At 60.7% G+C, this 56,546-nt stretch carries 59 protein-coding genes (2 of these 59 running past the window's edge); 27 read left to right on the forward strand and 32 right to left on the reverse strand.

What is annotated here, in order from left to right:
• The 3 genes from thiE to UIA24_RS09835 all read left to right on the forward strand — a co-directional run.
• Window positions 1-294: the final stretch of a thiamine phosphate synthase gene (thiE, locus tag UIA24_RS09825; protein WP_099775897.1), read on the forward strand. Its footprint begins 333 nt before the window's first position; the window shows 294 of its 627 coding nt (coding positions 334-627); the start codon falls outside the window, past its left edge; it ends in the stop codon at window positions 292-294.
• Window positions 295-309: 15 nt separating this feature from the next.
• Complete coding sequence (hemL, locus tag UIA24_RS09830) at window positions 310-1,590, forward strand: glutamate-1-semialdehyde 2,1-aminomutase (protein ID WP_330522772.1); 1,281 nt, start codon at window positions 310-312, stop codon at window positions 1,588-1,590.
• Between the two features lie 225 nt (window positions 1,591-1,815).
• Window positions 1,816-2,364: a tetratricopeptide repeat protein gene (locus UIA24_RS09835; RefSeq protein WP_065760372.1), complete on the forward strand. Its 549-nt coding sequence runs from the start codon at window positions 1,816-1,818 to the stop codon at window positions 2,362-2,364.
• A 19-nt stretch (window positions 2,365-2,383) separates the two neighbouring features.
• Here the strand turns inward: UIA24_RS09835 and UIA24_RS09840 are convergent, their stop codons facing one another.
• On the reverse strand, window positions 2,384-2,710 hold the full coding sequence (locus UIA24_RS09840; RefSeq protein ID WP_065760371.1) for a DUF1820 family protein: 327 nt from the start codon (window positions 2,708-2,710) through the stop codon (window positions 2,384-2,386).
• A gap of 130 nt (window positions 2,711-2,840) precedes the next feature.
• Between UIA24_RS09840 and miaB the strand changes: the two genes are divergently transcribed.
• From miaB to lnt, 5 genes are all read left to right on the forward strand, one after another.
• Entirely contained in the window at window positions 2,841-4,169 is a 1,329-nt protein-coding gene (gene miaB / locus UIA24_RS09845) for a tRNA (N6-isopentenyl adenosine(37)-C2)-methylthiotransferase MiaB (protein WP_065760370.1), read from the forward strand.
• Between the two features lie 124 nt (window positions 4,170-4,293).
• Window positions 4,294-5,295, forward strand: coding sequence for a PhoH family protein (locus UIA24_RS09850; protein ID WP_065760369.1), 1,002 nt, complete (start codon window positions 4,294-4,296; stop codon window positions 5,293-5,295).
• Window positions 5,288-5,782, forward strand: coding sequence for an rRNA maturation RNase YbeY (gene ybeY, locus UIA24_RS09855; protein WP_065760368.1), 495 nt, complete (start codon window positions 5,288-5,290; stop codon window positions 5,780-5,782). The genes UIA24_RS09850 and ybeY overlap by 8 nt, the downstream gene beginning before the upstream one ends.
• A 5-nt stretch (window positions 5,783-5,787) precedes the next feature.
• Entirely contained in the window at window positions 5,788-6,627 is an 840-nt protein-coding gene (locus tag UIA24_RS09860; protein WP_065760367.1) for an HlyC/CorC family transporter, read from the forward strand.
• An 8-nt stretch (window positions 6,628-6,635) separates the two neighbouring features.
• Entirely contained in the window at window positions 6,636-8,153 is a 1,518-nt protein-coding gene (gene lnt / locus UIA24_RS09865) for an apolipoprotein N-acyltransferase (protein ID WP_330522773.1), read from the forward strand.
• Here lnt and UIA24_RS09870 read toward each other — a convergent pair.
• Window positions 8,150-8,911 (reverse strand): YdcF family protein, encoded by a 762-nt coding sequence (locus tag UIA24_RS09870; protein WP_114438331.1) that lies wholly within the window; start codon window positions 8,909-8,911, stop codon window positions 8,150-8,152. The genes lnt and UIA24_RS09870 overlap by 4 nt on opposite strands.
• 114 nt (window positions 8,912-9,025) lie before the next feature.
• A complete protein-coding gene (locus UIA24_RS09875; RefSeq protein WP_330522774.1) occupies window positions 9,026-9,340 on the reverse strand; it encodes a hypothetical protein in 315 nt (104 codons plus the stop codon).
• A gap of 233 nt (window positions 9,341-9,573) precedes the next feature.
• On the opposite strand from UIA24_RS09875, the gene leuS reads away from it, so the two are divergent.
• The 5 genes from leuS (at window position 9,574) to UIA24_RS09900 (ending at window position 15,645) form a co-directional block, all read left to right on the forward strand.
• Window positions 9,574-12,180, forward strand: a complete 2,607-nt coding sequence (gene leuS, locus UIA24_RS09880; protein ID WP_099775903.1) for a leucine--tRNA ligase — start codon at window positions 9,574-9,576, stop codon at window positions 12,178-12,180.
• A 73-nt stretch (window positions 12,181-12,253) separates the two neighbouring features.
• Window positions 12,254-12,859, forward strand: a complete 606-nt coding sequence (locus UIA24_RS09885) for an LPS-assembly lipoprotein LptE (protein WP_065760362.1) — start codon at window positions 12,254-12,256, stop codon at window positions 12,857-12,859.
• Between the two features lie 36 nt (window positions 12,860-12,895).
• Window positions 12,896-13,933, forward strand: a complete 1,038-nt coding sequence (gene holA / locus UIA24_RS09890) for a DNA polymerase III subunit delta (RefSeq protein WP_065760361.1) — start codon at window positions 12,896-12,898, stop codon at window positions 13,931-13,933.
• 161 nt (window positions 13,934-14,094) lie between these two features.
• Entirely contained in the window at window positions 14,095-14,259 is a 165-nt protein-coding gene (gene arfA, locus UIA24_RS09895) for an alternative ribosome rescue factor ArfA (protein ID WP_065760360.1), read from the forward strand.
• A gap of 60 nt (window positions 14,260-14,319) precedes the next feature.
• Window positions 14,320-15,645, forward strand: a complete 1,326-nt coding sequence (locus UIA24_RS09900) for a lytic murein transglycosylase (RefSeq protein WP_330522775.1) — start codon at window positions 14,320-14,322, stop codon at window positions 15,643-15,645.
• Window positions 15,646-15,755: 110 nt separating this feature from the next.
• Here UIA24_RS09900 and lipA read toward each other — a convergent pair whose 3' ends face one another.
• The 12 genes from lipA to UIA24_RS09960 all read right to left on the reverse strand — a co-directional run bounded on the left by lipA (window position 15,756) and on the right by UIA24_RS09960 (window position 27,092).
• Window positions 15,756-16,790, reverse strand: coding sequence for a lipoyl synthase (gene lipA / locus UIA24_RS09905; protein ID WP_099775904.1), 1,035 nt, complete (start codon window positions 16,788-16,790; stop codon window positions 15,756-15,758).
• 2 nt (window positions 16,791-16,792) lie between these two features.
• Window positions 16,793-17,440, reverse strand: a complete 648-nt coding sequence (lipB, locus tag UIA24_RS09910; RefSeq protein ID WP_099775905.1) for a lipoyl(octanoyl) transferase LipB — start codon at window positions 17,438-17,440, stop codon at window positions 16,793-16,795.
• On the reverse strand, window positions 17,440-17,715 hold the full coding sequence (locus tag UIA24_RS09915) for a DUF493 domain-containing protein (RefSeq protein WP_065760356.1): 276 nt from the start codon (window positions 17,713-17,715) through the stop codon (window positions 17,440-17,442). The genes lipB and UIA24_RS09915 overlap by 1 nt, the downstream gene beginning before the upstream one ends.
• A gap of 76 nt (window positions 17,716-17,791) precedes the next feature.
• Window positions 17,792-18,952: a D-alanyl-D-alanine carboxypeptidase family protein gene (locus UIA24_RS09920; protein WP_099775906.1), complete on the reverse strand. Its 1,161-nt coding sequence runs from the start codon at window positions 18,950-18,952 to the stop codon at window positions 17,792-17,794.
• A 169-nt stretch (window positions 18,953-19,121) separates the two neighbouring features.
• Window positions 19,122-20,111, reverse strand: a complete 990-nt coding sequence (locus UIA24_RS09925) for a septal ring lytic transglycosylase RlpA family protein (protein WP_102051694.1) — start codon at window positions 20,109-20,111, stop codon at window positions 19,122-19,124.
• Window positions 20,112-21,122 carry a lytic murein transglycosylase B gene (gene mltB / locus UIA24_RS09930; protein ID WP_330522776.1) on the reverse strand — a complete coding sequence of 337 codons (1,011 nt, stop codon included), beginning with the start codon at window positions 21,120-21,122 and terminating at the stop codon, window positions 20,112-20,114.
• 17 nt (window positions 21,123-21,139) lie between these two features.
• Window positions 21,140-22,243, reverse strand: coding sequence for a rod shape-determining protein RodA (gene rodA, locus UIA24_RS09935; protein ID WP_177442453.1), 1,104 nt, complete (start codon window positions 22,241-22,243; stop codon window positions 21,140-21,142).
• Between the two features lie 38 nt (window positions 22,244-22,281).
• Window positions 22,282-24,171 (reverse strand): penicillin-binding protein 2, encoded by a 1,890-nt coding sequence (mrdA, locus tag UIA24_RS09940; RefSeq protein WP_099775910.1) that lies wholly within the window; start codon window positions 24,169-24,171, stop codon window positions 22,282-22,284.
• 16 nt (window positions 24,172-24,187) lie between these two features.
• Window positions 24,188-24,655, reverse strand: a complete 468-nt coding sequence (gene rlmH, locus UIA24_RS09945) for a 23S rRNA (pseudouridine(1915)-N(3))-methyltransferase RlmH (RefSeq protein WP_065760351.1) — start codon at window positions 24,653-24,655, stop codon at window positions 24,188-24,190.
• A gap of 9 nt (window positions 24,656-24,664) precedes the next feature.
• On the reverse strand, window positions 24,665-25,084 hold the full coding sequence (rsfS, locus tag UIA24_RS09950; RefSeq protein ID WP_065760350.1) for a ribosome silencing factor: 420 nt from the start codon (window positions 25,082-25,084) through the stop codon (window positions 24,665-24,667).
• Window positions 25,085-25,132: 48 nt separating this feature from the next.
• Window positions 25,133-25,819: a nicotinate-nucleotide adenylyltransferase gene (gene nadD, locus UIA24_RS09955; protein ID WP_065760349.1), complete on the reverse strand. Its 687-nt coding sequence runs from the start codon at window positions 25,817-25,819 to the stop codon at window positions 25,133-25,135.
• A 1-nt stretch (window position 25,820) separates the two neighbouring features.
• Window positions 25,821-27,092, reverse strand: a complete 1,272-nt coding sequence (locus tag UIA24_RS09960; protein WP_065760348.1) for a glutamate-5-semialdehyde dehydrogenase — start codon at window positions 27,090-27,092, stop codon at window positions 25,821-25,823.
• A gap of 193 nt (window positions 27,093-27,285) precedes the next feature.
• On the opposite strand from UIA24_RS09960, the gene UIA24_RS09965 reads away from it, so the two are divergent.
• Entirely contained in the window at window positions 27,286-27,972 is a 687-nt protein-coding gene (locus UIA24_RS09965) for a DNA-3-methyladenine glycosylase (protein WP_330522778.1), read from the forward strand.
• Window positions 27,973-27,976: 4 nt separating this feature from the next.
• On the forward strand, window positions 27,977-29,293 hold the full coding sequence (locus UIA24_RS09970) for a bifunctional DedA family/phosphatase PAP2 family protein (protein ID WP_099775913.1): 1,317 nt from the start codon (window positions 27,977-27,979) through the stop codon (window positions 29,291-29,293).
• A gap of 4 nt (window positions 29,294-29,297) precedes the next feature.
• Here the strand turns inward: UIA24_RS09970 and UIA24_RS09975 are convergent, their stop codons facing one another.
• Genes UIA24_RS09975 through UIA24_RS09985 form a run of 3 tightly spaced genes read right to left on the reverse strand, consistent with a single transcriptional unit; the run spans window position 29,298 to window position 30,973 of the window.
• Entirely contained in the window at window positions 29,298-29,888 is a 591-nt protein-coding gene (locus tag UIA24_RS09975; RefSeq protein WP_065760346.1) for an LON peptidase substrate-binding domain-containing protein, read from the reverse strand.
• 9 nt (window positions 29,889-29,897) lie between these two features.
• On the reverse strand, window positions 29,898-30,608 hold the full coding sequence (locus tag UIA24_RS09980) for an LrgB family protein (protein WP_176717438.1): 711 nt from the start codon (window positions 30,606-30,608) through the stop codon (window positions 29,898-29,900).
• 2 nt (window positions 30,609-30,610) lie between these two features.
• Window positions 30,611-30,973, reverse strand: a complete 363-nt coding sequence (locus UIA24_RS09985; RefSeq protein WP_065760344.1) for a CidA/LrgA family protein — start codon at window positions 30,971-30,973, stop codon at window positions 30,611-30,613.
• 169 nt (window positions 30,974-31,142) lie between these two features.
• Here UIA24_RS09985 and UIA24_RS09990 point away from each other — a divergent pair, with 169 nt between their 5' ends.
• The 3 genes from UIA24_RS09990 (at window position 31,143) to UIA24_RS10000 (ending at window position 34,088) form a co-directional block, all read left to right on the forward strand.
• Complete coding sequence (locus tag UIA24_RS09990) at window positions 31,143-31,598, forward strand: MaoC family dehydratase (protein ID WP_065760343.1); 456 nt, start codon at window positions 31,143-31,145, stop codon at window positions 31,596-31,598.
• Window positions 31,599-31,689: 91 nt separating this feature from the next.
• On the forward strand, window positions 31,690-33,417 hold the full coding sequence (locus UIA24_RS09995; RefSeq protein WP_330522779.1) for a C13 family peptidase: 1,728 nt from the start codon (window positions 31,690-31,692) through the stop codon (window positions 33,415-33,417).
• A gap of 26 nt (window positions 33,418-33,443) precedes the next feature.
• A complete protein-coding gene (locus tag UIA24_RS10000; RefSeq protein ID WP_330522780.1) occupies window positions 33,444-34,088 on the forward strand; it encodes an oxidoreductase in 645 nt (214 codons plus the stop codon).
• Window positions 34,089-34,127: 39 nt separating this feature from the next.
• On the opposite strand, the gene UIA24_RS10005 is transcribed toward UIA24_RS10000, so the two are convergent.
• The 4 genes from UIA24_RS10005 to UIA24_RS10020 all read right to left on the reverse strand — a co-directional run bounded on the left by UIA24_RS10005 (window position 34,128) and on the right by UIA24_RS10020 (window position 38,375).
• Entirely contained in the window at window positions 34,128-34,391 is a 264-nt protein-coding gene (locus tag UIA24_RS10005; RefSeq protein ID WP_442963013.1) for a YceK/YidQ family lipoprotein, read from the reverse strand.
• 20 nt (window positions 34,392-34,411) lie between these two features.
• Entirely contained in the window at window positions 34,412-35,041 is a 630-nt protein-coding gene (gene ubiX / locus UIA24_RS10010) for a flavin prenyltransferase UbiX (protein ID WP_065761866.1), read from the reverse strand.
• Window positions 35,038-36,387, reverse strand: a complete 1,350-nt coding sequence (mpl, locus tag UIA24_RS10015; RefSeq protein ID WP_065761865.1) for a UDP-N-acetylmuramate:L-alanyl-gamma-D-glutamyl-meso-diaminopimelate ligase — start codon at window positions 36,385-36,387, stop codon at window positions 35,038-35,040. The genes ubiX and mpl overlap by 4 nt, the downstream gene beginning before the upstream one ends.
• A 62-nt stretch (window positions 36,388-36,449) precedes the next feature.
• Window positions 36,450-38,375, reverse strand: coding sequence for a sigma-54-dependent Fis family transcriptional regulator (locus UIA24_RS10020; protein ID WP_330522782.1), 1,926 nt, complete (start codon window positions 38,373-38,375; stop codon window positions 36,450-36,452).
• A gap of 267 nt (window positions 38,376-38,642) precedes the next feature.
• Between UIA24_RS10020 and exaC the strand changes: the two genes are divergently transcribed.
• The 6 genes from exaC (at window position 38,643) to UIA24_RS10050 (ending at window position 44,135) form a co-directional block, all read left to right on the forward strand.
• A complete protein-coding gene (gene exaC / locus UIA24_RS10025; RefSeq protein WP_099775920.1) occupies window positions 38,643-40,163 on the forward strand; it encodes an acetaldehyde dehydrogenase ExaC in 1,521 nt (506 codons plus the stop codon).
• Between the two features lie 279 nt (window positions 40,164-40,442).
• Complete coding sequence (locus UIA24_RS10030; RefSeq protein WP_065761984.1) at window positions 40,443-40,901, forward strand: GNAT family N-acetyltransferase; 459 nt, start codon at window positions 40,443-40,445, stop codon at window positions 40,899-40,901.
• Window positions 40,902-41,110: 209 nt separating this feature from the next.
• Entirely contained in the window at window positions 41,111-41,761 is a 651-nt protein-coding gene (locus UIA24_RS10035) for a DedA family protein (RefSeq protein WP_065761985.1), read from the forward strand.
• Between the two features lie 9 nt (window positions 41,762-41,770).
• Window positions 41,771-42,586: a zinc-dependent peptidase gene (locus UIA24_RS10040; protein ID WP_065761986.1), complete on the forward strand. Its 816-nt coding sequence runs from the start codon at window positions 41,771-41,773 to the stop codon at window positions 42,584-42,586.
• A gap of 91 nt (window positions 42,587-42,677) precedes the next feature.
• A complete protein-coding gene (gene ppa, locus UIA24_RS10045) occupies window positions 42,678-43,205 on the forward strand; it encodes an inorganic diphosphatase (RefSeq protein WP_065761987.1) in 528 nt (175 codons plus the stop codon).
• Between the two features lie 225 nt (window positions 43,206-43,430).
• A complete protein-coding gene (locus tag UIA24_RS10050; RefSeq protein WP_102051700.1) occupies window positions 43,431-44,135 on the forward strand; it encodes a LexA family transcriptional regulator in 705 nt (234 codons plus the stop codon).
• A gap of 259 nt (window positions 44,136-44,394) precedes the next feature.
• Here the strand turns inward: UIA24_RS10050 and UIA24_RS10055 are convergent, their stop codons facing one another.
• The 5 genes from UIA24_RS10055 to UIA24_RS10075 form a co-directional block, all read right to left on the reverse strand.
• Window positions 44,395-44,862, reverse strand: coding sequence for an FAD/FMN-containing dehydrogenase (locus UIA24_RS10055; protein WP_330522784.1), 468 nt, complete (start codon window positions 44,860-44,862; stop codon window positions 44,395-44,397).
• A 61-nt stretch (window positions 44,863-44,923) separates the two neighbouring features.
• Window positions 44,924-46,138: an RtcB family protein gene (locus UIA24_RS10060; protein WP_330522785.1), complete on the reverse strand. Its 1,215-nt coding sequence runs from the start codon at window positions 46,136-46,138 to the stop codon at window positions 44,924-44,926.
• A 100-nt stretch (window positions 46,139-46,238) separates the two neighbouring features.
• Window positions 46,239-47,447, reverse strand: coding sequence for an SGNH/GDSL hydrolase family protein (locus tag UIA24_RS10065; protein WP_065759157.1), 1,209 nt, complete (start codon window positions 47,445-47,447; stop codon window positions 46,239-46,241).
• Between the two features lies 1 nt (window position 47,448).
• Window positions 47,449-48,561 (reverse strand): SGNH/GDSL hydrolase family protein, encoded by a 1,113-nt coding sequence (locus tag UIA24_RS10070; protein ID WP_330522786.1) that lies wholly within the window; start codon window positions 48,559-48,561, stop codon window positions 47,449-47,451.
• Complete coding sequence (locus UIA24_RS10075; protein ID WP_330522787.1) at window positions 48,548-49,951, reverse strand: MBOAT family O-acyltransferase; 1,404 nt, start codon at window positions 49,949-49,951, stop codon at window positions 48,548-48,550. The genes UIA24_RS10070 and UIA24_RS10075 overlap by 14 nt, the downstream gene beginning before the upstream one ends.
• A gap of 242 nt (window positions 49,952-50,193) precedes the next feature.
• On the opposite strand from UIA24_RS10075, the gene UIA24_RS10080 reads away from it, so the two are divergent.
• From UIA24_RS10080 to dxs, 3 genes are all read left to right on the forward strand, one after another.
• Window positions 50,194-50,436, forward strand: a complete 243-nt coding sequence (locus UIA24_RS10080; protein WP_065759159.1) for an exodeoxyribonuclease VII small subunit — start codon at window positions 50,194-50,196, stop codon at window positions 50,434-50,436.
• Window positions 50,433-51,320 (forward strand): (2E,6E)-farnesyl diphosphate synthase, encoded by an 888-nt coding sequence (ispA, locus tag UIA24_RS10085; RefSeq protein ID WP_065759160.1) that lies wholly within the window; start codon window positions 50,433-50,435, stop codon window positions 51,318-51,320. The genes UIA24_RS10080 and ispA overlap by 4 nt, the downstream gene beginning before the upstream one ends.
• Window positions 51,321-51,486: 166 nt before the next feature.
• On the forward strand, window positions 51,487-53,385 hold the full coding sequence (gene dxs, locus UIA24_RS10090) for a 1-deoxy-D-xylulose-5-phosphate synthase (protein ID WP_102051733.1): 1,899 nt from the start codon (window positions 51,487-51,489) through the stop codon (window positions 53,383-53,385).
• Window positions 53,386-53,448: 63 nt separating this feature from the next.
• On the opposite strand, the gene UIA24_RS10095 is transcribed toward dxs, so the two are convergent.
• The 5 genes from UIA24_RS10095 to thiL form a co-directional block, all read right to left on the reverse strand.
• Window positions 53,449-53,868, reverse strand: coding sequence for an MFS transporter (locus tag UIA24_RS10095; RefSeq protein ID WP_065759162.1), 420 nt, complete (start codon window positions 53,866-53,868; stop codon window positions 53,449-53,451).
• Window positions 53,865-54,482 carry a GTP cyclohydrolase II gene (gene ribA, locus UIA24_RS10100; RefSeq protein ID WP_065759163.1) on the reverse strand — a complete coding sequence of 206 codons (618 nt, stop codon included), beginning with the start codon at window positions 54,480-54,482 and terminating at the stop codon, window positions 53,865-53,867. The genes UIA24_RS10095 and ribA overlap by 4 nt, the downstream gene beginning before the upstream one ends.
• 132 nt (window positions 54,483-54,614) lie before the next feature.
• Window positions 54,615-55,346 carry a substrate-binding periplasmic protein gene (locus UIA24_RS10105; protein WP_065759164.1) on the reverse strand — a complete coding sequence of 244 codons (732 nt, stop codon included), beginning with the start codon at window positions 55,344-55,346 and terminating at the stop codon, window positions 54,615-54,617.
• A gap of 12 nt (window positions 55,347-55,358) precedes the next feature.
• Window positions 55,359-55,856, reverse strand: a complete 498-nt coding sequence (locus UIA24_RS10110) for a phosphatidylglycerophosphatase A family protein (protein WP_065759165.1) — start codon at window positions 55,854-55,856, stop codon at window positions 55,359-55,361.
• Between the two features lie 9 nt (window positions 55,857-55,865).
• Window positions 55,866-56,546, reverse strand: partial view of a thiamine-phosphate kinase gene (gene thiL, locus UIA24_RS10115; protein WP_102051704.1) — the 3' portion only. Its footprint extends 279 nt past the window's final position; the window shows 681 of its 960 coding nt (coding positions 280-960); its start codon lies off the right edge, out of view; it ends in the stop codon at window positions 55,866-55,868.

A 56,546-nucleotide genomic window follows, 5' to 3' on the forward strand; every position in this document is an offset into this window, starting at 1 on the left:
CTGGCGGAGCAGGCCGCACGCGAAGGCGCCAGCTATGTGGCCTTTGGTCGTTTCTTCAACTCCGTAACCAAGCCCGGCGCGCCGGCCGCCAGCGTCGAACTGCTGGAACAGGCACGCCGCCGGGTCAACCTGCCGATTGCCGTGATCGGCGGCATTACCCTGGACAATGCCGCACCGTTGGTCGCCCATGGCGCCGACCTGCTGGCCGTCATCCACGGGCTGTTTGGAGCCGACAGCGCGCAGGAAGTCACCCGCCGCGCCCGCGCCTTCAACGCCCTGTTCGAATCTGTTTGATTGAGAGAGACCCTCATGTCCCGTTCCGAAGCCCTGTTTGCCAATGCCCAGAAGCACATCCCAGGTGGCGTGAACTCGCCAGTCCGCGCATTCCGCAGCGTTGGCGGCACCCCGCTGTTCTTCAAGCACGCCGAAGGCGCCTACGTTACCGATGAAGACGACAAGCGTTATGTCGACTACGTCGGTTCCTGGGGGCCAATGATTCTGGGCCACAGCCACCCAGACGTCCTTGACTCGGTGCGCAAGCAACTGGAGCACGGCCTGTCCTATGGCGCCCCGACCGCGATGGAAACCGAGATGGCCGACCTGGTCTGCTCGATCGTACCGTCGATGGAAATGGTTCGCATGGTCAGCTCCGGTACCGAAGCCACCATGAGCGCCATCCGCCTGGCCCGGGGCTACACCGGCCGCGACAGCATCATCAAGTTCGAGGGCTGCTACCACGGCCACTCCGACAGCCTGCTGGTAAAAGCCGGTTCTGGCCTTCTAAGCCAGGGCGTACCGAGCTCTGCAGGCGTGCCCGCTGCGTTCGCCAAACATACATTGACCCTGCCGTTCAACGACCTTGCTGCCGTCGAGAAGATGCTCAATGAAGTGGGCAACGAGGTCGCCTGTATCATCGTCGAGCCGGTCGCCGGCAACATGAACTGCGTGCCGCCCGCCCCCGGCTTCCTTGAAGGCCTGCGCACACAATGCGACAAGCACGGCGTGGTCCTGATTTTCGACGAAGTCATGACCGGTTTCCGTGTTGCCCTGGGCGGTGCGCAAGCCTATTACGGCGTTACCCCTGACCTATCGACCTTCGGCAAGATCGTCGGCGGCGGCATGCCTGTCGGCTGCTTCGGTGGCAAGCGCGAAATCATGTCGCAGATCGCGCCGCTGGGCCCGGTGTATCAAGCCGGCACCTTGTCGGGCAACCCACTGGCCATGGCCGCTGGCTTGACCACACTGAAGCTGATCAGTCGGCCTGGGTTCCACGACGAACTGAGCGACTTCACCAGCCGCCTGCTCCAGGGGCTGCAGGAACGTGCCGATGCTGCAGGCGTACCGTTCGTCACCACCCAGGCGGGTGGCATGTTCGGCCTGTACTTCAGCGCTGCCGACGACATCGTGACCTTCGACGACGTCATGTCCAGCGATGCCGAACGCTTCAAGCGCTTCTTCCACCTGATGCTGGAAGGTGGCGTGTACCTGGCACCGAGCGCCTTTGAGGCGGGCTTTACCTCTATTGCCCATGGCGAAGCCGAGTTGAAGATCACTCTGGACGCCGCTGAGCGGGCATTCGCCAAGCTCTAAGCGCCCGCCTGCAACAGACAGTCTTGTCGCCGCTGCGGGGCCGACGCGATGCCAATGAGCACGCGTTGCCCGCAGCGCCAACAAGGCCGGTACATGCAAATAGCGAGCACCAAACACCCCTTCAAGCAGAAAATCGAGTAAAGACTTTGTAAGGTTGGCGCAGGTTATCCCATAATGTGCCACCAGACACATTGGCCGCAGCTTTGCAGAGGTAAGTCGATCCCCATGAACCGCACCGGCCGCGCCCTTGCCCTGGGCTGCCTGTTGCTTCTTCAGCCCCTGCTGGCTACAGCAGGCGGTAACTCGTTGCTGATCCCGGCAACCGGCCGCTGCACCCTCGATTCCCAGCCCGAAGACCTGGCGCAAGCACTCGCTGACTGCCAACAAGCGGCACAGGGCGGGGATGCCCAGGCGCAGTACGAGTTGGGTGAGTTCTACTACGTGGGTAAAAATGCACCGCGCGACCTGAGCAAGGCACTGAGCTACTTCGAACAGGCCTCATTGCAAGGGCATGCTGAAGCACAGTACCGCCTGGGCACCATGTTTTTCCGCGGAGAAGGCGTGGCGGCCAACAATGTGCAAGCCTACATCGTGCTGAAAATGGCCGCAGTCAATGGCGCCGAAGACGCCCTGGACATGGCCGACGAGGTGTCGGCACAAATGCCACGTGACGAGCTGGAGGTCGCTACCCAAGTACTGGGGCAGATCTTCCGCAAGTACCTGCTGGAACTGCAGAGCGCCGAAGGGCGTACCCCCTTCTCGCCACTCCCCTGACGCCGGGGCAGCGTCCTGCTTACTTCTCGGGCATCGGCATTGGGAACGGCATCACGTTACCGCCCCCGCGCGCTTCACTGATCTTGGGTGTCCCCAGCCGCTCGACTTCATCGATACGCACGATCGAATGCATCGGTACGAAGCTGCGAACCACACCCTCGAATTGCGCCTTGAGCTTCTCTTCACTGGGATCGACCACCACTTGGGTGCGCTCTCCGAAGATAAACTCCTCCACTTCGAGAAAGCCCCACAGATCACTTTGGTAGATCTGCTTGGCGTACATCTCGAATACCTGGCCCTGGTTGAGAAAAATCACTTTGTAGATCGGATCGGCACGTTTGGTCATTTTCGGCGGGAACGAAGACAGGTGGTAAAGAGGGCGCAAACTATAGCATAGCCACCTGATCGACAACGCTAGGAACCATCGCTGACGCCCCTTATAATGCGCGGTTCTTTGAATTACCTGATGATCTCCCATGGCCAAGAAGCTTTATATCGAAACCCACGGTTGCCAGATGAACGAGTATGACAGCTCGCGCATGGTCGATCTGTTGGGCGAACATCAAGCCCTGGAGGTCACCGCCCGGGCAGAAGACGCCGATGTCATCCTGCTCAACACCTGTTCGATCCGCGAACGTGCACAAGACCGGGTCTACTCCCAGCTAGGCCGCTGGCGTGAGCTGAAGGAACAGAACCCGGAAATGGTCATTGCCGTCGGCGGCTGTGTCGCCAGCCAGGAAGGCGAGTCCATCCGTAAGCGTGCGCCTTATGTCGACGTGGTGTTCGGCCCGCAAACCCTGCACCGCTTGCCGGAGATGATCGACGCCGCCCGCACTACCCGGCAACCACAGGTAGACGTCTCGTTCCCGGAAATCGAAAAGTTCGACCACCTGCCAGAACCCCGTATCGACGGCCCTACCGCCTACGTTTCAGTCATGGAAGGCTGCAGCAAGTACTGCACCTTCTGTGTAGTGCCCTACACCCGCGGCGAGGAAGTCAGCCGTCCATTCGACGACGTACTGGCCGAGGTCATTCACCTGGCCGAGAACGGCGTACGTGAAATCACCCTGCTGGGGCAGAACGTCAACGGTTACCGTGGCCTGACCCACGATGGGCGCCTGGCCGACCTGGCCGAGCTGATCCGCGTGGTTGCCGCAGTGGACGGCATCGGTCGCATCCGCTACACCACCTCGCACCCCCTGGAGTTCTCCGACAGCCTGATCCAGGCGCACGCTGACGTGCCGCAACTGGTCAAGCACCTGCACCTGCCGGTGCAGTCGGGCTCGGACCGTGTACTGGCCGCGATGAAGCGCAACCACACCGTTCTTGAGTACAAGTCCAAGCTGCGCAAGCTCAAGGCGGCGGTGCCGGACATCTGCATCAGCTCCGACTTCATTGTCGGCTTCCCCGGCGAAACTGAAAAAGACTTCGAACAAACCCTGAAACTGGTCAGCGATGTCGGCTTCGACTTCTCCTACTCGTTCGTCTACAGCCAGCGCCCGGGTACACCGGCCGCCGACCTGCCAGACGACACACCGGAAGAACTCAAGAAGGAACGCCTGCAGGTACTGCAGCAGCGCCTTGACCATCAAGGTTTTGAAATCAGCCGGCGCATGGTCGGGACCGTTCAGCGCATTCTGGTAACCGATTACTCACGCCGTGACCCTGGGCAACTGCAAGGGCGCACCGAAAATAACCGTATCGTCAACTTCCGCTGCGACAATCCCAAACTGATTGGGCAGTTTGTCGACGTGCAGATCGACGATGCACGGCCTCACTCGTTGTTCGGCTCGCTGCTACCGTAAAGGCATGGCCGGGCCCTGCACACCGGGCCCGGTAATCCTTGAACGTTTCAGCGCTTTCGCACGTGAGCCTCTGGGGTTATCCTTGAATTCACTCTCATTGCCGTTGGGCGGCTAAAAAACGACCTTGAACGCACCCATAGAACCTCATCGTTTCATCCTCGAGCCCTTTGAGGCTCGCCGCTTCGCCAACCTGTGCGGGCAGTTCGACGAGCATTTGCGCCTCATCGAACAGCGCATGGCCATTGAAATCCGCAACCGCGGCAATCAATTTGAATTGATCGGCGAACCCCAACTCACCTCTTCCGCCGAGCAACTGCTTCGACGCCTGTACCGCGAAACCAAGGCTACCGAGCTTTCGCCGGACATGGTTCACCTGTTCCTGCAGGAGTCGTCGCTGGAAGCCATGGAAAACCCGGCTGCCGCCGAACCGAGCGTGACCCTGCGCACACGCAAGGGCAATATCCGCCCGCGCGGGCTCAACCAGCAGCGCTACGTCAAGGAAATCCTGGCGAACGACATCAACTTCGGCATCGGCCCGGCGGGTACCGGCAAGACCTACCTGGCTGTGGCCTGTGCGGTTGATGCACTGGAGCGTGAACAGGTGCGCCGCATTCTGCTGGTGCGCCCGGCGGTCGAAGCAGGCGAAAAGCTTGGCTTCCTGCCCGGCGACCTGGCACAGAAAATCGACCCGTACCTGCGACCACTGTACGACGCCCTCTACGAAATGCTGGGCTTCGAACATGTGGCCAAGCTGATTGAGCGCCAGGTTATCGAGATCGCGCCATTGGCCTACATGCGCGGCCGTACCTTGAATAACAGCTTCATCATCCTCGACGAAAGCCAGAACACGACCGTCGAGCAGATGAAAATGTTCCTCACTCGGATCGGCTTCGGCTCGACAGCCGTGATCACCGGGGACATCACCCAGGTCGACCTGCCGCGCGGCACCAAATCAGGGCTGGCGCATGTGATCGAGGTTCTTGACGGGGTGCCGGGCATCAGCTTTACCCACTTCAAGCCGAAAGACGTTGTACGCCATCCGTTGGTGCAGCGCATCGTCGAGGCCTACGAGCGCTTCGACAGCAAGCAGCAGGACAAGCACGAAGGCAACCGTCACGATGGTTGAACTCGACCTGCAACTGGCTACTGATGCCGCCGCCCCTGATGAAGCCACGTTCCGTCGCTGGTGCGAACTTGCCCTGCGTCAGCGCAGCGCCGACTCCGAGCTGACCATTCGCCTGGTTGATGAAGCCGAAGGCCGCGAGCTCAACAACACCTATCGGCACAAGGATTACGCCACCAACGTGTTGTCCTTCCCGGCCGATGTGCCCGATGACATGCTCGACATTCCACTGCTCGGCGACCTGGTGATCTGCGTCGCCGTGGTCGAACGCGAAGCCGCCGAACAAGGCAAGTCGCTGGAGGCACACTGGGCGCATCTGGTCATCCACGGCTGCCTGCACCTGCTGGGCTACGACCACATCGAAGACGATGAGGCCGAAGAGATGGAAGCACTGGAACGAACGTTGCTTGCCGAACTGGGTCACCCTGACCCGTATGCCGACGACGAACACGATTTCCCCGACACCGATACCTGTAAGGATCACGAGTAACCGCCATGAGCGAAGATCGATCGAGCAATGGGCAAAAGTCCTGGCTGGGTAAGCTGACCCAGGCTTTTGCCCATGAGCCGAAAAACCGCCAGGAACTCCTGGAACTGCTGCGCGAAGCCCATCAGAACAAGCTGCTCGACAGCGAAGCCCTGACCATCGTGGAAGGCGCAATCCAGGTCGCAGACCTGCAAGTGCGTGACATCATGGTCCCGCGCTCGCAGATGATCAGCATCAAGGCGACCCAAACACCCCGCGAGTTCCTGCCAGCGGTGATCGACGCTGCGCACTCACGCTACCCGGTCGTGGGCGAGAGCCACGATGACGTCCTCGGCGTACTGCTCGCCAAGGACCTGTTGCCACTGATCCTCAAGGAAAATGGCGACCGCTTCAACATCAAGGACCTGCTGCGCCCGGCCACCTTTGTGCCCGAATCCAAGCGTCTGAACGTGCTGTTGCGTGAATTCCGTGCCAACCACAACCACATGGCCATCGTGATCGATGAGTATGGCGGCGTGGCCGGCCTGGTAACCATCGAAGACGTGCTCGAACAAATCGTCGGCGACATCGAGGATGAGCATGACGTCGAGGAAGACAGCTACATCAAGCCGTTGCCGAGTGGCGACTTCCTGATCAAGGCCTTGACGCCCATCGAGAACTTCAACGAGTTCTTCGACAGCGAGTTCTCCAATGACGAGTTCGACACCGTCGGTGGCTTGGTGATGAGCGCATTCGGGCACTTGCCCAAGCGTAACGAGACAACCGAAATCGGCCCCTACCGTTTCCGGGTTCTCAACGCCGACAGCCGCCGGATACACTTGCTGCGCCTGACACCTATCACCCGCTAAGGACAACCATGCGTTGGATCACCCGCCCCGGCTGGCCCGGTAACCTGCTGGCCGTGGCGGCCGGCGCCATCACCACCCTGGCCCTCGCGCCCTTCAACATCTGGCCACTGGCGCTGGTGACCCTGGCGATGTTCTACCTGGGCCTGCGCGACCTTGGCCCACGCCAGGCTCTGGCACGCGGCTGGTGTTATGGCTTCGGTGTGTTCGGCGCGGGAACCAGCTGGATCTACGTCAGCATCCATACCTACGGCGGCGCCTCGGCACTGCTGGCAGGCCTGCTGATGCTTGCCTTCATCGCAGCGATAGCGTTTTTCTTTGCCCTGCCTGCCTGGGTCTGGGCGCGCTGGATTCGACGCAACGAAGCACCGCTGGCCGACGCCCTGGCCTTTGCCGCGCTCTGGCTGGCCCAGGAAGCATTCCGTGGCTGGTTCCTGACCGGCTTCCCCTGGCTCTACGCGGGCTACAGCCAGCTTGACGGCCCCTTGGCCGGCTTGGCCCCACTAGGTGGAATGTGGCTGATTTCCTTCAGCCTGGCACTGAGCGCCGCACTGCTGTGCAACCTGAACCGCCTGCGTGAGCGCAAAGCCTTCCTGATCGCCGCAATGGCCGTGTTGCTGGCCCCGTGGGCGATCGGCATGGCACTCAAAGGCCACGCCTGGACCCGCCCGGCGGGCGAGCCACTGAAGGTGGCCGCAATCCAGGGCAACATCGAGCAGTCGCTAAAGTGGGATCCGACCCAGTTGAACGCCCAGTTGGCGCTGTACCGCGACATGACCTTCACGTCCAAACAGGTCGACCTGATCGTTTGGCCGGAGACGGCTGTGCCAGTGCTCAAGGAGTCCGCTCAGGGCTACCTGGACATGATGGGCAGCTTTGCCAGCGACCGACGCTCGGCGCTGATCACTGGCGTACCAATCCGCCAGGTTGTGCATGACCAACGGCGCTACTACAACGGCATTACCGTCACCGGTGAAGGCGACGGCACCTACCTGAAACAGAAACTGGTGCCTTTCGGTGAGTACGTGCCACTGCAAGACCTGCTACGCGGGCTGATCACCTTCTTCGACCTGCCGATGTCGGACTTCGCTCGCGGCCCCTCAGACCAGACACTGTTGCAAGCAAAGGGCTACCAGATCGCGCCCTACATTTGCTACGAAGTGGTGTACCCAGAGTTCGCCGCCAGCCTCGCGGCACGCAGCGACCTGTTGCTCACCATCAGTAACGACACCTGGTTCGGCACCTCGATCGGACCGTTGCAACACCTGCAGATGGCACAAATGCGCGCCCTTGAAGCAGGACGCTGGATGATCCGTGCAACCAACAACGGCGTCACCGGCCTGATCGACCCCTTCGGCCGGATCACCGCGCAAATCCCGCAATTTGAGCGCGGCATACTCTACGGCGAAGTGGTTCCGATGCAAAAGCTCACGCCATACCTGAAATGGCGCTCCTGGCCGCTGATCATTCTCAGCACCCTGCTGCTGGGCTGGGCACTGATGGCCGGCCGCATCGCCAGAACAGTCTAGTAAAACAAGCGATAGGCGAGCAGACCAACGGCTTCGTTAAGCAGTTGGCTGCTCTGCCAGAGTGATTTGTTTTCAGGCATCCAGCCGCCAAACGGGCGAGCATGATTGCGCCCCATGTAGCCCACTGGCGCTGGCACCACAGTGAACCCGACGCGCTCAAAGCTCCAGCGCGAACGCTGCATGTGCCATGCCTGGGTCACCAACACCACGCGCTTGTAGCCCTCTGGCAGCAGCAGCTCTGCGCTCATCTGCGCATTCTCCCAGGTCGTACGGCTACGCTCCTCTTTCCAACGCACCGAGACACCAAAATCGCGCGCGAGCGCGTCGGCCATCAACTGGGCCTCACTGGGCGGCGTACCGTAGTGCAAACCGCCACTGATGAGTACAGGCAAACCGGAAGCCTTGGCCAATTGCGCGGCATAGCGCATACGTTCAAGCGCGACAGCACTCGGCTGATCCCTGGCGCCCCAGGCGGGGTCATCGCGCTCTCGGCCCGCGCCCAGCACGACGATGGCATCGGCACGCTCAGCAAGGTCCTCCCACTGGCCATAAGCCAGCGCAGGGTCACGCTCCAGCAGGCGTGCGGCCTGCTCCACAACGACAGGCAAGCTCATCAGCCACAGCCCGCCCAAGCCCAGCGTGAAACATGCACAGGCCGTACGAGGCCAGGTGTTACGCAACCACCATGCCGCGATCAACAGCAGAAACAACACGCCAGGCGGCATGATCAATTGTTTAATGAAATAACGAAACGGCATCGGCACCTCCATGGATGCGCGAAGCCTAAGAAAATCGGCACCTGACAACAATAGCCAGGTGCCGATCATGGAAAATTTAACGGTAAGGTCGTAGGGCCTGAAGGACTCGTACGATTACTTGAAATGCAATGCCCTGGACTTTGTCGTGACTGAAGAACGCGCGCTGTCTTTAAGCCAGACCACTCTGCCGGCAGGTACCTCAGGCTGCTGCAGCGCATCTATATGTGCTCTGTAGCGCTCTGGGTTCGATGCCAGGTAAGCCTTGATCACTTCAAATTCGGCGTAGCTCAATCCACGTAGTTCCAGTTCGGCGGGCATCTCATCGCGCAGTCGAACAGAGGCTCTGGCGACATCCAGTGCCAGCCCCAACCGGTCGATCAAACGCTCGCAAAGCTCGGGCTCTAGTGCTTGTAGCGGCGACTCACCCATCCGTTCACCTCATTTGAGATAAAAATACCGCCCCCAAGAATCAGCTTAGCGGTACTCACAAAAGCAGCGAGACGCCACGACCAACGGCCCGCAGCCAGTCTGAGGATGCAATCAGGGTTTCCCTCGATAGAGACGGGTCATGTATGCTACTGCGTTCATTATATTGACACCGAATTGCCGGGCGCAGCGGTTCTGCCTGGATAAGGTCTCCCATTTCTCAGCGCAAAGTAGCCATGCACGAACTCTATCAGCCCCGCGAAATTGAAGCCGCCGCCCAGTCGTTCTGGGACGAGCAAAAGTCTTTTGAAGTCAGTGAACAACCAGGCAAAGACACCTTCTACTGCCTGTCGATGTTCCCGTACCCAAGCGGCAAGCTACACATGGGTCACGTGCGCAACTACACCATCGGCGACGTCATCGCCCGCTATCAGCGCATGCAGGGCAAGAACGTCCTGCAGCCGATGGGTTGGGACGCCTTTGGCATGCCGGCCGAAAACGCGGCGATGAAAAACAACGTCGCCCCGGCCAAGTGGACCTACGAAAACATCGAGTACATGAAGACCCAGCTCAAGAGCCTGGGCCTGGCCTTCGACTGGTCGCGTGAAGTCACCACCTGCAAGCCGGACTACTACCGCTGGGAGCAGTGGCTGTTCACCCGCCTGTTCGAAAAAGGCGTCATCTATCGCAAGAACGGCACCGTCAACTGGGACCCGGCTGACCAGACCGTACTGGCCAACGAGCAGGTCATCGACGGCCGTGGCTGGCGTTCGGGCGCGCTGATCGAGAAGCGCGAAATCCCGATGTACTACTTCAAGATCACCGATTACGCCGACGAGTTGCTGGAAAGCCTCGACGAACTGCCGGGCTGGCCTGAACAGGTCAAGACCATGCAACGTAACTGGATTGGCAAGTCACGCGGCATGGAAGTCCAGTTCCCGTTCGACAAGGCCTCGATCGGCCACGACGGTACACTGAAAGTCTTCACCACCCGCCCGGACACCCTGATGGGCGCGACCTACGTCGCCGTTGCAGCCGAGCACCCGCTGGCCACGCAGGCTGCCCAGGGTAACCCGGCGCTGCAAGCCTTTATCGACGAGTGCAAGAGCGGCAGCGTTGCCGAGGCCGACGTTGCCACCCAGGAAAAGAAAGGCATGCCGACGTCGCTGTTCGTCGAGCATCCGCTGACTGGCGAAAAACTGCCCGTGTGGGTCGCCAACTACGTCTTGATGCACTACGGCGACGGCGCGGTCATGGCTGTCCCGGCCCATGACGAGCGCGACTTCGAGTTCGCACACAAGTACAACCTGCCGGTCAAGACCGTGGTTCGCACCCGTGCCGGTGATGTGGTTGGCACCGAGTGGGACGCCGCCTACGGCGAGCACGGCCAACTGATCAATTCTGCTGAATTCGACGGCCTGGACTTCGCTGGCGCGTTCGATGCCATCGAAGCCGCCCTGATCAAGAAAGAACTCGGCAAGTCGCGCACCCAGTTCCGTCTGCGCGACTGGGGTATCAGCCGCCAGCGCTACTGGGGTTGCCCAATCCCGATCATCCACTGCCCATCCTGCGGCGACGTACCGGTACCGGAAGACCAGTTGCCGGTCGTCCTGCCAGAAGACGTGGTGCCGGATGGTGCGGGATCGCCGCTGGCGCGCATGCCTGAGTTCTACAACTGCAGCTGCCCGAAATGCGGCGCCGCAGCCAAGCGCGAAACCGACACCATGGACACCTTCGTCGAGTCGTCCTGGTACTTCGCGCGTTACGCCTCGCCAAACTACGAAGGCGGCATGGTCGACAAACAGGCTGCCAACCACTGGCTGCCGGTTGACCAGTACATCGGCGGCATCGAACACGCCATTCTTCACCTGCTCTATGCACGCTTCTTCCACAAGCTGATGCGTGACGAAGGCCTGGTAAGCTCCAACGAACCGTTCAAGAACCTGCTGACTCAGGGCATGGTCGTCGCAGAGACGTACTACCGCACGGCCAGCAACGGTGGCAAAGACTGGTTCAACCCGGCCGACGTTGAAGTCGAACGTGATGCCAAGGCCAAGATCATTGGCGCCCGCCTGAAAACCGACGGCCTGCCCGTAGAGATCGGCGGCACCGAGAAGATGTCCAAGTCGAAGAACAACGGCGTTGACCCTCAGGCCATGATCGAAGCCTACGGTGCTGACACCTGCCGCCTGTTCATGATGTTCGCCTCGCCGCCCGACATGAGCCTGGAATGGTCCGACTCCGGCGTAGAAGGCTCGAACCGCTTCCTGCGCCGCGTCTGGCGCCTGGCGCAAAGCCACGTCGCGCAAGGGCTGCCTGGCGCTCTGGATGTCGCTGCGCTGGACGATGCCCAGAAAGCCGTACGCCGTTCGATCCACTCGGCCATCAAGCAAGCCAGCCAGGATGTGGGCCAGCACCACAAGTTCAACACCGCCATTGCGCAAGTAATGACCCTGATGAACGTGCTGGAGAAGGCACCGCAAGCCACGGCACAAGACCGCGCACTGATTCAGGAAGGCCTGGAAACCGTGACCCTGTTGCTGGCACCGATCACGCCGCACATCAGCCACGAACTGTGGAAGCAGTTGGGCCATGAAGGCGCAGTCATCGACGCTGGCTGGCCAGCCGTGGATGAAAGCGCGCTGGTACAGGACAGCCTGCAACTGGTAATCCAGGTCAACGGAAAACTGCGCGGCCAGATCGAGATGCCGGTTGGCGCCAGCCGTGAAGACATTGAAGCCGCGGCCCGCAGCAATGAAAACGTGCTGCGTTTCACTGAAGGCCTGACCATCCGCAAGGTCATCGTCGTACCGGGCAAGCTGGTCAATATTGTCGCCAGCTGATGGAATGTGGCGCCCTGCTCACCTCAGGGCGCCCGCACAGAATCGGCTTACAAGGTTTCAAGGGAGCAACAACATGATCAAACGCAACCTGCTGGTGATGGGCCTGGCCGTAATGCTCAGCGCCTGCGGCTTCCAACTGCGCGGCACCGGCACCACAGACCTGGCGCTCAAGGAGCTCGATGTAAGTGCTCGCGACGCCTATGGCGATACTGTGACGCAACTGCGCCAGGTTCTGAAAAGCAGCGGCGTGAACGTGCACGCCGGCGCCCCATACAAGCTGTTCCTGGCCCGTGAAGACAATACCCAGCGCGCCGCCAGCTATGCAGGCTCTGCTCGCTCGGTCGAGTATGAACTCACCGACACCCTGAGCTTCGAGATCCGCGGCCAGAACAACACCAGCCTCCTTGCCGACAAGCTGGAAGTACAAAAGATCTATGTGCATGACAGCAACAACCTTACGGGCTCCGACCAGGAAGCCAGCCAGGTTCGCGATGAAATGCGCCGCGAGATGGTCCAGAAGATGGTCCTGCGCTTGCAGTTGATCACCCCGGCCCAACTTGAAACCCTGCAAATGGAAGCCGAGGCGCGCGCCAAGGCCGAGGCTGATGCCCTCGAAGCCGCCCGTCGCGCCCAGGACGAAACGCCGCAGCAATCCCCGCTGGAAATCCCAGCCAACTGAGCCTGAACGGGGCACTTCGGTGCCCCGCACTCCGCGATGAAACTCACACCTGCCCAACTCAACAAGCACCTGCAAGGTTCGCTCGCCCCGGTCTACGTGGTTAGCGGCGATGACCCGCTGCTGTGCCAGGAAGCCGCCGACGCGATTCGCGCGGCAGCTCGCCAGCAAGGCTTCGACGAACGCCAGGTGTTCAGCGCAGATGCCAACTTCGACTGGGGCACGCTGCTTCAAGCGGGTGCCAGCTTGTCGCTGTTCGCTCAACGACGCCTGCTGGAACTGCGCCTGCCTTCAGGCAAGCCCGGTGACAAAGGCGCCGCAGCGCTGATTGAGTACTGCTCCAACCCTGCCGAAGACACCCTGCTGCTGATCAGCCTGCCAAAACTCGACGGCAGCGCGCAAAAAACCAAGTGGGGCAAGGCGCTGGTTGACGGTCAGCACGTCCAGTTCATTCAGATCTGGCCGGTGGACAACAATCAACTGCCGCAATGGATCAGCCAACGCCTGTCTCAAGCCGGCCTGGCAGCCCAACGCGATGCAGTAGAGCTGATTGCAGCGCGCGTGGAGGGCAACCTGCTCGCCGCCGCTCAGGAAATCGAAAAGCTCAAGTTACTGGCCGATGGCAATCAGATCACCGTCGAAACGGTACAGGCCGCCGTGGCCGACAGTGCCCGCTTCGATGTCTTTGGCCTGGTCGACGCCATTCTTAATGGCGAAGCTGCCCATGCCCTGCGCATGCTCGAAGGCTTGCGCGGTGAAGGGGTTGAGCCACCGGTCATTCTCTGGGCATTGGCCCGGGAACTGCGCCTGCTGGCTGGCCTTTCCCAGCAGTACAGCCAGGGCGTGCCGCTGGACAAGGCATTCAGCCAGGCCAAACCGCCGGTCTGGGATAAACGCCGGCCGCTGATGAGCAAAGCCTTGCAACGTCATTCGGCGCAACGCTGGAGCCAGCTGCTGCAGGATGCCCAACGCATTGATGCACAGATCAAGGGGCAGGCACAGGGCTCTCCCTGGACCAGCCTGGCACGTCTGTCGCTGCTGATGGCCGGCCAACGTCTGACATTACCTGCCGAATAGCATCACGCCAAACCTGGCGCCCCCCCCCCGCCAGCGATGTATGCATCGCGCAACAACCCATGCCACAACGAGCAGATAGCCGGTAAGCCCGTAAGATTGCCCACACGAATGCAAGGGCCTATAGTGCGCGCCAACACCCCCCCATCGCAGGAGCTCCTGTAATGAGCAAGAAACCGGCCAAACCCGGCCCCAACAAAGCCAAGTCCATCATCGCCCAGCCCCTGTTCCGTAGCCGCCAGGAACGCTCAGGCAAGGGCAAAGGCAGCTACCGCCGCGAAGCCTTCCAATCGAGAGATTGGGAGGCTTCTTACTTTTTGGCCGCATGAAGGCAGGAATCCGGCAAGCATGGTATGGTCAACACCTGACTTGAATTACTGGACCTGTGCATGCCCTTTTGCCTTTCCCGCCGTTGGCAACCCCGCCAACTGATCGCTGCCTCCAGCCTCATCCTGCTTGTCGCCTGCGCGGAGAAGCCGACCGCCGCCGATGCGCTGCCGCTAGCGCCGACACAATCCGCTTCTGCTGCACCCCATCCAACTGCCAGCGCCGATCCGATCGACGATGTGCAACCCCTGCAGAGCTTCGCTCAATGGCAAGCCGGCTTCCGCCAACAGGCCCTGCAAGCCGGTATCAATCCGGCGACCTTTGACCGCGCGTTTTTTAATATCACCCCTGACATGAGCGTGATCAAGGCCGACCGCAGTCAACCCGAATTCACACGCCCCGTCTGGGAATACCTCGACGGCGCTGTCTCGCCTGTACGTGTTCGCAAAGGTCAGGCCCTGCTCAACCAGAACGCCGAGCTGCTGGCACGTATCGAACAACGGTATGGCGTCGACCGCACCACACTGGTGTCCGTCTGGGGCATGGAAAGTAACTTCGGCCAGTTCCAGGGCAGCAAATCGGTGATCCGCTCGCTCGCCACCCTGGCCTACGAAGGCCGTCGCCCGGCCTTCGCACAGGCGCAGCTCCTCGCTGCCCTGCAGATCCTGCAGAACGGCGACATCCAGCCCGAGGCCATGCTGGGCTCATGGGCCGGCGCCATGGGCCAGACCCAGTTTATCCCGACGACCTACAACACCCACGCGGTAGACTTCGACGGTGACGGTCGCCGTGACATCTGGAACAGCACCGCCGACGCCCTCGCATCGACCGCCCACTACCTGCAAAGCTCAGGCTGGAAACGCGGCGAGCCTTGGGGTTTTGAAGTTGGCCTGAAACCCGGCTTCGACTACTGGCTGGCGGACGGCTCTCAACGCAAGACGGTCGCAGAATGGCTGCAACTGGGCCTGCAACTTCCCCCTGGAACGCAAGTACCCGCGGGTAGCGAACAACTGTCTGCAGCCCTGCTGCTGCCTGCCGGCGCTCGCGGCCCGGCCTTCCTGGTACTGGACAACTTCCGCGCCATCCTCAAGTACAACAACTCATCGTCGTACGCCCTGGCCGTCAGCCTGCTGGCACAGCGTTTCGATGGGTCTGGCTACATCCGCGGTGACTGGCCAAAAGATGATCTGCCGCTGAGCCGTAGTGAGCGCATGGAATTGCAGAACCTGCTCAGTGCCAGCAACTACGACGCCGGCAGCGCCGACGGCATCATCGGGGCCAATACCCGCAAGGCAATTCGTAGCGCACAGCAAGCCCTGGGCTGGCCGGCAGACGGTTACCCGACCCATAAGCTGCTGGAGAGCCTGCGCAACCAGCAGGCACGCTAGCACGCCCAACGGGGCGGTTCAGGCTGCCAGCGGCAGACTTTCCTGTAGCGCACACAAAAATGCCGACACCCTCATGAAGACGGGCGTCGGCATTTTTCGTTCATGTCGAATCAGAGCTTGATCTTGGCCTCATGAGCCTGCTGATCGGCATGGTAGGACGAACGCACCAGCGGGCCGGACGCGACGTTCTTGAAGCCCATCCGATAACCTTCCTCGGCGAACCAGGCGAAGGTATCCGGGTGAACAAAGCGCTGTACCGGCAGGTGGCTGCGCGACGGCTGCAGGTACTGGCCGAGGGTCAGCATGTCGATATCGTGCTCGCGCATGCGCTGCATGACCTCAATGACTTCCTCGTCCGTCTCGCCCAGGCCGAGCATCAGGCCGGACTTGGTCGGAACGTGCGGTACCAGTTGCTTGAACTTTTGCAGCAGGTCCAGCGACCACTCGAAATCAGACCCCGGACGCGCGGCCTTGTACAGGCGCGGTACGGTTTCCAGGTTGTGGTTGAACACGTCTGGCGGCTCTTGCGCGGTGATGGCAAGGGCCACGTCCATACGACCACGGTAGTCCGGAACCAACGTCTCCAACTGCACGCCTGGAGACAGCGCGCGGATCTCGCGCAGGCAGTCGGCGAAGTGCTGAGCACCACCGTCACGCAGGTCGTCACGGTCCACCGAGGTGATGACCACGTACTTCAGGCGCAGGTCGGCGATGGCAACTGCGAGGTTCTTCGGCTCATCGACATCCAATGGTTTGGGACGGCCATGACCCACGTCGCAGAACGGGCAACGGCGGGTGCAGATATCACCCATGATCATGAAGGTGGCGGTGCCACCCGAGAAGCACTCACCCAGGTTCGGGCAGGAGGCCTCTTCACACACGCTGTGCAGCTTGTGCTTGCGCAGCAGTTGCTTGATACGGTCGACTTCCGGCGAAACCGGGATGCGCACGCGGATCCAGTCAGGTTTCTTCGGCAGCTCTTCGGTAGGGATGATCTTCACCGGAATACGCGCAACCTTTTCGGCGCCACGCAGTTTTACACCGGCTTCAACTTTCGCCCGGGGGGCCGGCGCAGCCGACGCGTCCACCGCAACGGTCACGTTCGGCGCGCTGCTCTCCAGCGGTTCTTGCACAACAGTAGTCATAATCAGTCGATTCCGCCCGTAAGGGTCGTCTGCTCAGCATAGTCGAGGTGCTTGACCAGCTGCGCACGCAGCCTTGCCCTTACCTCGGAGAGTTCGATCGGGCCTGCCTGGTCGCGCAGCTGGGTCATTGCCAGCCCCGCATACCCACAGGGATTAATACGACGGAATGGCGCAAGGTCCATGTCCACGTTCAAGGCAAGGCCATGGAATGAACAGCCATTGCGAATTCGCAAGCCGAGGGAAGCGATCTTTGCTCCATCGACGTAGACACCCGGGGCGTCCGGCTTGGCGGCAGCTTCAACATCGTAGCCTGCCAACAGATCGATCAGGCAGCGCTCAATGCGGCTTACCAGATCTCGTACGCCGAAACCCAACCGGCGCACATCCAGCAGCAGATACGCTACCAACTGGCCAGGACCATGGTAGGTCACCTGGCCTCCGCGATCGACCTGCACCACCGGAATATCACCCGGCAACAGCAGGTGCTCAGCCTTGCCAGCCTGCCCCTGGGTGAACACCGGAGGGTGTTCAACCAGCCAGACTTCATCGCCGGTCTGCGGCCCACGCGTATCGGTAAACCGACGCATGGCCTGCCAGACAGGTTCATAAGGCAACAGGCCGAGTTCGCGAAAGCCCAGGCTTGCGGGCATCAAAGCACCATATGCACGATGCCAGTAGCACGCAGGGCGCTATTGATATCTCGCAGTTGATCTTCACCGGTCGCTTCGATGTGCAGTTGCACCGTGGTGTACTTGCCATTGCTGCTCTGGCGCTCGGCCAGTGTCTGCAGGTCGATCTTGGCATATTTGCTCAGGATCTCGATGACCGTGTCCTTGAAATTGACCACGGTATCGCCGATTACCTTGATCGGGTAATCGAGGCAGGGGAACTCAATAGTGTGCGACTTGACGTCAGGTACGCTCATGGCAGTAACGGCCTCGTAAGCCGTGGCAACAACAACGCCCTCACCTGAATATGGCGAGGGCGTGCAGGTCACGATATCAGTTGAACAACCCGTAGAAGAATAGCCGAATGCTATCCCACACACGACGGAAGAAACCACCCTCTTCCACGCCGTCCAAGGCAATCAGGTCGGCGCTATGCACCACATTGTCATCCAGTTTGACTTCCACTTTACCGATTACGTCACCTTTGGCGATAGGCGCAGTCAGCTGCGGGTTCATGGTCATGCTGGCAGCCAGCTTCTTCAATTGGCCTTTAGGCAAAGTCATGCTCAGGTCTTCGGCCAAACCGGCCTTGACCTGACTGGTGGCGCCCTTCCAGACCGGCGCCTGTGCCAACTCGGTACCCTTCTGGTAGAAGGTCTGGGTTTCGAAGAAACGGAAGCCGTAGGTCAGCAGTTTTTGCGTTTCGGCTGCACGAGCCTGCTCGCTGTTAGTGCCGAAGACCACCGCGATCAGGCGCATGCCGTCGCGTACAGCCGAGGATACCATGCAGTAGCCGGCTTCGTCGGTATGGCCGGTTTTCAGGCCGTCGACGGTCTTGTCACGCCACAGCAGCAGGTTGCGGTTCGGCTGCTTGATGTTGTTCCAGAAGAACTCTTTCTGCGAGTAGATCGCATAGTGAGCAGGGTCTTCGTGGATGATCGCACGGGCCAGCAGGGCCATGTCGTGCGCCGACGAGTAATGCTCTGGGTGCGGCAGGCCGGTCGGGTTCATAAAGTGGCTGTTGCTCATGCCCAGATCGCCAGCCGTCTTGTTCATCATGTCGGCGAACGCATCTTCGCTGCCCGCGATGTGCTCGGCCAGCGCCACGCTGGCGTCGTTGCCCGACTGGATGATGATGCCGTGCAGCAGGTCGCTGACGCTGACCTGGGTACCCACCTTGATGAACATGCGCGAACCACCGGTACGCCAGGCGTTCTCGCTGACGGTCACAGGATCGTTCTCGCCAATCTGCCCGCGACGGATATCCAGGGTCGCGATGTAGGCGGTCATCAGCTTGGTCAGGCTGGCCGGCGGCAGACGCTCGTCGCCATTGTTCTCAACCAGAATGTTGCCGCTGGAGGCTTCCATGAGCACGTAGGACTTGGCTGCCAGTTGTGGCGGCGACGGCATCATCTGCTCCGCCGCGAATGCGGCAGGGGTGATCATCAGCGGGACAAGCAGGCAAAGGCGTTTGGCAAAGGTGGTGATGTTCATCCGTCTCTCGAAATGGCTAATGGGCTCATGCCCGCAAGGGCAAAACGTTTCCAGGCGCGTGGCCTGATGAGCAAAACAGGCATTGTACAGACTGTTTTGCCGCGCCGGTCGTTCGCACTTGAGCACACCGACCGGCGTATTTCACAACAGACTGATCAGGCCCCCTGAGTCAGTCTGCCGTGACAACTTTCGGCTGGCCCAGATTGGCCAGACGCACACTGTCCTGCATTTGTTGGGCTTCGCCCGGGTTGCTGATCGGGCCCATGCGAACCCGGTGCAGGGTCTGCTGATTGCGCACGATCGAACTGATGAACACCGGAGCGCTCACCATGGTGCTGAGCTTGGAACGCAGCAGTTCGGCGGCATCCGGGTTGGCAAATGCGCCGACCTGCAAGTACATGCCAGCGCCGGCCGGAGCCGTGTTGCTGGCGACCTGAACCGGCACCACCGCCGCCGCATGCTGCTGCGGTGGCGGCGTCCACTGCTCGACCGTCCCGGTATTGCTAGACAGCGGCTGGGCCTGCGCTACCTGTGGCTGCTCCAGCACCAGCGGTGCAGGCCGGCCGCGCTGGGCCCACCACTGTTGCGGATCAATACCTTCAACACGCACACGCGCCGTGCCGGTCTCAGCGTAGCCAAGCTTTTTCGCTGCGGCATACGACAGGTCAATGATCCGGTCGGAGTAGAACGGGCCACGGTCATTGACCCGCAAAATCACACTGCGGTTGTTGTCCAGGTTAGTCACCCGCACGTAGCTCGGCAGCGGCAAGGTCTTGTGCGCCGCGCTCATGCCATACAGGTCGTAGACCTCTCCGTTGGCGGTGTTCTGGCCATGAAACTTGGTGCCGTACCAAGAGGCGGTACCTTGGGCCACGTAGTTGCGCGACTCGCCCATCGGATAGTAGGTCTTGCCCAACACCGTATAGGGGTTGGCCTTGTACGGGCCATTGTGCACCGTAGGCGTCGCATCGGGGATCTTCGAGACATCGACATCCCACCAGGGCGCGCCGTCCTTGTGAGCACGGTTGATATCCAGGCCGGGCTGCGAGCGGATACCGCCCTGTTGTTGCGGTGAACGACCGGTGGAGCAACTGACCAGCACCAGCCCCAGCGCGGCCACGCCGAGCAGTTGTAACGAAGTAGTGAGCGATACGCGCATTTATTTGGCGCCTCGTGCTTGAACCAGCAGGTCCGAAAGTTGATGTACCGCCATGGCGTACATCACGCTGCGGTTGTAGCGCGTGATCGCATAGAAGTTCTTGAGGCCCAGCCAATACTCAGGGCCGTTGTCGCCTTCAAGCCGAAAAGCGGTGACCGGCAGATCATCGCGCAGCACATCATGGCTTGACCAGCCCAGTGCCCGCAACTCCCCAACCGTACGAACCGGCTCGATTCCAGACGTCAGCCCTTCATCCACCCGTTCACCGCGGACCATGGCACGGCTGACCACACCCTCGCCGGCCACCCAACCGTGGCGCTTGAAATAACTGGCGACACTGCCAATGGCATCGTCCGGGTCGTTCCAGATATTGATATGGCCATCGCCATCGAAGTCCACGGCGTAGGCCCGAAAACTGCTCGGCATGAACTGCGGCAGCCCCATGGCGCCGGCGTAAGAACCCTTGAGGGTCAGCGGGTCGACCTGTTCTTCACGGGCCAGCAACAGGAACTCACGCAGCTCCTTGCGGAAAAACTCGGCACGCGGTGGATAGTCGAAGCCAAGCGTCGACAAGGCATCAATGACCCGATAGTTGCCTGTATTGCGCCCAAAGAAGGTTTCAACGCCAATGATCGCCACAATGACCTGGGCGGGGACACCGTACTCCTGCTCGGCGCGGGCCAGAGCAGCCTCGTGCTGGCGCCAGAAATCCACGCCGCGGGCGATACGTGCATCGGTCAGGAACATCGGGCGATATTCCTTCCAGGGTTTTACCCGCTCAGCAGGTCGGGAAATGGCATCGAGAATCGACTGTTTGCGCTCGACCTCACGAAATACCCCGATCAACTGCTCACCAGCAAAACCGTAGTCACGGGTCATTTCGCCGACGAACTCGGCCACCTGAGGCGAGCCGTCATAGTCGCCAGCCACAGCCTGTTGCGCCGAGCCGAGCAGGCCGAAAAGGCCAACCCAAGGCGCGCAACGAGCCGCCCAGCCACGCATTGCTTGCATGAAATTCTTCACCTTATTCAAGCTTGTGCGATCCATTTACGGTGCGTATGAATCGACATTAAAACCCCAAACGCTGACAGCAGCGTCACCAACGAAGTTCCACCATAACTAATGAAGGGCAGCGGCACCCCCACCACGGGGAGCAAGCCGCTGACCATACCGATATTGACAAAAACATAGACGAAGAACGTCATGGTCAGGCTGCCCGCCAGCAGTTTGCCGAACAGCGTTTGCGCCTGGGCAGTAATCACCAGGCCGCGTCCGATCAACAACATGTAAATCAGCAACAGCGCGCAGATCCCTACCAACCCGAACTCCTCACCCATGACGGCGATAATGAAGTCCGTATGGCTTTCCGGAAGGAAGTCCAGGTGCGACTGCGTGCCCAGCAGCCAGCCCTTGCCGAACACACCGCCCGATCCAATGGCTGCCTTGGACTGGATAATGTTCCAGCCCGTGCCTAATGGGTCGCTTTCCGGGTCGAGAAAGGTCAGCACGCGCTGCTTCTGGTAGTCGTGCATGACGAAGAACCACATCGCCACCGCCACAGGCACAGCAGCGGCGACCACACTGATAATCCAGCGCCACTTCAGCCCGCCCATGAACAGCACGAATGCACCCGAGGCCAGAATCAGCAGTGCAGTGCCCAGGTCCGGTTGACGGACGATCAAAATGAACGGCACGCCAATCATCACCAGACTGATCGCCACATGCTTCAAGTGCGGCGGTAGCGTGCGCTTGGCCAGGTACCAGGCAATGGTGGCGGGCATGATGATCTTCATGAATTCCGAAGGCTGGAAGCGGATCACCCCCGGGATGTTGATCCAGCGCGTGGCCCCCATGGCGTTGTGCCCCATGACATCCACCACGACCAGCAAGAACACGCCGAAAACGTAGGCCAGTGGTACCCAACGCGCCATGAACCGCGGCTCGAACTGCGCGATGATGAACATTGAGACCAGGCCAATACCGAATGAACTGGCCTGCTTGAGCAACAGGTCCCAGTTCTTCCCGCTGGCCGAATACAGCACGAACAGGCTGCCCGCAGCCAAGGTCAACAAGAGAACGAGCAACGGGCCATCAACGTGGATGCGCTGGAGGAACGTCGCCCGACGGCGCATGACGTCCTCACTGGAAAGCATGCGATCGAAATTGCTTTTCACTGGGCAGGTTCCTGAGCGACAGAAGGTGTGACGTACTCCGGTTTGAGCCGCCCATGTTCATCGAGCAGCCAGGCATCCATGACCTGCCGCACGACTGGCGCGGCAACGCCCGAGCCAGACTCGCCGTTCTCAACCATCACCGATACGACAATCTTCGGATCGTCAGCCGGTGCAAAGCCGACAAACAGTGCGTGGTCACGGTGGCGCTCCTGCAACTTGTTACGGTCGTACTTCTCGCCCTGCTTGATCGCCACCACCTGAGCCGTACCACTCTTGCCTGCAATCCGGTACTGGGCACCAATCGAGGCCTTGCGCGCAGTACCCCGCGCACCTTGCATCACCTGCTCCATGCCGTGGGTGACCTTGTTCCAATCGGACTTGTCACGCAAAACGATGTCTTCCATCGGGTTCTCATCTACCGGTGGCTTACCTTCGATGGTCTTGGCCAGGTGCGGACGGTTCCACTTGCCCTTGTTGGCAATCAACGCGGTGGCCTGAGCCAACTGCAACGGGGTCGCCTGCATGTAACCCTGGCCAATACCGAGAATCAGCGTTTCACCCGGGAACCAGGCCTGACGACGGGTCGCCCGCTTCCACTCACGGGACGGCATCAACCCAGGCGACTCTTCAAACATGTCCAACGCCACTTTTTGGCCAATACCAAAGCGGTTCATGTAGTTGGCCAACCGGTCGATGCCCATCTTGTGCGCCAGGTCGTAAAAGTAGGTGTCGTTGGAGCGCATGATTGCCGTGTCCAGGTCGACCCAGCCATCGCCGGTACGGTTCCAGTTACGGTACTTGTGGTCGTAGTTGGGCAACTGGTAGTAGCCAGGGTCAAACACCCGCGTACCGGCAGTCACCACACCCGTGTCGAGACCGGCAATCGCCACAGCCGGCTTGATCGTCGAGCCCGGCGGGTAAAGACCACGCAGCACACGGTTGAACAGTGGCCGATCAATGGAATCACGCAACTCGGCATAGGCCTTGAAACTGATGCCGGTCACGAACAGGTTCGGGTCGAAGCTCGGCTGGCTAACCATCGCCAACACCTCGCCGGTACGAGGATCAAGGGCCACAATGGCACCTCGGCGCCCGCCCAGCGCAGCTTCTGCGGCCTCCTGCAGCTTGATGTCGAGGCTTAGAACGATATCTTTGCCCGGCACCGGGTCAGTGCGTTTGAGTACACGCAGCACACGGCCCCGGGCATTGGTCTCGACTTCCTCGTAACCCACCTGACCATGCAATTCCGGTTCATAGAATCGTTCGATACCGGTTTTGCCAATGTGGTGGGTACCGCTGTAGTTGACCGGGTCGAGGGTCTTGAGTTCTTTCTCGTTGATCCGCCCGACGTAACCCACCGAATGAGCAAAATGCGGCCCTTGCGGATAGTGCCGGACCAACTGCGCAACCACTTCGACACCCGGCAGGCGGAACTGATTCACCGCAATGCGGGCAATCTGCTCCTCCGTCAGCTCGAACAGGATGGGCACCGGTTCGAAAGGACGACGCCCTTGCTTCATGCGTTTTTCAAACAACGCACGGTCATCGGGGGTCAGTTGCAGCACTTCGACGATTACATCGAGCACCTGACGCCAGTCGCCAGCCCGCTCACGGGTCATGCTCAAGCTGAAGCTTGGTCGGTTATCGGCGATGATTACCCCATTACGGTCGAAGATCAGCCCACGGGTCGGCGGAATCGGCTGTACATGCACCCGATTGTTTTCCGACAGCGTGGAGTGATAGTCGTACTGAATGACCTGCAGGTAGTAGAGGCGAACAATCAGCACGCACACCAGCAAGACGACCGCCACTGCACCGACCACGACGCGGCTACGCACCAGACGGGCGTCTTTTTCGTGATCCTTGAGGCGAATCGGCTGCGACATTACGGAGGCTTACGGCTTATTTGTGGTAAGGGTGCCCGGACAGAACCGTCCAGGCGCGATACAGCTGTTCGCCAATGAGTATCCGTACAAGCGGGTGCGGCAGGGTCAAGGGTGACAGCGACCAGCGCTGTTCACTGCGTGCACAGACTTCCGGCGCCAGCCCCTCGGGGCCACCGACCATGAAGTTGACCGTACGCGAATCCAGCCGCCAGCGGTCCAGCTCGACCGCCAGCTGTTCGGTGCTCCAGGGCTTGCCATGGACCTCCAGCGTGACGATACGTTCCCCCGGCTGGACTTTGGCCAGCATGGCTTCGCCCTCCTGACGGATCAGGCGGGCGACATCGGCATTCTTGCCTCGGGTATTGAGTGGAATTTCCACCAGCTCCAGCGACAGCTCAGAAGGTAGACGCTTGGCATACTCATGCCAGCCGTCTTCAACCCACTTGGGCATGCGCGAGCCAACCGCGATCAGACGCAGACGCACGACGCTTCCTTATTCCTTGTCGCGGAGCTTGTCGAAGTGCTCGTGCGAATGCTCCGGCGAGTGGTGCTTGCCGTCGGCAGCACGGCTCTGCTCAGCGCCCTGCCACAGACGTTCCAGGTCATAGAACTGACGTGCGGCGGCGGTCATCATGTGAACAATGACATCACCCAGGTCCAGCAGAACCCAATCGCTTTCGCCCTTGCCTTCTTCGCCCAGCGGCTGAGCGCCGTGCTTCTTGACGTTCTCGCGAACCTTTTCCAGCATCGCGTTGATCTGACGGTTGGAGGTACCGGTAGCGATGATCATGTAGTCGGTGAGGCTGTGCTTGTCACGCACGTCGATCACCAGGATGTCCTGGGCCTTGACGTCAGCCAGTGCCGCTTGGGTCAGTTCGACCAGTGTTTCGGCGTTGATTGCTTGGTTCTTCATATAAAACTCATTCAGCTCGTAAGTAGGGGCCGCCTCGCGGCGTGCCCTTCAGTTCGGCGTACGGTACAAGCCGTGCGCCTCGATATAGGCCAGTACTGCGTCTGGAACCAGAAAACGCACCGACTTGCCATTGGCCAGCAGCTGTCGGATTTGCGTGGCGGAAACCGCCAGCGGCGTTTGCCAGACGAATGCAATTTGCCCGGCAGGCCCAACCAGGGCCTGTGGATCGCTGACCGAGCGTGCGGCCAGCAGGTTGCGCAACGCATCCGGCGGCTCAACGTCGGCATCCGGGCGTTGCAGCACCAGGATGTGGCAGTGTTTCAGCAACTCATCCCAACGGTGCCAACTGGGCAAGCCACAAAAGGCATCCCAACCCAACAACAGGAACAACTGGTCTTCAGCAGCCAGCTCGGCCCGCATCAGCTCCAGCGTTTCAATGGTGTACGACGGTCTATCACGGGACAACTCCCGGGCATCGACTGTCAGCAACGGCACGCCACGCACCGCCTGTTCGACCATTGCCAAACGGTCGAGCGCCGACACCTGCGGGGTATCGCGGTGCGGCGGTCGAGCATTGGGCATCAGCCGCAACTCATCGAGCCCCAGCACTTCGGCAACCTCCAGCGCACTGCGCAGGTGACCGATATGCACGGGGTCGAAGGTTCCGCCGAGAACGCCAATGCGCCGCTGGGGCGGCACGCTGACAGCAGCGGCGAGTGGGGCATGCTCAACCAAGTCAGAGCGACTCCTGGCCGCGTAACTGGCCGTCGCCGATCACAACATATTTCTCGCAGGTCAACCCTTCCAGGCCAACCGGACCACGGGCATGCAGCTTGTCGGTGGAAATACCGATCTCGGCGCCCAGGCCATACTCGAACCCGTCGGCAAAGCAGGTCGGGGTATTGAGCATGACCGACGCCGAGTCGACCTCGGCAATAAAACGCCGGGCCAGGCCCTGATGCTCGGTCACGATGGAATCGGTATGGTGCGAGCCGTAGTGGTTGATATGTTCAATAGCCTGATCCAGGCCATCGACCACTCGGATCGACAGAATCGCATCCAGGTACTCAGTGTGCCAGTCTTCTTCCGTGGCAGGCAGCGCCTCGATGTACTGACGGGTACGTTCGCAACCACGCAACTCAACGCCTTTTTCCCTGAACAGGGTCGCCATTGCCGGCAGGAACTCCGCCGCAACACGCTGATCGACCAGCAGGGTTTCCATCGCGCCGCAGATGCCATAGCGGTAGGTCTTGGCATTGAAGGCAATACGCCGGGCCTTTTCCAGATCAGCATGCTCGGCCACATACACGTGGCAGATGCCGTCCAGGTGCTTGATCACCGGTACGCGTGCTTCGCGACTGACCCGCTCGATCAGGCCCTTGCCGCCACGGGGCACGATCACGTCGACATACTCCGGCATGCTGATCAGCGCGCCGACCGCCGCACGGTCAGTGACCTCGACCACTTGCACCACCGCCGCAGGCAGGCCGGCTTCAGCCAGGCCACGCTGGATGCAGGCGGCAATCGCGCGATTGGAATGAATGGCCTCCGAGCCGCCACGCAAGATGGTGGCGTTGCCGGACTTCAGGCACAGGCTCGCAGCATCGATGGTCACGTTAGGCCGCGACTCATAGATGATCCCGACGACGCCCAGCGGCACACGCATCTTGCCCACCTGAATGCCCGAAGGGCGGTAGCTCATGTCGCGAATCGCCCCGACCGGGTCTGGCAGGCTGGCGACCTGACGCAAGCCGACGATCATGCTGTCGATACGTGCTGGCGTCAGCGCCAGGCGCTCGAGCATGGCCGGCTCAAGGCCGTTGGCACGGCCAGCAGCCAGGTCCTGCTCGTTGGCAGCGGACAGTTCGGCGCGGGCAGCGTCCAGCGCATTGGCAGCAGCCTGCAGCGCGCGGTTCTTCTGCGCAGTGCTGGCACGGCCAATGACGCGGGCCGCCTCACGGGCAGCGCGACCCAGGCGGGTCATGTAGTCAAGAACGGACTCAGTCATGGGGCTCAGTGTCTTGGCGAAGGGGAAATCGGCTGATTATAACTGTCATGCAGGTGAACGCCCAGCGGTGGCTGGCGGATGGTCGAAATCAACCACCCAAAACGGCCCTGACGATAGGCGCGCCCCTTGCACACGCCGGCTCTGCTGACGATAAGTTGCTATGATCGGCACCAGCTTCCAACGATGATCGATAATGCCTACGCCGAACGCTTGCCGGCCACTGCCCGATACATTTTTTGACCGTGATGCGCAAACCCTGGCCAAAGCCTTGCTCGGCAAGGTCATCCGTCACCGACAGGGCCCCTACTGGCTCTCGGCGCGCATCATCGAAACCGAAGCCTACTACTGCGCCGAAAAAGGCAGCCACGCCTCGCTGGGCTACACAGAAAAGCGCAAAGCCCTGTTTCTCGAGGGTGGACACATCTATATGTACTACGCCCGCGGTGGCGACTCGCTGAACTTCAGCGCCCAAGGCCCCGGTAATGCCGTACTGATCAAATCCGGCTACCCATGGCTAGACGCCTGTTCCGATGCCGACAGCCTGGCGCAAATGCAAGCGAACAACCCTGATACCCGCGGCCAGCAACGCCAACCTGAACGCCTGTGCGCCGGGCAAACCCTGCTGTGCAAGGCACTGGGGCTAAAGGTGCCCGAGTGGGACGCCCAACGCTTTGACCCCGAGCGACTGTTTGTCGACGACTGCAGCATTATTGTGAAACACATTATTCAGACCACTCGCCTGGGCATCCCCCGCGGCCGCGATGAGCATCTGCTGTATCGTTTCGTTGATGCCGAATTCGCCCGTTACTGCACCCGCAACCCGTTGCGCCGAGGGCAGGTCGAGGGGCAAGACTACCTTTTACTGACACAAGGAATTTGAACCTATGGGCGCATGGCTCGACAGCCTGACCGGCTGGCTGACCACCCACCCGCAGTGGCTTGGCCTGGCGATTTTTGTGGTCGCCTGCATCGAGTGCCTGGCGATTGCCGGGATCATCGTACCCGGCACCGTGCTGCTGTTCGCTATCGCCGTACTGGCAGGCAGCGGCGCCCTGTCGCTGGGCGAAACGCTGTTACTGGGCTATCTGGGCGGCCTGCTCGGCGATGCAATCTCCTATACCCTGGGCCGGCACTTCCACCAGAACATCCGACGCCTGCCATTACTGCGCACACACCCGCAATGGATCGGCAGCGCTGAAACCTACTTCCAGCGCTATGGTATCGCCAGCCTGCTGGTCGGGCGTTTTATCGGCCCGCTACGCCCAATGCTGCCGATGGTGGCGGGCATGTTCGACATGCCGATTCCGCGCTTTATCATGGTCAGCCTGGTTGCTGGTGCCGGCTGGGCTATCGCCTACCTGCTGCCAGGCTGGGCGACCGGTGCAGCCATGCGCCTGCCATTGCCGGACGGTTTCTGGCCGCAGGCCGGTATCGTGGCGGGTAGCATGGCCGTGCTGATTGCACTGAGCATCAGTGGCAGCCTGCGCAGCCAACGACGTGGTACCCGGCTGATGGCAGGGCTGAGCCTGTTGGCGCTGATTGCGCTGTTTTTCGGCTGGCCGTACCTGACACAGTTGGATCAAGGCTTGATGGCCGTCATTCAGGAAAACCGCAGCCAAGCGATCGATGATATAGCCGTCATGGTCACACGGCTGGGAGACTTCCGAACGCAGCTAATCGCAGGAGGCCTGCTGACCGCGCTTCTGCTACTGGCCCGGCAATGGCGACACGCCCTTTTTGCCGCCACCACCCTGATTGGCACCGCACTGCTCAACGGTACCCTGAAGTGGTTCTTCGCCCGCGCCCGCCCGGACGTGCTGACCGACCCTTTGGGCACTTACAGCATGCCCAGCGGGCATAGTTCTGCGTCGTTTGCGTTCTTTCTGGTGCTTGCGGTGCTGGCCGGGCGCGAACAACCACCACGCATGCGTCTGACCTGGGTCATGCTGGGCTGCCTGCCGGCCCTGGCCATCGCCTGCTCACGCGTTTACCTGGGCGCACATTGGCCCACCGACATCCTCGCTGGAGCACTGCTGGCCTGTTTTGTATGCGCGAGCAGCCTGACACTGATTCAGGACCGCGCACCACTGAACGCCCTGCCACGACGTGCCTGGTGGCTGATCCTGCCAGCCTGTACGGCACTGCTCGCCTTTTTTACCTTGCATGCGTTGCCACAAGCCCTGGCCCGCTACCAGTACTGAGTGGTCAGGCGAACAGCTCACCCTGTAAACGATCAAGCAGTGCCTGGATAGCATCCAGGCGCTGTTGGGGCGCATCAATGGCCAGCAGGTCGAGCTTGTCTTCCTCGACAAACGGCAGCAGGTAGGCCAATTGATTCGCCAACGCCTGCTGCCCGAGAATGGCTCTCGGCATGTTCAGCGCCTCGACCATCGGATGTTCGGCCAACGCAACGAGCAACGCTCGCAGGTCTTCGTCCTGATCACGCAACGGGCGATCCGGCTGTTCGGCCAGCCACTGCACCTGCGCCAGCAGCAACTGATCCTTCTGCACCTCGGCCTGGGTCACGCGAAAACGTCGTGTGCCTTCGACACGGATACCGAGCAGGCCGTTGTCCTGCTGCTGAAAATCGCGAATCAGCGCCTCGCAGCCGATCGAGGCATAGCCCTGCGCAGCCCTACCGACTTCGGCACCGTCCAGAATACAGACCACACCGAAACCACCGCCCTGCTTCATGCAACGGCCAATCATGTCCAGGTAGCGCGCCTCAAAGATCTGCAGATCCAGATAGCAGCCGGGAAACAGCACCGTATTCAGCGGAAACAGCGGTAATGTCATGGCGACTCCTCACGCGACCAGGCTGACCGCCAACGGCAGAAAGACCGCCGTGGCAACGCCCATCAGGCTCATGGCCAGGGCCGCAAAGGCCCCGCACTCCTCACTTTCCTGCAACGCCACTGAAGTACCGACCGCGTGCGCCGTCAAGCCCAGCGCCATGCCACGAGCCTCTGGGCTATGAACACCACAACGGGACAAGAGCGCCGGGCCAAAAATGGCCCCAATCACCCCAGTGATCAATACAAACACGGCCGCCAATGGCGCAACGCCGCCAATCTGCTCGGCCACCAACATGGCAATCGGCGAGGTCACCGACTTCGGCGCCAGGGTCATCAGAATCATGTGTTCGGCGCCAAACCACCACCCCAACAGCAGGCAGGCGCCAGTCGCTACCACGCCTCCGATTACCAGCGTAGTAAAGGTCGGCCAAAACAGCTGGCGAATACGCCGCAGATTCAGGTACAGCGGCACCGCCAGCGCGACGGTCGCAGGCCCCAGAAGAATATTGAGAATTTCGGTACTTTTACGGTATTCGCTGTAGGTCAAGCCACACAGCAGCAGTACGCTGATGACGACCAGCATCGACATCAACACGGGCTGCAGAAAGATCCAGCGCGTCTTCTCATAGGCGGCAAGCACCAGTTGATAGGCCCCCAGCGTGATACCGATACCGAACAAAGGGTGATGAATGACCGCCTCGACGGCGCCGTGCCAATCCAGGTTCATGGCCGCTCCTCATCCCGCGCCTGACGGGCGATGAGCTTCTGCATCAAGACACCTGCGAAGACGATGGAAATAAGTAGCGAAAGCACCAATGCACCGGCAATCGCCCAGAAATCCGCCGCAATATCGGCGGCATAAACCATCACCCCTACTGCCGGCGGCACCAGCAACAACGGTAAATAGCGCAGCAGGCTGCTGGCGGCTTCGCTCAGTGGCGCACCGACCTCACCTCGGACGATCAGGTACGTCAGCAGGAGCAAGAGCCCGATAATTGGCCCCGGCAGTATCGACAGGAACAAGTGATTAATCGCTGTCCCCAACAACTGAAACAACACCAGCCACGTCAAACCACGCAACAGCATAGAAATCTCCCTCAGGCCCGCCGGCCATTATAAGCACCCTACTGGTGTGCCTATACCGAGATATTCGTTCAAGTCATGCTGACTTGACCGGCCCCCTCCGACGTGCTGATCTTAAACGCTTGAACCTACCGTAGTCATAAGAAAACCAACGACAATCAGGAGAGTCTCGATGCCCTATGTACCCGTTACAGCGCTCAAAGACTATGTCGGCAAGGAACTGGGACGTTCCGCATGGCTGAAGATCGACCAAGAACGCATCAACCTGTTCGCCGAAGCCACCGGCGACTTTCAGTTCATCCACGTTGACCCCGAGAAGGCAGCAAAAACGCCATTCGGTACGACCATTGCTCACGGTTTTCTGACCCTGTCACTGATCCCTACGCTGATGCTGGACATTCTGGTGTTGCCTGAAGGCTTGAAAATGGTGGTCAACTACGGCCTGGACAGCGTCCGCTTTATCCAGCCGGTAAAGGTCAACAGCCAGGTAAGGCTCAAGGTTGATCTCACCGAAGCCACCGAAAAGAAACCAGGGCAGTGGTTGCTGAAGGCTACCGCCACCCTGGAAATCGAAGGTGAAGAAAAACCTGCGTACATCGCCGAACCGCTGTCACTCTGCTTCGTATGACGAAACATGGCCGGTAGAAACACGCCGGCGCGGCTGTTTCCACCGGCGCATTCTGCGGCATACTCGGCGGCTAACCCACCCGGACCCCGTTATGCGCCCACTTGCCCCACTCGCCCTGACCCTGCTGCTCACCGCCTGCGGTGACGGCGAACCACTTTCGCCGCCCGATGCCCGCCTGCCCGACGGTGGTCGCTATCGCGGAGAGGTGGTTAATGGCCTGTTGCAGGGCAGTGGACGCATCGACTACCCCAATGGCAGCTGGTACGCCGGAGGCTTCCTGAACGGCCAATGGCACGGCCAGGGTGAATGGCACGGCAGCAACGGCGAAGTCTATGTTGGCCAGTTTGAGCAAGGCCTGTTCCATGGCCAGGGCCGACTGAAGACGGCAGACAGTAGCTACCAAGGTGGCTTCAAGCTTGGTCGTCGTGAAGGTGAAGGCACACTCAAAGAGGCCGGCCAGGCCTATCGAGGCCAGTTCAAAGCCGACCAGTACAGCGGCGCCGGTCACCTGGAGCTGGAAGACGGCAGTCAGTACCAAGGACTGTTCGCCCATGGCAAACCCAACGGCGAAGGGGTGCGCAGCGATGCCAGCGGCAACCAGTTCAGCGGGCGTTTCGTCAACGGCCAACTGGAGGGCAGCGGCACATTCAACAGCGTCGATGGTGATCAGTACATTGGTGAGTTCCGCGACAACCGCCTGGAAGGCCGGGGCCGCTACGAAAACGCCGACGGCGATGTCTGGATCGGCCAGTTTGAAGACGGCTCGCTCAGCGGTAAAGGTGAGCTGTTCGCCAGCGACGGCAGCCACTACAAAGGCGATTTCCGCGACTGGCACTTTTCCGGTTACGGTCGCCTGCAACTGGCAGACGGTAGCGTTTATGTGGGTGGCTTCGAGAACGACACGTATCAAGGCAAAGGCCTGCTGACCCTGCCAAACGGCCAGGTCGAGAGCGGACACTGGATCAACGGCCAACGGGTTCGTGACGATCAGGGGCGACCACTGTCCGACCCACTGGAACTGGCACTGCTCAACCAAGGCAAGCTGCTCGAACAAGCCCTCGACAACGTGCCGCGCTCCACCGCCGAGGTAGAACTCTACAGCCTGGTCCTGGCCGGCGACGGCAAACAGAGCGTGTTCCTGCGGGAGGCCGACTACGTCAGCAGCATGCTCAAGAGCCGATTTGGTGCCGTTGGCCAAATCACCCTGGCCAATCACCGCGATCATTTGACCGACCGCACGATGGCCACCCGGGAAAACCTGACCCGTGCCGCGCGCACCCTCGCCGAACGCACCGGCCCGGAAGACCTGGTATTCATCTACCTGACCAGCCACGGCAGCCAGACTCACGAACTGGTGCTCGATCAGCCGCGCCTGCAACTGGCAGACCTGCCTGCCGGCGAACTGGCCACAGCGCTTGCGCCCCTGAAAGGGCGAGACAAAATTGTTGTCATCTCTGCGTGTTACTCAGGTGGCTTTATCGACTCCCTCAAGGACGACAAGACCCTGATCATGACCGCCGCGCGCTCGGACAGAGTGTCTTTCGGCTGTTCCGAAGAGGCCGACTTCACCTACTTCGGCGATGCCCTGTTTGCCCAGGCACTGAACCAGACCGACGACCTGCAAAACGCCTTCGAACTGGCCCGCACCCAAGTAGCCTTGCGTGAGCACAACGAAGACTTCGACGCCTCGGAACCGCAGATCTGGGCCCCCAAAGGCGTCCTTGCGCACTGGCAGCGTTTGCGTCAGCAGCAGGCCCGCAAAGCCCTGCAAAGTGACGAAAAAACAACTGAACAAGCAAAGAGCGCCCGGAGCCACTAAGCTGACTGTATCAAGGGAGAGACATCATGTACTTGACGCCTCAGCACATCCTGCTTGCCGGAGCCACCGGACTGACCGGTGAACATTTACTGGATCGGCTGCTCAGCGAACCCACCGTCAGCCGCGTTCTTGCCCCTACCCGTCGACCACTGGCCAAACACCCACATCTAGAGAACCCGGTGGGTGACCCTGCGGTTTTTCTGCCCCAACTCAGCGGCCGTGTCGATATCGCCTTCTGCTGCCTGGGCACCACCATCAAACAGGCAGGCTCAGAAACGGCATTCCGCGCGGTCGACCTGGACATGGTTGTTGCTTTCAGCAAACGCGCCCGCGAAATGGGCGCGCGCCACTTGCTGGTGGTGAGCTCACTCGGCGCAGACCCAAAATCGTCGGTGTTCTACAACCGGGTAAAAGGGGAAATGGAAGAAGCGTTGAAAGCACAAGACTGGCCGCAACTCACCATCGCCCGGCCGTCCCTGCTGCTCGGCGAACGCATCGAACCACGCACCGCTGAGCGCTTGGCAGCACCGCTGGCACGACTGCTACCGGGCAAGTACCACGGGATTGAAGCCTGTGAACTGGCGCGGGCATTGTGGCGCCTGGCGCTGGAAGAGCAGGACGGCATTCGCGTGGTGGAGTCCGATGAACTGCGCAGGCTGGGCAAGAAGTAAGCCCTGCCCGGCCATCGCCGGCACGGCGGCGATGGCCGGTTACAAACCGCCGGTGGCCTGAAAGCTGACACCCAGCACGGTCAACAACGACAGCGGCAACAGCAGCGTGTCGAGCAACGCGCTCGCGGGCAGATCAAGCCCGGGATACGCCGGCGCCTCAGCACCAAAACGGTCCATGGGGCAACACCCGCCCTGCATGGCATACAGATCAAGGCGCGTACCGGAGTATACAATCGGTGCCCCTGGCTTGGCCGCGTCCAGCGTGCGTACGCTGGCGCAACCACTGAGCAGCGCCAGCGCCATCACCAGTAAAACTGAACGTTTCAATCCTCACCGCCGACATGGTGCTCACCCCAACGCGGCAACATGTCCTGAGGAATGTTCAGCACATTGAGAATGCGCGCGACGACAAAATCAATCAGGTCGTCAATGGTTTGCGGCTGATGATAGAAACCTGGAGCCGCTGGCAGAATCACCGCGCCCATGTTCGACAGCTTGAGCATGTTCTCCAGGTGAATGGTGGAGAACGGCGCCTCACGCGGTACCAGAATCAACTGCCGACGTTCTTTCAGAGTGACATCCGCCGCCCGCTCGATCAGGTTGTTACAGGCGCCGGTCGCAATGGCCGAAAGCGTGCCCGTGGAGCACGGCACGACCACCATCGCTGCCGGTGCACCGGAACCTGAGGCCACCGGCGACATCCAGTCTTCCTTGCCGTACACACGAATCTGCCCTGCGGCGGCGCCGGTGTACTCGGTCAGAAAGGCCTGCATTGCCTGTGGCTTGGCCGGCAGCAGCACATCGGTTTCCGTCGCCATGACCAACTGCGCAGCCTTGGAGATCAGGAAATGCACCTCTCGGTCTTCGCGCACCAGGCAATCAAGCAGGCGCAGGCCGTACTGCGCCCCCGAGGCCCCGGTCATGGCCAGCGTGATGCGTTCCGGCCCGCTCATCGCAGGGCCTCGGCCAACTTCCCATGCAGGCCCCCAAAGCCGCCATTACTCATGATCACGACTTGAGTACCGGGCTTGGCCTGGCTTTTCACCCGGGCAATGATCGCTTCCAGGCTGTCAGCCACCACCGCAGGTACCGGGCACTGGGCTGCCGTGGCCGCCAGATCCCAACCCAGGTTAGGCGGTGCATACCAGATCACCTGATCGGCCTGGCGTACGCTTTCCGGCAGGCCATCGCGGTGCGCGCCCAGCTTCATTGAGTTCGAACGCGGTTCAATCACGGCGATCAGTGGTGCATCGCCAATACGCTTGCGCAGGCCATCCAGCGTGGTGGCGATCGCCGTCGGATGGTGTGCAAAGTCGTCATAAATCGTCACGCCTTGTACTTCAGCGACTTTCTCCATGCGCCGCTTCACGCTTTTGAAGGCGCTCAGCGCGGCGATACCCATCGACGGCACCACACCAACATGGCGAGCAGCAGCCAACGTGGCCAAGGCGTTGGCGACGTTGTGCTGACCGGTCAGTTCCCACTCGACCACCCCTTGCGACTCGCCTTCAAAGCTGACTTCAAAACGCGAACCGTCAGCACTGAGCAGCTTGACCTGCCACTGACCGCCAACACCCGTGGTCTGGACCGGGGTCCAGCAGCCCATCTCAATCACGCGCTGCAAGGCTGGCTCAGTGGTGGGGTGAATGATCAGGCCTTCACTCGGGATCGTGCGCACCAGATGGTGGAACTGCCGCTCGATAGCTGCCAGATCCGGGAAAATATCCGCATGATCGAATTCAAGGTTATTCAGGATGGCAGTACGCGGACGGTAGTGGACGAACTTCGAACGCTTGTCGAAGAAGGCGCTGTCATATTCATCAGCCTCAACCACGAAGAACGGCGTATCGCCCAAGCGCGCCGACACCGAGAAGTTCTGTGGCACGCCGCCGATCAGGAAGCCCGGGCTCATCCCGGCATGCTCCAACACCCAGGCCAGCATGCTGCTGGTGGTGGTTTTGCCATGGGTTCCGGCCACGGCCAGCACCCAACGCCCTTGCAGCACATGATCGGCCAGCCACTGCGGGCCGGATACATAAGGCAGGCCTTTATTCAGCACATACTCCACCGCGGGATTACCACGCGACAGGGCATTGCCGATGACCACCAGGTCCGGTGCCGGATCCAGCTGGCTGGCATCATAGCCTTGGGTCAGCTCAATGCCCTGGGCCTGAAGCTGAGTGCTCATCGGTGGATAGACGTTGGCGTCGGAGCCCGTGACGCGGTGGCCAAGCTCCTTGGCCAACACCGCCAGCGAACCCATGAAAGTGCCGCAAATACCGAGAATGTGAATGTGCATGGTCGACCTCGCAAAACATCGAGGCAGGGTAGCCCAGGGCGGGGAAAATCGCATCCTTTCGTTCAGGCGTCCCGGGCAATACCATGCTTGCGCAGTTTTCGGTACAAGGTATTGCGACTCACGCCCAAGTGCGCCGCCACATGGCTCATGTGCCAGCGTTGCTGCTCCAGCACAGCCAGCAAAGCGCTGCGTTCAGCATCCTCAAGTGGATGTTCAGGCGCCTCGCTGGAAACCGTGGGTATCGCAGCAACTGGCGGCCGACGAATCAATGGCGGCAGGTCGTTGAAGGTAATCTCTTCGCCCTCCGCGAGCGCAACCAATGTGCGCAGGACGTTGCGCAACTGGCGCACGTTGCCGGGCCAGGCGAAATCGAGCAAGGCATGTCGCGCCTTCGCCTCCAGACGGACAACCTGCCCCGCAGCTTCCTCCGCCAGCAGAAAATCTAGCAACTGGGCCTTGTCACTGCGTTCACGCAGAGCCGGCAAGGCCACTTCCAGGCCGTTCAGCCGGTAGTAGAGGTCTTCGCGGAAACTGCCGTCCTCGACCCGCTCCAGCAGGTTGCGGTGGGTGGCGCTGATGATGCGGACATCCACGGCCTGGGGTTCACCACCAATCGGCACGACCCTGCGCTCTTCAAGCACACGCAGCAGGCGGGTTTGCAGCGCCAGCGGCATATCACCGATTTCATCCAGCAACAGGGTGCCGCCATCGGCCTGTTGCAGCTTCCCACGCATCCCCTCCTTACGTGCACCGGTGAACGAGCCGCCGCGATAGCCAAACAGCTCACTCTCGATCAGGCTCTCAGGGATCGAGGCACAGTTCAGGGCGACGAACGGCTTTGCCGCACGCTGACTGGCCTGATGCACGGCCTTGGCAAAGGCCTCCTTGCCACACCCGGTCTCGCCATTGAGCAGCAATGGCACATCGCGCTCGAACACCCGCACGGCGCGACGAAAATCGTTCTGCAATGCAGGGTCGACCAGGCAAATCGAACCCGTAATCGGTGCTGGCGGCGGCAACGCCACCGCGGCCAATGACGACGGTTGTGGCGCCCGAACCTGACCGCGCAAACTGGCAAACAACTGGCGACCATCACGCGTACGCAACGGCCAACTGGCATTGGCCTGAGCCGTAGCACGCCCCAGCAACTCATCCAGTGAACACTCGAAGAACATCTCCACAGGCTTTCCAAGCAGGCCGCCGCGAACATGCCCAAGCAAGTTCAGGGCGCTCTGGTTGGCCGCGCAGATACGTCCATCCCCCTCAAACGCCAGCAACCCCTCGCTGAACAGGCCCACCGACTCGGCCTGCAAATGAAAGCGCAGTAGCCACTGGTTTTCGAAATGGCGCAGGAAGTAACAGCTCTCGATCATCTTCGCCGAGAGGTTGACCAACGCCATGGTGTGAAACTGACTTTGCCGCGAGACCTCAGGGCGGGCCGACGATACGTCAAGCACCGCAAGCAGTTCGCCGTGGGGGTCGAACACCGGGCTGGCAGAGCAGGTCAGGCCGGTATGACGGCCACGAAAATGCTCTTCCTGATGAATAGTGACGGCTTGACGCTCGACCAGGCAGGTACCAATCCCGTTGGTGCCTTCACTGGCCTCGCTCCAGTCGGCGCCGAGCCAGAGCCCGGCACGCTCGAAGATTTTGCGCTCGGTCGGCGCCGTTACACAGTTGAGGATTACCCCACGCGCATCGGTCAGCAGCACCGCATGGCCTGCGCCGGAAAGCTGTTGATGCAGCGTGTTCATCTCGTTGCCGGCAATCTGCAGCACCTGCTGCAGGCGCTCTCGGCTTTCCAGGAGACGCCCATGCTCAAGCACGGTCGGTGCCATCGCCATGGCCGGATCGAGATGATAGTCCTCCAGACAACGCAGCCAGGAACGGGCGATGGATGGATCGCTGCCCGGCCCCTGCAAGTGGGCCTTGCCCTGAGTCACCGTAAGCACTTGCCGAGCGTGCCGGCTCAAATGATTGCTCTGCACTTTTTATTGTTCTCCCCGGAAGCGGTACAACCCAGCATCCTCCAGCCGCTGACGCTTTGCAATGTCAGTACGACCGCTGAGTCACAGGTTGTCCCGCATCTGGCACAAAGTGTCACCCCCACCGCCCCAGAAATGCGACAACCAAGCCCGCGCGCACCCGCAGAATCCCATCAAGCCCTTGATTTACATAGACCTGCCAGCAGTGGCCCGCGCTTTGCTCTACGCTCTATATCCTCCCCAACAAGCACAAAAGCCAGGAGACACACCATGCGTTACGCACACCCAGGTACCGAAGGCGCAATCGTTTCCTTCAAGAGCCGTTACGGGAACTACATCAATGGCGAGTTCGTCGCCCCGGTCAAAGGTGAGTACTTCACCAACACCTCGCCAGTGAACGGCCAACCGATCGCCGAATTCCCGCGCTCCACTGCCGAAGACATCGAAAAAGCCCTGGATGCCGCCCATGCCGCCGCCGACGCCTGGGGCAGCACCTCGGTACAAGCCCGTTCGCTGATCCTGCTGAAGATCGCCGACCGTATCGAGCAGAACCTTGAACTGCTGGCCATCACTGAAACCTGGGACAACGGCAAAGCGGTCCGTGAAACCCTGAACGCCGATATTCCGCTGGCAGCTGACCACTTCCGTTACTTCGCCGGTTGCCTGCGCGCCCAGGAAGGCAGCGCCGCCGAGATCGACGGCAACACCGTGGCCTACCACATCCATGAACCGCTGGGCGTGGTCGGACAGATCATCCCGTGGAACTTCCCGATCCTGATGGCGGCCTGGAAACTGGCTCCGGCACTGGCTGCCGGTAACTGCATCGTGCTCAAACCCGCCGAGCAAACCCCGCTGGGCATTACCGTGCTGATGGAAGTCATTGGTGACCTGCTGCCACCTGGTGTACTCAACGTGGTGCAAGGTTTCGGCCGTGAAGCCGGTGAAGCACTCGCCACCAGCAAGCGCATCGCCAAGATCGCCTTCACCGGCTCCACGCCGGTTGGTTCGCACATCATGAAATGCGCGGCCGAGAACATCATTCCGTCCACTGTTGAGCTGGGCGGCAAGTCGCCGAACATCTTCTTCGAAGACATCATGCAAGCCGAACCGGCCTTCATCGAAAAAGCCGCCGAAGGTCTGGTGCTGGCATTCTTCAACCAGGGCGAGGTCTGCACCTGCCCATCGCGTGCGCTGGTACAAGAGTCGATCTACCCGGCGTTCATGCAAGAAGTGATGAAGAAGATCAAACAGATCAAACGTGGCGACCCACTGGACACCGACACCATGGTCGGCGCCCAGGCCTCTGAGCAGCAATTCGACAAGATCCTTTCCTACCTGGAGATCGCCGAGAAGGAAGGTGCTGAACTGCTGACCGGCGGCAAGGTGGAGAAGCTCGAAGGCAGCCTGGCCACCGGTTATTACATCCAGCCGACCCTGCTCAAAGGCAACAACACGATGCGGGTGTTCCAGGAAGAGATCTTCGGCCCCGTGGTAAGCGTCACCACCTTCAAGGACGAGGCGGAAGCCCTGGCCATCGCCAACGACACCGAGTTCGGGCTGGGCGCGGGCGTATGGACTCGCGACATCAACCGTGCTTACCGCATGGGCCGCGGGATCAAGGCCGGTCGCGTGTGGACCAACTGCTACCACCTGTACCCGGCACACGCCGCTTTCGGTGGCTACAAGAAGTCGGGCGTGGGTCGTGAAACCCACAAAATGATGCTTGATCACTACCAACAGACCAAAAACCTGCTCGTGAGCTACGACATCAACCCATTGGGCTTCTTCTAACCCAGTGTACGGTGCGGCCTTCAACAGATTGAAGGCCGCACTGGCTTGACCTCACCGCCCCCTCAACTGCAGCTGCCTTATCGCCCGCCTTGCCGCCCCACGCCGACGCACAGGCAGGATTCAGAAATAACCTCCGCCAGAAACTGAAATTTCCTAATCGACAAGACCCGGATTCGGGTCCATTTTTGCCAATTGCGCTTTTTTTCCGCTTTAGGCAGCATCGGGGCTACGGCTGCCCTGCGATTCGCCGCCACCCCCAAAGGAACCTGAGGACTGCTTATGCGAATCATCAAAGCAACCCTTGAGCATCTGGATCTGATTGCTCCGCTTTTCGTCAAATACCGCGAGTTCTACGGCCAACCGCCTTACCCCGAATCCTCACGCAAATTTCTCGAAAAACGCCTGAAGCGTGGTGAGTCGGTGATTTACCTGGCGCTGGCCAACGATGACGACAGCAAACTGCTTGGTTTCTGCCAGCTGTATCCGAGTTTCTCCTCGCTGTCGCTCAAGCGCGTCTGGATCCTCAACGATATCTATGTGGCCGAAGACTCGCGCCGCCAACTGGTGGCCGACCACCTGATGCGCGCCGCGAAAAAGATGGCCAAGGAGACCAATGCCGTGCGCATGCGGGTTTCCACCAGCACCAACAACGACGTGGCCATGAAAGTCTACGAGTCCATCGGCTTTCGTGAAGACACCGAGTTCAAGAGCTACATCCTCCCCATCCAGTCGGACTGACATGGCAGCCGGGCGGGCCTTGAGCCTGCCCGGTATGCACCAGCAAAACCCTCCGCTACAAACAGCACAGGAATAATCCGTTTGCGGCCGTATAATACGGCACCACACGTTGAGTGGAGGCCTTCGCACGCCGCTGTGTCGCGCGCGAAACACCCCACTGCCAGTCATCGCAGGCCCGCCAGCACGGGCTTTCACCACAGGTGCCGTACATGGATTTCAACCCGCTGGACATTATCCTGCATCTTGATACCTACCTCGATTTACTGGTCAACAACTACGGCCCCTGGATCTACGCCATTCTGTTCATGGTGATCTTCTGCGAGACAGGCCTTGTGGTGACGCCCTTCCTGCCAGGCGACTCACTGCTGTTCATCGCAGGCGCAGTAGCCGCTGGCGGCGGCATGGACCCATTGCTGCTTGGCGGCCTGCTGATGGCTGCGGCAATCCTGGGCGACAGCACCAACTATGTGATTGGCAGAACCGCTGGCGAACGACTGTTCCGCAACCCCAACTCGAAGATCTTCCGCCGCGATTACCTGCAACAAACCCACGATTTCTACGACCGCCACGGTGGCAAGACTGTCACCCTGGCGCGCTTTCTGCCGATCCTGCGGACCTTCGCACCGTTCGTCGCCGGTATCGCCAAAATGACCTATAGCCGTTTTCTGGCGTTCAGCGTCGCCGGTTCCGTCCTGTGGGTAGGTGGCCTGGTCACCCTCGGCTACTTCTTTGGTAATGTGCCGTTCATCAAGAAAAACCTGTCGCTGATGATCGTCGCGATCATTCTGGTGTCGATGCTGCCGATGATCATCAGCCTGGTGCGCAACCGCATCAACCGCAACGCCGCCAAGGCCAACTAAGCCCCGCTCATGTGGTCCCTGAGCGCCTGGCGACGCCGCCGTACATTGGCCCGGTACCCACTCGATGCGCAGCTGTGGCAGCGCATCCGTGAACGCCTGCCGCTGCTCGACGGTCTGAGCGAGGCAGAAGATCACTGGCTGCGCGACGCCTGCGTGCTGTTCTTGCGCGAAAAACACCTCACCGCACTGCCCGGCGTCGAACTGGACGCCGAACAGCGCCTGTACCTGGCGGCTCAAGCGCAGTTGCCCCTACTGCACCTGGGTGAACTGAACTGGTACCAGGGCTTCCATGAAATCATCCTCTACCCCGACGACTTCATCAGCCCACAGCGTCACCGCGACGCCAGCGGCGTGGAACATGAGTGGGATGGTGAGCACAGTGGCGAAGCGTGGTTGCAGGGCCCGGTAATCCTGGCCTGGCCGGGCGTTCTGGCCAGTGGTGGCTGGGAAGGCTATAACCTCGTCATCCATGAGTTGGCGCACAAACTCGACATGCTCAACGGTGATGCCAACGGCCTGCCACCGCTGCACAGCGACATGCGCGTCAGCGATTGGGCGTCAGCCATGCAACACGCCTATGACGACCTCAATCGTCAACTTGACCGCCACCCGGATGCCGAAACCGCCATCGACCCCTATGCCGCAGAAAGCCCGGCGGAATTCTTCGCGGTCACCAGCGAATATTTCTTCAGCGCCCCCGACCTGCTGGCCCGAACCTACCCCAAGGTCTACCAGCAACTGCGCGCGTTCTACCGCCAGGACCCGCTGCTGCGTCTACAGCAACTACACAGCCATCATCCCCACTATCGCCACGCCAAGGACTGAGCATGCCAAGCATCCGGGTGGGCGTGGCAAGCGCGTGGGAATGTGCCTATAATCGCGACCAATTTTTGGCCAAACATGGGGGCAATGCCCAATGAGCTACAGCAAGATTCCGGCTGGCAAAGACCTGCCGAACGACATCTACGTCGCCATCGAGATTCCAGCCAATCACGCGCCGATCAAATATGAAATCGACAAGGACAGCGATTGCCTGTTCGTCGACCGTTTCATGGCCACCCCAATGTTCTACCCGGCCAACTACGGTTTCATCCCGAACACCCTGGCTGATGACGGTGATCCGCTGGACGTGCTGGTTGTAACCCCGTACCCAGTGGCTCCAGGTTCGGTCATCCGCGCCCGTCCGGTCGGCATCCTGAACATGACTGACGACGGCGGCGGCGACGCCAAAGTCATCGCCGTACCGCACGACAAACTGTCGCAACTGTACGTCGACGTCAAAGAGTACACCGACCTGCCAGCCCTGCTGCTGGAGCAGATCAAGCACTTCTTCGAGAACTACAAGGATCTCGAAAAAGGCAAATGGGTGAAGATCGACGGTTGGGGCAACGCAGACGCCGCCCGCGCCGAAATCACCAAGGCCGTTGCCGCCTACAAAGGCTAAGCACCGCGCTGAACAAAAAGCCCCGCTCGCGGGGCTTTTTGTTGCCTGCAAAGATAGCCCCCTGTAGGAGTAGGCTTGCCTACGATGGCATCAGCAGGGTGCCAGCCAACACCTAGGGCCGCGAGAAACATCCGGCAAATCCCTCGGAAACACCCTTAACTCCGAGAAATTCTTCAACCCAATGTTTATATCCTGATCGCACAGAGCCCCGTAAAATCGGGCCTCATGAATACTTCTGGCAGCCGTTTGAAAGCCCTCCTGCGCGAGTGCAACCTGACACCCTCCGACTTTGCCGCCCACCGCAAAGTGACACCGCAGCACATCAACAACTGGTTCAACCGCGGTGTTCCCCTGGCGCGTATCGATGAGATCGCAGAACTCCTGTGCGTCTGCAGCAAATGGCTACGCAGCGGCGAAGGGCCCAAGCATCCGCCACCCGCACCGCGCATCACCCCGACCGAAATCGAAGTCGAACCACCCGACACCAGCCTGATGGCCGCGCACAAAGAGGATGACGCGCAACTGCCCTTCTACCGCGTGAAGGACAAACAACTGAGCGTGATCGCCGACCGCCACCTGCGCCTGCCCGCCTGCAGCCTCGAGCGGCTTGGTGTCGATCCCGCGCGAGCATTCTGCTTGAGCATGCCCGACACCAACATGGCCCCGCTGCTGTCACAGGGTGCGACCCTGGCCATCGACCGCAGCCTGACCCGCATCGTCGAAGGCGAACTCTACGCCCTGCTGCACAATGGCCGACTGCGCATCCACACCCTCAGCCGCCTGCGGGGTGGTGCCATCGCCCTGCACAGCTACGACAATCGGCAATTCCCCAGCGAAAGCTACAGCCCGGCCCAGGCCAAAATGCAGCACCTGGAAATTCTCGGTTGGGTCTTCTGGTGGGGACAACGGCGTACCGAACGGCCAGCCTAAAGCGCTCAAGGTGAATTTCCACTAGGCATACCGCGCCATTGTCAGTATGCTACGCCGCACATTTAGCCCCTGGCAGCCGAGCGCCTGCCAACGGGTTTGGCGACGCAATACATTCGCGTCCAGCCACCTTCGGCCCTCGCGCCGACGCAACGATTTGAAGGCGGTTGCGGCTTACCAAAAATAAGCCAAGACCGTCCCCGAGAAGCCGGCCACAAGCCGGCTTTTTAATGCCCGAAATCCACCTACCGCATCACACCTATCAATGCGGCGCCTTCTCCAGCGCCTCACGCAGCGCAGCCGCCGTGGCGTATTCCTGTTGTGCAACCAACCGGCCGTTGTCCAGTTGCAGCCACAGCACCTTGTCTTCGGCACCGGCATAACGGGTTGCCACGCGTGCGTCGCGGTCGAGCAGTACCCGGTAGCTGTAATCACGCATGGCGGGGATGGCGAACATTTTTGCGATCAGTGCAGGCATGCGCTGGATGTCGGCAACGAACACGGTATGTCGTGCTTCCAGGTAGCCCTTGGGACGGTCTTGCAGGGCCTCTTTCACCAGTTTGGCGCCGTCCATGCCACGGGCTACCAGCAGGGTTCGGGTTTGATCGTCCAGGCTATAGGGCTGATCGAACTGATCGAGCAGGGTCCAGGGCGCAAGGCGCTCTCCGACTTCGACCGCCTGGGCCAACAATGGCAATACGCTCAACAGCAGAATCGACAGATATCTCACAGCACACCTCGTTGTAGTGGTTGCACAGCCAGGCCCGCAGTCTACACCGCCGCGCAGGCGACTAGCCTTTCACGCACACCACTTGACGCAGGGTATGCACCACTTCCACCAGATCACGCTGGGCCTGCATGACCGCGTCGATGTCCTTGTAGGCCATGGGGATCTCGTCAATCACGTCTTTGTCTTTGCGGCACTCGACGTGCGCGGTGGCACGCGCCTGGTCCTGGATGGTGAAGCGCTTCTTCGCCTGGGTGCGGCTCATCACACGCCCCGCGCCATGGCTGCAGGAGCAGAACGCTTCTTCGTTACCCAGGCCGCGAACGATGAAGCTGCGTGCGCCCATCGACCCCGGAATGATCCCCAACTGGCCTTTCTGCGCAGAAACCGCGCCCTTGCGGGTAACCAGCACCTCATGGCCGAAATGCTGTTCTTTCTGCACATAGTTGTGGTGGCAGTTCACCGCTTCGAGGTTGGCCTCGAAGGGTTTGTTGATCACCTTACGCGCAGCGTCAATTACCGCGTGCATCATCAGCGCACGGTTCTGCCGGGCAAAGTCCTGGGCCCATTCCACGGCTTCGACGTAGTCGTGGAAATGCCGGCTGCCTTCCTCGAAGTAGGCCAGGTCCTTATCCGGCAGATTGGCAATGTGCTGGCGCATATCGGCCTGGGCCAGTTCGATGAACAGGTTGCCGATGGCGTTACCCACGCCACGCGACCCACTGTGCAGCATGAACCAGACACGATTGGCCTCGTCCAGGCATACCTCGATGAAGTGGTTGCCCGTGCCCAAGGTTCCCAGGTGCTGACGGTTGTTGGTGCGCTCCAGCGTCGGGTACTTGTCAGTGATGGCCTTGAATCGGCCAGCCAGTGCACGCCAGGCATGATCGGCCACGCCGGGTACGCTGTCCCAGGCGCCTTGATCGCGACGGCCGAAGGTCTTACCGTGCGGTACCGCCTTTTCGATGGCCGTACGCAGGCCATAAAGGTTGTCCGGCAGGTCTGCTGCGTGCAATGAAGTGCGTGCGGCGATCATCCCGCAGCCAATGTCCACGCCCACCGCTGCCGGGATGATCGCGCCACGCGTGGGAATCACACTACCAATGGTCGAGCCCTTGCCCAGATGGACATCGGGCATCACCGCCAGGTGCTTGAAGATGAACGGCAGTTTGGCGGTGTTGATCAGTTGCTGCCGCGCTTCCTCTTCCACCGGCACGCCCTGGGTCCAGAGCTTGATCGGTTTGCCGTTGGCGACTTCGAGGATGTTCATGGTTTTCATCTGGCGGCCTTGCTGCATGGCAGGTTACTCAAGCTTCACCACACCATTCAACACCTTATCCCACCCGCCGCACACCGAAATTCGATCGTCAGCGAGGGCGTCACTGCAACCCGAGCTGCCCACGCAGGAAGTCATACAGGCCTGAGGCACTTTTGCGGTAACCATCGGCGGATAAATGCACCAGGTCGTTCCGGGCCAGACCTTCAGCCTGCCAGTTGACGATAGAACAAGGGCCGCCCATGTACGCCTGCCAATCCCAGAACAGGCCGTTGAACTGCTTGGCGGCCTGGCGCTGAATACGAATGATCTGGGCCAATGGTTGCGGCTGACGGGCGGCGCACGTACGCGCTTTGCGCTGTTTGATCGAGTCCGGTGGGCCGACCAGCAGAATGGCTGCACGCGGCATGTTGCGGCGCAACTCGGCCAGGGTCTGGTTCAGGTGGTCACGGTACTGGTTCAAGTCGAGCTTGTCGTCGAAGGCTTCGTTGGTACCGTACGCCAGAATGATCAGATCCGGGCGCAGAGCCTTGAAGCTCTCCTGCCAGCCGGGCTGCCACTTATCCACAACATCCAGCCGCGCGCCGTTGATCCCCAGAGCTGAATAGGTCACACCGGCATTCTTCTGGCCCTGGATGAACCAGCCACCCAGCGCTACGTCCTTGCGGTTGCTCAAGGTGAGGTCCAGCGGCAAGCTGACACTGTTGAACACCGGGCTGAAGCGCCACTGCCCATTGGTTGCTGCCAGCAGGCGCCGGTTCTGGGTAGTGCCGTCGCGGGCGAGCAATGTCGTGTTGGCCGTTGAGGTGTAGAGGGCCGACACGCGGTAACGCTGGGCCGTGGGCTCACGCGCCTCGATGCGTACGGCTGCGTTGGCCGTTAGCGGTAATGACAGGTAACCGCCCAGGGGAAACTGAGTGCTTTGCTGGTTCCGTGCCGAAACCAGTTCCCACTGGCGCTTGGCGGCCTTGAGGATCACCGTTTCATAGCGCGTCCCCGGTACCGGTGAGCCTGCAACCAGGCCGATACCGCCATCGCCATACTGGGCCTGCAACAGGCGCCGCATTTCCCCGCTGAACAGGTCGGCGGCGGTGTGTGAGTCACCCAGTTGCACGATATTGATCGGGGTGCGGTTTGCAGTGCGGAACTTGCCTGCCAGCAGCGCCAGATTACCGTTGGCAGGGGCTTGAACCGCCTTTTGAGGCACCTGAAGTGGACGTGCTGCCGGCCCATTGACCGCCGCTACCGGGCTACAGCCCGGCAATGCGCAGATCAGTGCCACCAGGGCCAGGATGTTGTGCAATCGACGCATTTCAGTGTTCCGTCACGGTCAAACCCGGGAAGGTAATCATCGACAGCACTTGCTGTGCAATGAGCTTCTGCCCGGTGGGGGTAAAGTGAATGCCGTCATCGACCCGGGTCTTGACCCGTTTGCCTTGGTCATCCTGCAAGGTGTAGGAGAACTCATCAGCCTTGTAACCCAATACGCCGTTAGCAGAGACATAATGCTGCTGGTAGAGCCTGGTCTGGGTTTCATAGAGCGTGCTCAGGTAGGCCATGGCGCTGGACAGCTTGGTTTTCTGCATGTTCGGCGGGCCAACCCAGATCACTTGCACATCATGCGCACGCGCCTGCTCAAGAATCGAATCAATACGCTGACGGTACTGCTCCTCCCACTCGGCAGTTTTAAAGCGCAGGAACGGCTTACCTTTGGCAACCGGCATGTCCCAAGGGTCATTCGGCCCCAGGAACACCACCATCAGGCGAATGTTCGGCTGGCTTTGCAAGGTCTTGGCCACCGTCTGTGGCCAGTTGAAAAAGCCCGGATAGGCAAGCCCGGTACTCTGCTTGCTGAGGTTGACGCTTTTGATCTGGTAACGCTTGTGCAAGGTATTGGCCAGGTGCGGCGCCACCCCTTGCATCAGCGAATCGCCGACCAGAAAGACTTCATCGCCCGCCGACAGAGTCACCGGTACCGGTTGTACTGGCTGCGGGATGGGCGCAGGCAATGGCGTCGCTGCCACCTTGACCGGCTTGGCGCTCTCATGTGCCGGAGCTGCATGCACCGGGGTCGCATGCTTGCCATCCAGCTTCACCGGCACGACAGGCACCGCGGCGGGCATCGTCACGGTTTCGCTGACGGGAGCCTGCGCAATCAATGCTGGCGGTGCAGGCTGGGTCAGGCTTTCGATAAAACTGTCACGGGCACTGCCCAAGGCCTGAGTCAGGTTGCTGCCCATCCGCCAGGCAGTACTCTGGCCCAGTAGCGGCAGTTCACAGCCCTGGTGGTACTTCTGCTCGCAGTAAAGGCGGATTGAGTCCTGGTTGAACCAGAACAACAGCAAGGTGGTCACCACAATGGCATACAGCACCTTGGCCGCGCCCACCTGCGTTTCGAACAGCTTGCTGGCACTAGAAACTGGCATAGATGAACCCCGGAACGCCCGACTGCGATGCAAAGATGACCAAGGAAATGAATACCCCCAGCGGAACGGGGTACAACTGCCAAGGCAGGCGCGTGGTGGCGGCGAAGAGTTGGCGCAGAAGCGCGATCAGTTGACGGTAGACAGCGATGTACACCACACAGGCCAGCAACAGGGCGCCCGTAGGCGAGAACAGTGCCTCCAGACGCAAGCCAGCAATACCGGCGAGCATGTCCTTGGCATCATCGAGGCTGGCGCAACGGAAGAAAATCCAGGCAAACGCCACATAGTGGAAGGTCAGCAAGCGTGCGGCGATACCCGCCCCCGGCCAACGCATCGGCTGCGGCAACCAATAGGTCGAGGCTTTGTACAACGCCAAACCCAGGCCGTGCAGCGCCCCCCAGATAATGAAGTTGATGCTCGCGCCATGCCAAAGCCCGGAGATCAGCATGGCCAGCAGCATGTTCAGGTTGCCGCGCCAGACGCCCTGACGGTTGCCGCCCAACGGGATGTACACGTAGTCACGGATAAAGGTCGACAGGCTGATATGCCAACGGCCCCAGAACTCCTTGAGGTTGTTCGCGGCATAGGGCGCATTGAAGTTGTCCGGCAAACGGAACCCCAACAACAAGGCAATGCCGGTCACCAGGTTGGTGTAGCCACTGAAGTTGAAGTAGATCAGAAAGCTGTAGCCGTAGACGCTGAGCAGGATCTGCTCGGCCGAATAGCTGCTGGGCGTCTCGAACACCGGATCAACCCACTCACTGGCCAGCCAGGCGCTGAAGAAGAACAACTTCACCACCGCCAACGCAATCAGCCCCAATGCACGTTGTGGCTCCAGCACCTGACGCATCTGCCCGGCCTGAATCTGCGGCAGCATGTGCGAAGCACGGTTCACCGGCCCGGCAATCAGGCTCGGGAAGAACGCCAGGTAAAGGGCCAGATCAAACACCGGCGCAGGCGTCATCTCGCGCCGGTTGATCGACACCAGGTAGCTGACCGAATGGAAGGTGTAGAACGACAAGCCGATAGGCAGCAGCACTTCCAGAATAGGCAGCGAGACATCAAGCCCGGCACTGGCCAGCGCCGACTGAACGCCACCGACGAGGAACTCCTGGTACTTGAACAGGTAGAAACACCCCAGCACCAGCAGCGCAACCAGCCCGTAACTGAAGCGTCGCCCCGGGTACCGCGCACCCAGAAGCCCCAGCAGATAGACCAGCGCTGTATACCCCAGCAGGATATAGAGAGAATTCAGACTGAAGCTGGCAACAAGGCCGTAACTGGCGGCCAGAAGCATGACGTTCTGCAAACGAACGCTCCAGCACAGGCTCCAGTAAATAGCGAAGAACAGGATGAAGCAGAGGCCGAACTCGATCGAAAGGAAGCTCACAACGTAGTCCATTACGCGACATCAGGAAGGGAGGGCCTTGCCGTGCAACGCCGTAGCGCAAGGCGGCGGCAATTATGGCAGAGAGCCACAAGCCCTCACAATGACAGGCTCACAGAAAAAGCAAGATAGTGAACAAAGGCTTTATGCAACAGAATGCGACGAAAGATCATCGGCACTGATTTGCTCCCCCTGCCCCGCTCTGCTAGTGTCGCGCCGTTTAAACCGCCACAGAGACAGCCGCCATGGCCCGGAAAAAAGCCGCCGTTGATTTCGAGCAATCCCTCGCCGACCTGCAAGCCCTGGTCGAACGCCTGGAGAACGGCGAACTGTCGCTGGAAGACTCGCTGACCGCCTTCGAGCAAGGTATCCGTCTGACCCGTGACTGCCAGGGCGCTCTGGCACAGGCCGAGCAGAAAGTGCAGATCCTCCTCGAGCGCGATGGTGAGTTGGCCGCCGAACCCTTCAGCGCAGAGCAGCCGGAATGATCGCCCGCTACCAAGCCACCTGCCAGGCCCGTGTCGATGCGGCGCTGGAACAGTTGTTTGTCGCCCCTTCGGCCGAACTCACCCGCCTCTACGCCGCCATGCGCTATAGCGTCATGAACGGTGGCAAACGGGTCCGCCCGCTGCTCGCTTATGCAGCCTGCGAAGCCTTGGGGGCGCCAGCCGAACAGGCTAACGGCGCGGCCTGTGCGGTTGAACTGATCCATGCCTACTCACTGGTTCACGATGACCTGCCGGCCATGGACGACGACGACCTGCGCCGTGGCCAGCCAACCACCCATAAAGCCTTCGACGAGGCCTGCGCGATCCTTGCAGGCGATGGCCTGCAAAGCCTGGCCTTCAGCGCCTTGCTCGACCCGCGCCTGAGCCCGCAAAGCGACAGCAACCGCCTGACCATGGTCCAGACGCTGGCCTTGGCTGCCGGCCCCGCCGGGATGGTCGGTGGCCAGGCCATCGACCTGGGTTCAGTGGGCCTGAAGCTTGACCAGCAAGCGCTGGAATTCATGCACCGGCACAAGACCGGCGCACTGATCGAAGCCAGCGTGCGCCTGGGTGCTCTCGCCAGCGCCCGTGCCGGCAACACCGAACTGGAGGCCCTGCAACGCTACGCTCAGGCAATCGGCCTGGCATTTCAGGTACAGGATGACATCCTCGACGTCGAAAGCGACACGGCCACCCTCGGCAAACGCCAAGGCGCGGATATCGCCCGCGACAAGCCGACCTATCCGGCGCTGCTCGGCCTGGATGCCGCCAAAGCCTACGCGCTGGAACTGCGCGATCAAGCACTGCAGGCGCTGGAAGCCTTCGACGGCGCGGCCGAACCACTGCGCGATCTGGCCCGTTACATCGTAGAACGCAAGAACTGAGTGCACTTCACGTAGGCGCCTGCCTTGCCAGCAGTAAGACACATCGCTGGCAGGACCGGCTCCCGCGAAAGACGATGCACAGGTGTCGCAGAAGCACCATGCCATGGGCAGCCATCACCGCAATAAGGTAAACTGCCGCCTCTTCACACCTATAATGATTCGCCTGATGCCCACGACGTTTCAAGAGATTCCCCGCGAACGCCCGGTCACGCCGCTGCTCGACCGTGCTGATACGCCCGCTGGCCTGCGCCGGCTGGCTGAAGCCGATCTGGAGAGCCTGGCCGACGAACTGCGCCAGGAGCTGCTCTATACCGTTGGCCAGACCGGCGGGCATTTCGGTGCCGGCCTGGGCGTCATCGAACTGACGATCGCCCTGCACTACGTCTTCGACACCCCGGATGACCGGCTGGTGTGGGACGTGGGCCATCAGGCCTACCCGCACAAGATCCTCACGGGTCGACGCAAGCGCATGAATACCCTGCGCCAGAAGGACGGTATTGCGGCCTTCCCACGTCGTTCCGAGAGCGAGTACGACACCTTTGGCGTCGGCCACTCAAGCACCTCGATCAGTGCCGCACTGGGCATGGCCATCGCCGCTCGCCTGCAGAACGAGGCGCGCAAGTCCATTGCGGTGATCGGCGACGGTGCACTGACCGCCGGCATGGCTTTCGAAGCGCTCAACCATGCGCAGGAAGTCAACGCTGACATGCTGGTGATTCTCAACGACAACGACATGTCGATTTCACGCAATGTCGGTGGCCTGTCCAACTACCTGGCCAAGATTCTCTCCAGCCGCACCTACGCCAGCATGCGCGAAGGCAGTAAAAAAGTGCTTTCGCGCCTGCCCGGCGCCTGGGAAATCGCTCGCCGCACCGAAGAGTATGCCAAGGGCATGCTGGTACCCGGCACCCTGTTCGAGGAACTCGGCTGGAACTATATCGGCCCGATTGACGGCCACGACCTGCCGACCCTGATTGCCACCCTGCGCAACATGCGCGACCTCAAGGGGCCACAGTTCCTGCATGTGGTCACCAAGAAAGGCAAAGGCTTCAGGCCGGCCGAAGTCGACCCGATCGGTTATCACGCAATTACCAAGCTTGAGCCGGTCGATGCACCGGCTGCTGCGCCGAAGAAAGCCAGCGGGCCGAAGTATTCGGCGGTATTCGGCCAGTGGCTGTGCGACATGGCTGCGGCGGACCCACGCCTGGTTGGCATCACCCCAGCCATGAAGGAAGGCTCGGACCTGGTGGCCTTCAGCGAACGTTTCCCGGCGCGCTACTTCGATGTGGCCATCGCCGAGCAACACGCTGTCACCCTCGCCGCCGGCATGGCGTGCGAAGGCGCCAAGCCCGTGGTGGCGATCTACTCGACCTTCCTGCAGCGCGCCTATGATCAACTGATCCATGACGTTGCGGTACAGAACCTCGACGTCTTGTTTGCCATCGACCGCGCCGGCCTGGTCGGCGAAGACGGCCCGACGCATGCGGGCAGCTTTGACCTGTCGTTCCTGCGCTGCATCCCCGGCATGCTGGTGATGACCCCGAGCGACGAGAACGAACTGCGCAAAATGCTCAGCACCGGTCACCTGTACAACGGCCCGGCAGCGGTGCGCTACCCGCGCGGTACCGGCCCGAATACGCCGATTGAAAACGACCTTGAACCCCTGGAAATCGGCAAGGGCGTAGTACGCCGCCAAGGCCGCACCGTCGCCTTGCTGGTCTTTGGTGTTCAGTTGGCCGAAGCACTAAAGGTTGCCGAACAGCTCGATGCCACCGTGGTTGACATGCGTTTCGTCAAACCGCTGGATGAAGCGTTGGTACGCGAGATAGCTGGCCAGCACGAGCTGCTGGTGACCATCGAAGAGAACGCCATCATGGGCGGCGCCGGTGCGGCTGTCGGTGAATTCCTGGCCCGCGAGAACCTGATCAAGCCGATCCTGCACCTGGGCCTGCCTGACATTTATGTCGAGCACGCCAAACCGGCACAGATGCTTGCTGAATGTGGTCTGGATGCAGCGGGAATCGAAGCAGCAGTACGTCAGCGCCTGCAGTTGTTGGGCCTCTGACGCCCTATCGTCATGGTCGGCTCCGCAAGGAGCGGCCATGACGACAATAGGCCTGCCGACCTATCAGCCGAGCTGACGCGGAATACGGTAGAGGTAGAGCACGACCACGCTTGAGACCGCCAACAGAATCTGCGGCACGGCCTCCAAGCCAACGAATACCGACACAGCAGCAAGCCAGGCCGGCAAGCAGGCATAGAGCATGGCCACCCGACGTACGCGCGCCAGCTCAATCCAGGCCGCAGGCTCCGCCTCGCTGTTCAGCGCCTTCTCCATTGCAATCAGCCCGTGCTTGTAAGCGCCAAAGCGCGGCAGGCTGAGGAACATCGAAGAAACACTGGCGATGAACATCGGCATGGCGAGGATTGGCAGCAACGCTTCACGATCACCGAACGCCCAATTGAAGACAAACAACGGCGCCAATGCGATCAGCAGATGCTGCCACCAGGCAATGCTGAGACGGCGACGAACCTGAGCCCGGGTCACGCCCGACCAACCTCACCCTGATGCTCGTTGCCCATCATGTGGCCAAGCTTGCCGGCCTTGGTGGCCAGGTAGTGTTTATTGTGCGGGTTGTGGCCGGTATGCAACGGCACTCGCTCAGCCACCGCGATACCCATCGCAGTGAGGGCTTTCACCTTGCGCGGATTATTGGTCATCAGGCGCAGCGACTTCACGCCCAGGTGCTCAAGCATCGGCAGGCACATGGCGTAGTCACGCTGATCGGCAGCAAAACCCAGACGCTCATTGGCTTCAACCGTATCGGCACCGCCATCCTGCAGCTCGTAGGCGCGAATTTTGTTCAACAGACCAATGCCGCGACCTTCCTGACGCAAGTACAGCAATACACCGCGCCCTTCATGGGCGATCGCCTGCAGCGCCGCTTCCAGCTGCGAACCGCAATCGCAGCGCTGGCTGAACAGCGCATCGCCCGTCAGGCACTCGGAGTGCAGGCGTCCCAGTACCGGCGCGCCGTCGGCCACATCACCCAGACTGAGCACCACGTGCTCGCGACCGGTGGCCTCATCGAGAAAACCATGCATGGTGAAGGTGGCAAAGGGTGTAGGCAGCTTGGAGGCAGCAACGAAAACGACGGGCACCTTGTGCTCCTGAAATAACGTGAATATTTAACGTGGACTGGATTGTAACAGCAGCGTGGCACCGGTGCTTATGCTGAATTTTTGTGCAGACATATCGAAAAGTTCGATGCACCTTGCCGATCTGAGGACAACCTAGAACGGATACGGCTGCTTCCAGCGCGTGAATATCTCGCGCAACTGGCCACTTGGCACCAGCTCATCCATGCGCTGATCGAAAATTTCCTTGAGGGCACGGCCTTCCGGGGTTTTGGCAAATGCCAGGTACAACGGCAGTTCAGCCAGGTGGGTACGCCGAAATGCCGACGGATTCTGCGCCTGCGACAACACATAGTCGACCTCGGTCAGGGCATCGATGTAGAAATCGACGCGACCATACTCAAGCATCGGCAGAATGCCCTCACGCCGCTGAACCTCGCGGTAACGGTCAACATAGGGCAGGTAACTGTTGAAATCGTAACCACGCACCCAAGCCAATTGGAACTGACCCAGCGTTTCCTGGGTAGGTACCGGCCGACTGGCCAACCCCAGGGCATAGATATGGTCTTGGTCAAAGTGCCAGCGCGGGTAGATATTATCGGCGCTTTCCTCATGATAAGAGCCGACCCAGGCATCTGCTTCGCCACGCTTTACCAGGCCGATGGCGCGACTGTAAGGCACGCTCGCCGTCTTGACCTTGACACCTACGGGCTCAAAAACCTTGCGCAGCAGCTCCCAGGCCAGGCCTGTGCCGTCGGCATTGGTGTAGTCGAGCCACACCTCGCTGGCCAAACGAGCGTGCAAAGGCTTTTTCGGCAAGGGCTCTGCTGCCCACGTCACACCTCCTGCCAAAAGCAGGACCAGTAGCAACCATCGGCATCCTTGCATCGCCCTATCTCCTTAGGTAAAGCTCCATACTAGCCCTTGCATCGTCAGCCAGGCGAATACACCGGCAAGCACATCGTCGATCATGATGCCGACACCTCCATGCACATGCCGATCAAGCCAACTGATCGGCCAGGGCTTGAGTATGTCAAAGAAGCGGAATACCAAGAACCCGACCAACAACCATTGCCAGCCTTGCGGCACCAGCCACAGGGTAATCCACATCCCCACCATCTCGTCCCAGACGATACCCTCATGGTCGTGCACACGTAAATCGCTGGCAACCTTGCCGCACAGCCAGAAACCAAACAGCATGGTCAGGCCCAGCATCAGCCAGTAACCCCAGTCTGGCAGCATTTGCCACAAGGGCATGAACGGCAAGGCAACCAGAGACCCCCAGGTCCCCGGCGCCTTCGGCAAAGTACCCGAGCCGAAGCCGAATGCCATGAAATGCCAAGGGTTGCTCCAGACCGAAGGCGGAACAGGCTTCACCTGATTACGGTGATCGGTCACGGTGTCTCCCTAATCGCTAAAGTGTTGATAGCCCCGAACAGCCGGGGTGATGTTGCGCCCTTCCCGATCGTACAGGCTGACACCGGAGCCAACCTCGACCCTGCCAACCACGTGAATCGGCCAGCCGGCGGCCAGCAGCCCCGGGAGTTCGGCATCGGGAAGCGTGAAGGCCAGCACATAATCGTCGCCACCGGTCAATGCGGCGTGACGCGCACCCTCCAGCCCCAAAAAGCCGCGTAATGCCTGGCTCATCGGTAGCGAGTCCACCTGCAAATGCAGCGCCACGCCAGAGGCTTTGGCGATATGCCCACAGTCAGCCAGCAAGCCGTCGGAGATATCCAGCGCCGAGGACGCCTTGCCACGTAACGCCTGGCCGAGTGCCAACTGCGGTGATGGCGACCAGTAGTGCGCCAGCAGCGGTGCCGCCAGCGACGGCTCGGCTTGACGTTCCGCAAGCACCAGCGGCAACGCGCCAGCAGCGTTGCCCAGTTCACCGCCCACACACACCAGGTCGCCTGGTTGCGCGCCGGCGCGGGTCAGCGCCTGCCCGGCAGGCACACGGCCGAATACGGTCATGGTCAGGCTCAAGGGGCCACGGGTGGTATCGCCACCGACCAGGCTCAGGTTGCACTGCCTGGCCATCTGATTGAGGCCTTCTGCGTAAGCACGCAACCAGTCCGCCGACGTGTC

The organism is Pseudomonas sp. AL 58 (assembly GCF_036348395.1).
Lineage (GTDB): Bacteria > Pseudomonadota > Gammaproteobacteria > Pseudomonadales > Pseudomonadaceae > Aquipseudomonas > Aquipseudomonas defluvii.

Bases quoted from the DNA above. Each gene is read 5' to 3' on its own strand.
- hemL (WP_330522772.1), top strand. From the start codon at position 310: ATGTCCCGTTCCGAAGCCCTGTTTGCCAATGCCCAGAAGCACATCCCA.
- UIA24_RS09835 (WP_065760372.1), top strand. From the start codon at position 1,816: ATGAACCGCACCGGCCGCGCCCTTGCCCTGGGCTGCCTGTTGCTTCTT.
- UIA24_RS09840 (WP_065760371.1), bottom strand. From the start codon at position 2,710: ATGACCAAACGTGCCGATCCGATCTACAAAGTGATTTTTCTCAACCAG.
- miaB (WP_065760370.1), top strand. From the start codon at position 2,841: ATGGCCAAGAAGCTTTATATCGAAACCCACGGTTGCCAGATGAACGAG.
- ybeY (WP_065760368.1), top strand. From the start codon at position 5,288: ATGGTTGAACTCGACCTGCAACTGGCTACTGATGCCGCCGCCCCTGAT.
- UIA24_RS09860 (WP_065760367.1), top strand. From the start codon at position 5,788: ATGAGCGAAGATCGATCGAGCAATGGGCAAAAGTCCTGGCTGGGTAAG.
- lnt (WP_330522773.1), top strand. From the start codon at position 6,636: ATGCGTTGGATCACCCGCCCCGGCTGGCCCGGTAACCTGCTGGCCGTG.
- UIA24_RS09870 (WP_114438331.1), bottom strand. From the start codon at position 8,911: ATGCCGTTTCGTTATTTCATTAAACAATTGATCATGCCGCCTGGCGTG.
- UIA24_RS09875 (WP_330522774.1), bottom strand. From the start codon at position 9,340: ATGGGTGAGTCGCCGCTACAAGCACTAGAGCCCGAGCTTTGCGAGCGT.
- leuS (WP_099775903.1), top strand. From the start codon at position 9,574: ATGCACGAACTCTATCAGCCCCGCGAAATTGAAGCCGCCGCCCAGTCG.
- UIA24_RS09885 (WP_065760362.1), top strand. From the start codon at position 12,254: ATGATCAAACGCAACCTGCTGGTGATGGGCCTGGCCGTAATGCTCAGC.
- holA (WP_065760361.1), top strand. From the start codon at position 12,896: ATGAAACTCACACCTGCCCAACTCAACAAGCACCTGCAAGGTTCGCTC.
- arfA (WP_065760360.1), top strand. From the start codon at position 14,095: ATGAGCAAGAAACCGGCCAAACCCGGCCCCAACAAAGCCAAGTCCATC.
- UIA24_RS09900 (WP_330522775.1), top strand. From the start codon at position 14,320: ATGCCCTTTTGCCTTTCCCGCCGTTGGCAACCCCGCCAACTGATCGCT.
- lipA (WP_099775904.1), bottom strand. From the start codon at position 16,790: ATGACTACTGTTGTGCAAGAACCGCTGGAGAGCAGCGCGCCGAACGTG.
- lipB (WP_099775905.1), bottom strand. From the start codon at position 17,440: ATGCCCGCAAGCCTGGGCTTTCGCGAACTCGGCCTGTTGCCTTATGAA.
- UIA24_RS09915 (WP_065760356.1), bottom strand. From the start codon at position 17,715: ATGAGCGTACCTGACGTCAAGTCGCACACTATTGAGTTCCCCTGCCTC.
- UIA24_RS09920 (WP_099775906.1), bottom strand. From the start codon at position 18,952: ATGAACATCACCACCTTTGCCAAACGCCTTTGCCTGCTTGTCCCGCTG.
- UIA24_RS09925 (WP_102051694.1), bottom strand. From the start codon at position 20,111: ATGCGCGTATCGCTCACTACTTCGTTACAACTGCTCGGCGTGGCCGCG.
- mltB (WP_330522776.1), bottom strand. From the start codon at position 21,122: ATGCAAGCAATGCGTGGCTGGGCGGCTCGTTGCGCGCCTTGGGTTGGC.
- rodA (WP_177442453.1), bottom strand. From the start codon at position 22,243: ATGCGCCGTCGGGCGACGTTCCTCCAGCGCATCCACGTTGATGGCCCG.
- mrdA (WP_099775910.1), bottom strand. From the start codon at position 24,171: ATGTCGCAGCCGATTCGCCTCAAGGATCACGAAAAAGACGCCCGTCTG.
- rsfS (WP_065760350.1), bottom strand. From the start codon at position 25,084: ATGAAGAACCAAGCAATCAACGCCGAAACACTGGTCGAACTGACCCAA.
- UIA24_RS09960 (WP_065760348.1), bottom strand. From the start codon at position 27,092: ATGACTGAGTCCGTTCTTGACTACATGACCCGCCTGGGTCGCGCTGCC.
- UIA24_RS09965 (WP_330522778.1), top strand. From the start codon at position 27,286: ATGCCTACGCCGAACGCTTGCCGGCCACTGCCCGATACATTTTTTGAC.
- UIA24_RS09970 (WP_099775913.1), top strand. From the start codon at position 27,977: ATGGGCGCATGGCTCGACAGCCTGACCGGCTGGCTGACCACCCACCCG.
- UIA24_RS09975 (WP_065760346.1), bottom strand. From the start codon at position 29,888: ATGACATTACCGCTGTTTCCGCTGAATACGGTGCTGTTTCCCGGCTGC.
- UIA24_RS09985 (WP_065760344.1), bottom strand. From the start codon at position 30,973: ATGCTGTTGCGTGGTTTGACGTGGCTGGTGTTGTTTCAGTTGTTGGGG.
- UIA24_RS09990 (WP_065760343.1), top strand. From the start codon at position 31,143: ATGCCCTATGTACCCGTTACAGCGCTCAAAGACTATGTCGGCAAGGAA.
- UIA24_RS09995 (WP_330522779.1), top strand. From the start codon at position 31,690: ATGCGCCCACTTGCCCCACTCGCCCTGACCCTGCTGCTCACCGCCTGC.
- UIA24_RS10000 (WP_330522780.1), top strand. From the start codon at position 33,444: ATGTACTTGACGCCTCAGCACATCCTGCTTGCCGGAGCCACCGGACTG.
- UIA24_RS10005 (WP_442963013.1), bottom strand. From the start codon at position 34,391: ATGGCGCTGGCGCTGCTCAGTGGTTGCGCCAGCGTACGCACGCTGGAC.
- ubiX (WP_065761866.1), bottom strand. From the start codon at position 35,041: ATGAGCGGGCCGGAACGCATCACGCTGGCCATGACCGGGGCCTCGGGG.
- mpl (WP_065761865.1), bottom strand. From the start codon at position 36,387: ATGCACATTCACATTCTCGGTATTTGCGGCACTTTCATGGGTTCGCTG.
- exaC (WP_099775920.1), top strand. From the start codon at position 38,643: ATGCGTTACGCACACCCAGGTACCGAAGGCGCAATCGTTTCCTTCAAG.
- UIA24_RS10030 (WP_065761984.1), top strand. From the start codon at position 40,443: ATGCGAATCATCAAAGCAACCCTTGAGCATCTGGATCTGATTGCTCCG.
- UIA24_RS10035 (WP_065761985.1), top strand. From the start codon at position 41,111: ATGGATTTCAACCCGCTGGACATTATCCTGCATCTTGATACCTACCTC.
- UIA24_RS10040 (WP_065761986.1), top strand. From the start codon at position 41,771: ATGTGGTCCCTGAGCGCCTGGCGACGCCGCCGTACATTGGCCCGGTAC.
- ppa (WP_065761987.1), top strand. From the start codon at position 42,678: ATGAGCTACAGCAAGATTCCGGCTGGCAAAGACCTGCCGAACGACATC.
- UIA24_RS10050 (WP_102051700.1), top strand. From the start codon at position 43,431: ATGAATACTTCTGGCAGCCGTTTGAAAGCCCTCCTGCGCGAGTGCAAC.
- UIA24_RS10060 (WP_330522785.1), bottom strand. From the start codon at position 46,138: ATGAAAACCATGAACATCCTCGAAGTCGCCAACGGCAAACCGATCAAG.
- UIA24_RS10065 (WP_065759157.1), bottom strand. From the start codon at position 47,447: ATGCGTCGATTGCACAACATCCTGGCCCTGGTGGCACTGATCTGCGCA.
- UIA24_RS10070 (WP_330522786.1), bottom strand. From the start codon at position 48,561: ATGCCAGTTTCTAGTGCCAGCAAGCTGTTCGAAACGCAGGTGGGCGCG.
- UIA24_RS10080 (WP_065759159.1), top strand. From the start codon at position 50,194: ATGGCCCGGAAAAAAGCCGCCGTTGATTTCGAGCAATCCCTCGCCGAC.
- ispA (WP_065759160.1), top strand. From the start codon at position 50,433: ATGATCGCCCGCTACCAAGCCACCTGCCAGGCCCGTGTCGATGCGGCG.
- dxs (WP_102051733.1), top strand. From the start codon at position 51,487: ATGCCCACGACGTTTCAAGAGATTCCCCGCGAACGCCCGGTCACGCCG.
- UIA24_RS10105 (WP_065759164.1), bottom strand. From the start codon at position 55,346: ATGCAAGGATGCCGATGGTTGCTACTGGTCCTGCTTTTGGCAGGAGGT.